Source organism: Hymenobacter sp. CRA2 (genome assembly GCF_002007105.1).
Taxonomy (GTDB): Bacteria; Bacteroidota; Bacteroidia; order Cytophagales; family Hymenobacteraceae; genus Solirubrum.
Window position 1 is genome coordinate 115344 of the sequence record NZ_MVBC01000012.1, and the last position, 57377, is coordinate 172720.

49 protein-coding genes (2 of these 49 cut by a window edge) are annotated in these 57377 nt (G+C 64.6%); 24 read left to right on the top strand and 25 right to left on the bottom strand.

The genetic code is table 11. The features are described 5' to 3' along the window. On the bottom strand, positions 1 to 196 hold the 5' end (the start) of the coding sequence (locus tag B0919_RS18185) for a TrmH family RNA methyltransferase (RefSeq protein ID WP_078013710.1). Its footprint begins 605 nt before the window's first position; 196 of the gene's 801 nt are visible here — the first part of the coding sequence; it begins with the start codon at positions 194 to 196; its stop codon lies off the left edge, out of view. A gap of 148 nt (positions 197 to 344) precedes the next feature. On the opposite strand from B0919_RS18185, the gene B0919_RS18190 reads away from it, so the two are divergent. The 8 genes from B0919_RS18190 (at position 345) to B0919_RS18225 (ending at position 10208) form a co-directional block, all read left to right on the top strand. Then, the gene (locus tag B0919_RS18190; RefSeq protein WP_078013711.1) at positions 345 to 1865 is read left to right on the top strand and encodes a sensor histidine kinase; all 1521 of its coding nucleotides are present in this window, start codon (positions 345 to 347) and stop codon (positions 1863 to 1865) included. 65 nt (positions 1866 to 1930) lie between these two features. Next, entirely contained in the window at positions 1931 to 2341 is a 411-nt protein-coding gene (locus B0919_RS18195) for a response regulator (protein ID WP_078013712.1), read from the top strand. A gap of 85 nt (positions 2342 to 2426) precedes the next feature. Then, entirely contained in the window at positions 2427 to 6740 is a 4314-nt protein-coding gene (locus B0919_RS18200; protein WP_078013713.1) for a hypothetical protein, read from the top strand. 196 nt (positions 6741 to 6936) lie between these two features. Next, positions 6937 to 7800 carry a hypothetical protein gene (locus tag B0919_RS18205; protein WP_139362234.1) on the top strand — a complete coding sequence of 288 codons (864 nt, stop codon included), beginning with the start codon at positions 6937 to 6939 and terminating at the stop codon, positions 7798 to 7800. Between the two features lie 105 nt (positions 7801 to 7905). Further along, a complete protein-coding gene (locus B0919_RS18210; RefSeq protein WP_254846609.1) occupies positions 7906 to 8649 on the top strand; it encodes an endonuclease III domain-containing protein in 744 nt (247 codons plus the stop codon). A gap of 143 nt (positions 8650 to 8792) precedes the next feature. Then, complete coding sequence (locus B0919_RS18215) at positions 8793 to 8993, top strand: hypothetical protein (RefSeq protein ID WP_078013715.1); 201 nt, start codon at positions 8793 to 8795, stop codon at positions 8991 to 8993. Between the two features lie 6 nt (positions 8994 to 8999). After that, on the top strand, positions 9000 to 9269 hold the full coding sequence (locus B0919_RS18220) for a DUF167 domain-containing protein (RefSeq protein ID WP_078013716.1): 270 nt from the start codon (positions 9000 to 9002) through the stop codon (positions 9267 to 9269). Between the two features lie 75 nt (positions 9270 to 9344). Beyond that, positions 9345 to 10208, top strand: a complete 864-nt coding sequence (locus B0919_RS18225) for a ZIP family metal transporter (RefSeq protein WP_217701042.1) — start codon at positions 9345 to 9347, stop codon at positions 10206 to 10208. Here the strand turns inward: B0919_RS18225 and B0919_RS18230 are convergent. The 7 genes from B0919_RS18230 to B0919_RS25380 all read right to left on the bottom strand — a co-directional run bounded on the left by B0919_RS18230 (position 10165) and on the right by B0919_RS25380 (position 17594). Further along, positions 10165 to 10863: a hypothetical protein gene (locus B0919_RS18230; RefSeq protein WP_078013717.1), complete on the bottom strand. Its 699-nt coding sequence runs from the start codon at positions 10861 to 10863 to the stop codon at positions 10165 to 10167. The genes B0919_RS18225 and B0919_RS18230 overlap by 44 nt on opposite strands. Positions 10864 to 11051: 188 nt before the next feature. Then, entirely contained in the window at positions 11052 to 12434 is a 1383-nt protein-coding gene (locus tag B0919_RS18235) for an ammonium transporter (protein WP_078013718.1), read from the bottom strand. Positions 12435 to 12720: 286 nt separating this feature from the next. Next, entirely contained in the window at positions 12721 to 13914 is a 1194-nt protein-coding gene (locus tag B0919_RS18240; protein ID WP_078013719.1) for a threonine synthase, read from the bottom strand. A 110-nt stretch (positions 13915 to 14024) separates the two neighbouring features. Beyond that, positions 14025 to 14933, bottom strand: coding sequence for a LysR substrate-binding domain-containing protein (locus tag B0919_RS18245; protein ID WP_078013720.1), 909 nt, complete (start codon positions 14931 to 14933; stop codon positions 14025 to 14027). A gap of 20 nt (positions 14934 to 14953) precedes the next feature. Further along, the gene (locus tag B0919_RS18250) at positions 14954 to 15823 is read right to left on the bottom strand and encodes a M28 family peptidase (protein ID WP_078013721.1); all 870 of its coding nucleotides are present in this window, start codon (positions 15821 to 15823) and stop codon (positions 14954 to 14956) included. A 193-nt stretch (positions 15824 to 16016) separates the two neighbouring features. After that, on the bottom strand, positions 16017 to 16787 hold the full coding sequence (locus tag B0919_RS18255) for a hypothetical protein (protein WP_139362235.1): 771 nt from the start codon (positions 16785 to 16787) through the stop codon (positions 16017 to 16019). A gap of 99 nt (positions 16788 to 16886) precedes the next feature. Continuing rightward, positions 16887 to 17594 (bottom strand): 2'-5' RNA ligase family protein, encoded by a 708-nt coding sequence (locus tag B0919_RS25380; protein ID WP_176133116.1) that lies wholly within the window; start codon positions 17592 to 17594, stop codon positions 16887 to 16889. A 299-nt stretch (positions 17595 to 17893) separates the two neighbouring features. On the opposite strand from B0919_RS25380, the gene B0919_RS18265 reads away from it, so the two are divergent. Continuing rightward, positions 17894 to 18565 (top strand): YceI family protein, encoded by a 672-nt coding sequence (locus B0919_RS18265; protein WP_176133117.1) that lies wholly within the window; start codon positions 17894 to 17896, stop codon positions 18563 to 18565. Between the two features lie 102 nt (positions 18566 to 18667). Here the strand turns inward: B0919_RS18265 and B0919_RS18270 are convergent, their stop codons facing one another. Then, positions 18668 to 19006, bottom strand: coding sequence for a DUF6678 family protein (locus B0919_RS18270; protein ID WP_078013725.1), 339 nt, complete (start codon positions 19004 to 19006; stop codon positions 18668 to 18670). Continuing rightward, positions 19003 to 19560, bottom strand: a complete 558-nt coding sequence (locus B0919_RS18275; RefSeq protein WP_078013726.1) for a hypothetical protein — start codon at positions 19558 to 19560, stop codon at positions 19003 to 19005. Before B0919_RS18275 ends, B0919_RS18270 begins: the two co-directional genes overlap by 4 nt. A gap of 158 nt (positions 19561 to 19718) precedes the next feature. On the opposite strand from B0919_RS18275, the gene B0919_RS18280 reads away from it, so the two are divergent. Together B0919_RS18280 and B0919_RS18285 are read left to right on the top strand one after the other, a co-directional pair. Beyond that, on the top strand, positions 19719 to 25283 hold the full coding sequence (locus B0919_RS18280) for an alpha-2-macroglobulin family protein (protein WP_139362236.1): 5565 nt from the start codon (positions 19719 to 19721) through the stop codon (positions 25281 to 25283). 427 nt (positions 25284 to 25710) lie between these two features. Beyond that, positions 25711 to 26475: a protease inhibitor I42 family protein gene (locus B0919_RS18285; protein WP_078013728.1), complete on the top strand. Its 765-nt coding sequence runs from the start codon at positions 25711 to 25713 to the stop codon at positions 26473 to 26475. A 42-nt stretch (positions 26476 to 26517) separates the two neighbouring features. On the opposite strand, the gene B0919_RS18290 is transcribed toward B0919_RS18285, so the two are convergent. Beyond that, a complete protein-coding gene (locus B0919_RS18290) occupies positions 26518 to 27114 on the bottom strand; it encodes a Uma2 family endonuclease (protein ID WP_078013729.1) in 597 nt (198 codons plus the stop codon). Positions 27115 to 27204: 90 nt separating this feature from the next. On the opposite strand from B0919_RS18290, the gene pbpC reads away from it, so the two are divergent. After that, complete coding sequence (gene pbpC, locus B0919_RS18295; RefSeq protein ID WP_078013730.1) at positions 27205 to 29556, top strand: penicillin-binding protein 1C; 2352 nt, start codon at positions 27205 to 27207, stop codon at positions 29554 to 29556. A gap of 34 nt (positions 29557 to 29590) precedes the next feature. Here the strand turns inward: pbpC and B0919_RS18300 are convergent, their stop codons facing one another. Beyond that, positions 29591 to 30034 (bottom strand): hypothetical protein, encoded by a 444-nt coding sequence (locus tag B0919_RS18300; protein ID WP_078013731.1) that lies wholly within the window; start codon positions 30032 to 30034, stop codon positions 29591 to 29593. 124 nt (positions 30035 to 30158) lie between these two features. Here B0919_RS18300 and B0919_RS18305 point away from each other — a divergent pair, with 124 nt between their 5' ends. From B0919_RS18305 to B0919_RS18315, 3 genes are all read left to right on the top strand, one after another. After that, positions 30159 to 31079 carry an alpha/beta hydrolase gene (locus B0919_RS18305; protein WP_078013732.1) on the top strand — a complete coding sequence of 307 codons (921 nt, stop codon included), beginning with the start codon at positions 30159 to 30161 and terminating at the stop codon, positions 31077 to 31079. Between the two features lie 231 nt (positions 31080 to 31310). Continuing rightward, entirely contained in the window at positions 31311 to 31892 is a 582-nt protein-coding gene (locus B0919_RS18310; protein ID WP_078013733.1) for a YMGG-like glycine zipper-containing protein, read from the top strand. Positions 31893 to 31978: 86 nt separating this feature from the next. Beyond that, positions 31979 to 32437 (top strand): nuclear transport factor 2 family protein, encoded by a 459-nt coding sequence (locus B0919_RS18315; RefSeq protein ID WP_078013734.1) that lies wholly within the window; start codon positions 31979 to 31981, stop codon positions 32435 to 32437. Positions 32438 to 32521: 84 nt separating this feature from the next. Here B0919_RS18315 and B0919_RS18320 read toward each other — a convergent pair whose 3' ends face one another. The 3 genes from B0919_RS18320 to B0919_RS18330 form a co-directional block, all read right to left on the bottom strand. Then, positions 32522 to 33457, bottom strand: coding sequence for a manganese catalase family protein (locus B0919_RS18320; RefSeq protein WP_078013735.1), 936 nt, complete (start codon positions 33455 to 33457; stop codon positions 32522 to 32524). 221 nt (positions 33458 to 33678) lie between these two features. Continuing rightward, entirely contained in the window at positions 33679 to 34089 is a 411-nt protein-coding gene (locus B0919_RS18325) for a DUF779 domain-containing protein (RefSeq protein WP_078013736.1), read from the bottom strand. A 288-nt stretch (positions 34090 to 34377) separates the two neighbouring features. Next, on the bottom strand, positions 34378 to 35904 hold the full coding sequence (locus B0919_RS18330) for an aldehyde dehydrogenase family protein (RefSeq protein WP_078013737.1): 1527 nt from the start codon (positions 35902 to 35904) through the stop codon (positions 34378 to 34380). A 329-nt stretch (positions 35905 to 36233) separates the two neighbouring features. On the opposite strand from B0919_RS18330, the gene B0919_RS18335 reads away from it, so the two are divergent. Together B0919_RS18335 and B0919_RS18340 are read left to right on the top strand one after the other, a co-directional pair. Further along, complete coding sequence (locus B0919_RS18335) at positions 36234 to 37166, top strand: AraC family transcriptional regulator (protein WP_078013738.1); 933 nt, start codon at positions 36234 to 36236, stop codon at positions 37164 to 37166. A 9-nt stretch (positions 37167 to 37175) separates the two neighbouring features. Further along, the gene (locus B0919_RS18340; RefSeq protein WP_078013739.1) at positions 37176 to 37769 is read left to right on the top strand and encodes a DUF416 family protein; all 594 of its coding nucleotides are present in this window, start codon (positions 37176 to 37178) and stop codon (positions 37767 to 37769) included. Positions 37770 to 37904: 135 nt separating this feature from the next. Here the strand turns inward: B0919_RS18340 and B0919_RS18345 are convergent, their stop codons facing one another. The 3 genes from B0919_RS18345 to B0919_RS18355 all read right to left on the bottom strand — a co-directional run bounded on the left by B0919_RS18345 (position 37905) and on the right by B0919_RS18355 (position 42561). Further along, entirely contained in the window at positions 37905 to 38831 is a 927-nt protein-coding gene (locus B0919_RS18345; RefSeq protein ID WP_078013740.1) for a bestrophin family protein, read from the bottom strand. A 64-nt stretch (positions 38832 to 38895) separates the two neighbouring features. Then, a complete protein-coding gene (locus B0919_RS18350; RefSeq protein ID WP_078013741.1) occupies positions 38896 to 39423 on the bottom strand; it encodes a GreA/GreB family elongation factor in 528 nt (175 codons plus the stop codon). Between the two features lie 147 nt (positions 39424 to 39570). Further along, the gene (locus tag B0919_RS18355; RefSeq protein WP_078013742.1) at positions 39571 to 42561 is read right to left on the bottom strand and encodes a DUF2723 domain-containing protein; all 2991 of its coding nucleotides are present in this window, start codon (positions 42559 to 42561) and stop codon (positions 39571 to 39573) included. A 204-nt stretch (positions 42562 to 42765) separates the two neighbouring features. On the opposite strand from B0919_RS18355, the gene B0919_RS18360 reads away from it, so the two are divergent. Together B0919_RS18360 and B0919_RS18365 are read left to right on the top strand one after the other, a co-directional pair. Continuing rightward, a complete protein-coding gene (locus tag B0919_RS18360) occupies positions 42766 to 44040 on the top strand; it encodes a kelch repeat-containing protein (protein WP_078013743.1) in 1275 nt (424 codons plus the stop codon). 160 nt (positions 44041 to 44200) lie between these two features. Continuing rightward, complete coding sequence (locus tag B0919_RS18365; protein ID WP_078013744.1) at positions 44201 to 45421, top strand: MFS transporter; 1221 nt, start codon at positions 44201 to 44203, stop codon at positions 45419 to 45421. Positions 45422 to 45499: 78 nt separating this feature from the next. On the opposite strand, the gene rfbD is transcribed toward B0919_RS18365, so the two are convergent. The 5 genes from rfbD to B0919_RS18390 all read right to left on the bottom strand — a co-directional run bounded on the left by rfbD (position 45500) and on the right by B0919_RS18390 (position 50188). Further along, positions 45500 to 46360, bottom strand: coding sequence for a dTDP-4-dehydrorhamnose reductase (gene rfbD / locus B0919_RS18370; protein WP_078013745.1), 861 nt, complete (start codon positions 46358 to 46360; stop codon positions 45500 to 45502). 129 nt (positions 46361 to 46489) lie between these two features. Continuing rightward, complete coding sequence (locus B0919_RS18375; RefSeq protein ID WP_254846610.1) at positions 46490 to 47428, bottom strand: TIGR03915 family putative DNA repair protein; 939 nt, start codon at positions 47426 to 47428, stop codon at positions 46490 to 46492. A 284-nt stretch (positions 47429 to 47712) separates the two neighbouring features. Beyond that, entirely contained in the window at positions 47713 to 48597 is an 885-nt protein-coding gene (locus B0919_RS18380) for an alpha/beta fold hydrolase (protein ID WP_078013746.1), read from the bottom strand. Between the two features lie 43 nt (positions 48598 to 48640). Continuing rightward, positions 48641 to 48823 carry a hypothetical protein gene (locus B0919_RS18385; RefSeq protein ID WP_078013747.1) on the bottom strand — a complete coding sequence of 61 codons (183 nt, stop codon included), beginning with the start codon at positions 48821 to 48823 and terminating at the stop codon, positions 48641 to 48643. 39 nt (positions 48824 to 48862) lie between these two features. Further along, positions 48863 to 50188 carry a putative DNA modification/repair radical SAM protein gene (locus B0919_RS18390; protein ID WP_078013748.1) on the bottom strand — a complete coding sequence of 442 codons (1326 nt, stop codon included), beginning with the start codon at positions 50186 to 50188 and terminating at the stop codon, positions 48863 to 48865. A 174-nt stretch (positions 50189 to 50362) separates the two neighbouring features. Here B0919_RS18390 and B0919_RS18395 point away from each other — a divergent pair, with 174 nt between their 5' ends. From B0919_RS18395 to B0919_RS18415, 5 genes are all read left to right on the top strand, one after another. Next, complete coding sequence (locus tag B0919_RS18395) at positions 50363 to 52273, top strand: hypothetical protein (RefSeq protein ID WP_176133118.1); 1911 nt, start codon at positions 50363 to 50365, stop codon at positions 52271 to 52273. A gap of 142 nt (positions 52274 to 52415) precedes the next feature. Continuing rightward, positions 52416 to 53252 carry a S1 RNA-binding domain-containing protein gene (locus B0919_RS18400; RefSeq protein WP_078013750.1) on the top strand — a complete coding sequence of 279 codons (837 nt, stop codon included), beginning with the start codon at positions 52416 to 52418 and terminating at the stop codon, positions 53250 to 53252. Positions 53253 to 53519: 267 nt separating this feature from the next. Further along, entirely contained in the window at positions 53520 to 54209 is a 690-nt protein-coding gene (locus B0919_RS18405; protein ID WP_078013751.1) for an NAD-dependent epimerase/dehydratase family protein, read from the top strand. Between the two features lie 77 nt (positions 54210 to 54286). Then, positions 54287 to 54886, top strand: a complete 600-nt coding sequence (locus B0919_RS18410; protein WP_078013752.1) for a hypothetical protein — start codon at positions 54287 to 54289, stop codon at positions 54884 to 54886. A gap of 229 nt (positions 54887 to 55115) precedes the next feature. Next, complete coding sequence (locus tag B0919_RS18415) at positions 55116 to 56459, top strand: T9SS type A sorting domain-containing protein (protein ID WP_078013753.1); 1344 nt, start codon at positions 55116 to 55118, stop codon at positions 56457 to 56459. Between the two features lie 102 nt (positions 56460 to 56561). Here the strand turns inward: B0919_RS18415 and B0919_RS18420 are convergent, their stop codons facing one another. Both B0919_RS18420 and B0919_RS18425 read right to left on the bottom strand, forming a co-directional pair. After that, the gene (locus B0919_RS18420) at positions 56562 to 56810 is read right to left on the bottom strand and encodes a hypothetical protein (protein WP_078013754.1); all 249 of its coding nucleotides are present in this window, start codon (positions 56808 to 56810) and stop codon (positions 56562 to 56564) included. Positions 56811 to 56919: 109 nt separating this feature from the next. Beyond that, positions 56920 to 57377, bottom strand: partial view of a DUF4249 domain-containing protein gene (locus B0919_RS18425; protein ID WP_078013755.1) — the end only. The gene runs 514 nt beyond the window's last position; the window shows 458 of its 972 coding nt (coding positions 515–972); its start codon lies off the right edge, out of view; the stop codon is at positions 56920 to 56922.

Genomic DNA, 57377 nt, shown 5'->3' on the forward strand with positions numbered 1-57377 from the left:
GCCGCCCGGCGGCGGAAAGCAGCTCGGGGCACACGTACACGGTGGGCACGGCCACGCCGGCAGCGCGGGCAACGGTCAGCTCACGTAGGCCCTCAATGATGGTCAGGCCCTGCTGGCGGCGCTCGGCGGATTTTTGCTGCAGGCGCACCAAGGCCTTGATGCGCGGGTTCTGGGGGCTGCTGATGGGGTCGGGCATGGCGGAGCGGGCGGCGCAAAGCAGGTAATAAGCGCACCGGAGCGCAAAGATAGGGCGAGCCGCCACGCCGGCCCCTGCCCTACCGGCGCCCGCGCGCTTGCGTATCTTGCGCGGTGCCGGGCGCCGGCTCTTCTTCGGCAACGATTCAATGGCCCTTCAAACCAAAACCAAACTCTACATCGGCTTTGCCATTGCGGCGAGCGTGCTGCTGCTCACGGCCGTGGCCGGCTTCATCAGCATCCGCAAGCTCAGCCAGCGCACGAGCTGGGTGGAGCACAGCTACCAGATGATGCAGCAGCTCAAGGACGTGGAGTTGCGCGTAAAAGACGCCCGCTCCGGCGTGCGGGGCTACCTGCTCACCAATGATTCGGTGTACCTCGACTTCTACCTGAGCACGCGTGGCCAGGTCAAGGAGCGCTTCGACGAGGCCAAGTGGCTGGCGCAGGACAACCCGGCGCAAACCGCCCGGCTGGATACGCTGGAAACCATGATCAACGCCCAGCTGCGCATCTTCGTCGAGCTGACGCGGCCGCAGGCGGGCCTCACTCCCTCGGTGGTGCAAACGGCCCTCGATACCGACCGGCAAACCATGCGCGCCGTGGAGCAGCTGCTGCGCCGGGCCCGTTCGGCGGAGTTGGCCCTACTGGCCCAGCGCAGCGGCGAGCAGGACCTGTACGAAACGCTCACGCCCGCCGTCCTGCTGTTCTCGGCTTTCATCGCCGTGGTGGTTACGCTGTGGCTGTTCTGGCGCGTGGGCATCGAAATTACGGCCAACGACCGCCTGCGCGCGGAGCTGGCGGAAGCCAACGCCAACATGAGCCAGCGCATCCACATCATCGAGCACCTGGCCGAGCAGGTGGTGCAGGGCGACTACACGGTAAAAATCCGCGACAAGGAGCGCGACAGCCTCGGCAACCTGGCCACATCCCTGAACCGCATGACCCAGACGCTGGACGACACCTTCGGCGCGCTGGAAAAGCGCAACCGCGAGCTGGACCAGTTTGCCTACGTGGCCTCGCACGACCTCAAGGCGCCGCTGCGGGGCGTGAGCACCGTGGTGCGCTGGATTGAGGACGAACTGGGCCACGAACTCTCGCCCAAAATGCAGGAGTACTTCGGCATGATGAAGGGCCGTCTCACCCGCCTGGAGGATCTTATCAACGGCCTGCTGGCCTACGCCCGCGTGGGTCGCACCCAGCACAAGCTGGAGGAAGTGCACGTGGAGCGCCTGGTGCACGACGTGGCCGACCTGGTGGTGCCGCCCACCTTCGAGCTGCGCCTGCCCGCCGATGGGCTGCCCACCCTGACCACCGACCGCCTGAGCCTGCAGCAGGTGTTTACCAACTTGCTCTCGAACGCGGTGAAGTACCACCACACCGGGCTGGGTATTATCACCATCGGCTGCCGCGACCTGAAAAAGGAATACGAGTTCCGGGTGCAGGACGACGGGCCGGGCATCGCGCCGGAGTACCACGAGAAAATCTTCCTGATGTTTCAGACCCTGCGCGACCGGCACACGGCCGAAAGCACGGGCATCGGGCTGAGCATCGTGAAGAAGATTATCGACGAGCTGCGCGGGCAGATTCGGGTGGAATCGGCCGCCGGGCAGGGCGCCGCGTTCATTTTCACCTGGCCCAAGCAGATGAACCCCAAGCCCGTAGCCGCGTAACGCAAAGGCAACGCCCGCCCGTGGCCCTTTGTGCGTACCTTTGCCCGACATAATCTGCTGTTGCTATGCGTTCGGTTTTACTGGTGGAAGACGACTTTTTCGACACGATGACGGTGCAGAAGTCGTTTGAGAAGTTCAACGTGCCGCACAAGCTGTACACGGCTTTCAACGGGCTGGAGGCGCTGGATATGCTGCTGGGCCTGAACGGCGTGGAGCCCATCCGCCCGCTGCCGGAAGTCATTCTGCTCGACCTGAACATGCCCAAGATGAACGGGCACGAATTCCTGGCGGAACTGCGCGCCCAGACCGAGCTGCGCCAGCTGCCGGTGTACGTGACGACGACTTCGGAAATGGACATTGACCGGCTGCGGGCCGAAAACCTCGACGTGCAGGGCTACATCGTGAAGCCCATCGACTTTGAGAATACCCGCGACATGGTGGACAGCATGAACCTGTTGGAAGTGCTGCTCAAGTAAGCCCGACCGTACGGCCCGCCGCCTACGCTACCCCAACCGACAGCCGGCTTGCCCGCGCTGTCGGTTTTTTTATGCAGGTTGGGGCATGGAATTCTTTACCCTTATCGTTATCGGGGTGGTGGCCTTGCTGCTGTGGCAGCGCGTGCAGGAGCGTGTGCGAGCCGCTGAGGACAAGCTTACCCGCCAGCAATCCGACTACCAACGCCTGCTGCAGCTGGTGGAAACCCTGCAGCACGACGTACGCCGCTTGCAGCAGGCCCCGCCGGCAGCGCCCACGCCACCGGTGCAGGCGCCGGTAACCGCGCCGGCTCCGCTTACGGCGCCCACCCCAGCAGCGGCCCCGGCTGCTGTTCCCCCGCGTCCGGCTCCGGTTTCAGTTCCTTCTCCGGCGCCTGTGGCCAGCACTCCGCCTCCGGTGGTGCCCACGCCGCCTACTCCTGTGCCTGCCCCGCCGGTACCTGCTCCTCCCGCGCCGGCACCGGCACCTTCTCCCGAGCCGCCCATTGCCCGGCCCATGCCGCCCGTTGCGGAGCCGGTTCCGGCCGCCACGCCTCCAGTACCGCCGCGCCCGGCCGTGCCACGCCCCGCACCGCGGCCTCAGCCGGTGCCCGCCGAGCCGGCGGGGCCCTCGTGGTGGGACCGGGTTTCGGCCGTGGTGCTGGAAAACTGGACTGGTATTCTCGGCGCCGTCATTCTGGTAACGGGCGTCGGTTTCCTGGGCGTGTACACGGCTCTGCGCCTCGCCCCGATTTACCGCTTCTTCCTCATCAATGGCTTTGCCCTGAGCCTGCTGGGCGTGCAGTACTACCTGCGCACCAAGCCCTTTGCGGCACAGCTACGGGTGTGGCTCCAAAGCAGCGCCGCAGCCATTTTTCTGTTTACCTGCGTCGGGGCGGTGAGTATTCCCGGCCTGCGTTGGGTCAGCACCCCGTTTGACTACGCCCTGCTCTTCGCCGGGGCGGCCGTCAACCTGTGGCTGGCGTGGAACAGCAGCCGCGAGGCCGTGGCTACGCTGCACGGCACCCTCAGCCTGGTGGCCCTGGCCGTGCTGCCGCCTACCCTGGTTACGCTGGCCGCGGCGGCAGCCGTTACCGCCTTTGCCATCCTTATAACCTACCGCCAACGCTGGCGCTACCAACTGCTGCTGAGCATTCTGAGCTTTTTCGCTTTCCACGTGTTCTGGCACAGCCAGCTGCCGCAGCCGGTGAGCAGCGGGGTACGTTTCGGCGCCATTGGCTTGGTACTGCTGGTGGGTGTGGCGGCGGCCGTGGTGCAATACCGCAAGGCTTATGCCACGGGCCGCTTCGAGGCGCTGCTCTTCGCCGCGCACGTGCTGAACTGGACCTGCCTGGGTATCAGCCTGTATTTGCACAGCACTGGCTCGGTGTGGAAAACGGTGCCGCTGGGCCTGGGCGCGGTGGCCACGTTCTTCGTAGCCCGGCACGCCCGCCGCCTTGGCATTCAGTGGCTGTTTCAGACGGACACCGTCATTTCGCTGCTGCTGGCCCTGGCCACGGCCTTCTCACTGCAGGGCTGGCACGCTACTACCAGTGTGATTCTGGTGTTTATGCTGCTGGAAAGCTTGCTGGTGGCCTTCATCATGGCCCGCGAGCGGGAAAATCTTGTGTTCCAGATTGCGGCCGTGGGGGCACTGCTGGCCGGCGTGGGCCTGCTCCTGGCCAACCTACTGCAACTGCCCACTTACTCGCCCACCGAGCTGCACCGCAACGCCCTGTTGCTGGGCCTGGCGGCCGCGGCTGGGGCGGCCTATTTCCACCTGGTGCGCACCGCTGCACTGCTGTCCGACACGGAAGAATCCGCGTTTCGCCGCGAGTTGTACCGCGGCTTCGGCGGCGTGGTAGGCGCCCTGTACGCGGGCGGCGCGGCACTGATGCTGCAGGCTTTGTTTGGCGCGCCGCAGCCGCCGGTATATGCGCTGCTGGCCGGCCTGCTGGTGGCCACCGCGGGCGTGCTGGCGCTGGCCCACTGGCTACGTACCGGCCCGGCGTGGTTTCGGCAACTGCACCTGCTGGTAGCGCAACTACTGCTGACGGTGGCGGTGCTGGGGCTGCACAAAACGGGCCTGAGCTGGCCTACTACCCTGCTCGTGCTGTACGCCGAAACGTTGCTGGCCGCCTGGCTGCTGGCGCGCCGCGCCGAGCCGCGGGTGCAGTACATCATCACCGCATTCGGCCAGTTGATGGGCGTGGTGCTGCTCATCAGCAGCCTGCACCTGCTGCCCACGCTGCCCGCCAGGCTCCTGGCCCAACGCGCGGCCGGACTGCTGCTGGCGGCGGTGCTGGGCGCGGCCTTCTACCGCCACACCGATGCGCAACGGACTTCCACCCCCGACCTGCTTAGCCTGGTGCGCCTGCTCTGGACGCTGGGCGGGGTGGTGCTGGTCATGCAGTACTTGGGGCTGTTGGGGCTGCTGCTCCAAGCCTTCTTCGGCCGCACGCCGGTGCCAGCCTGGGGCGTGCTGGGCGGCACGGCGGCCGCCGCGGGCGTGGCTTTCGGCCTCAGCCAATGGCTGCGCGGCGGCACCCCGTGGCTGCGTTACCTGCACCTGTTGGCTGGTCAGGCCCTGCTGATGGTGGCCGCGCTGGGGCTGCACGAAGTCGGCCTGAGCTGGCCGGCCGCCACGCTGGCCGTGTACCTCGAAACGCTGCTGATGACCCTGCTGCTGGCCGGCCGCCAGGAGTGGCCGGTGTACCGCGTGCTGCTGCTGACCACCCTGCTACTGGCCGTGCTGCTCCCTTTCGCGGCGTATCGCCTCGACAGCCACACGCTGATCGGCGCTACCACCCGCAGCGGCTTGTTGCTGCTAGCGGCGCTGGCCACGGCCGCCGCCCAGGTGTGGCTCGCGCGCCGCAATGCCCCGGCCTTCGATGCCTTGCCCGTCGCCTACGACCCGGCCTACCGCCTACGAATATTGGGCATCGTGCCGGGCTTGCTCCTGCTGGCAGCGAGCGGACTGGTGTATCATCTGACTTGGTATCCTTGGGTTGTAGCAGCTGCTGGGGCGGCTTTGCTAGGCCTGCGTCGCGCCGTGCACACACCGGGCCTGTGGCTGGGCTTGCTTCTGCTCACGGCGGGCACGTACCTGCTCCAGTGGGTGCACATCGGCCCCGATACTACGCTGGCAGTGGGCCGCAGCCTGCTGTACCTGCTCCCGACGCTGGCCTTGCCTTTGGCAGGCCTGGCCACCTCGTGGTGGGCAGCGCGCGAGCGGCACGTGCGCTGGCCGTGGCTGTACCTGCTGGGCCTGCACGTGCTGGTCAGCGTAGGGTTAGCCTTCAGCCCGACTTCTGACGCCGAGCCGGTACTGGGCTGGGCGCTGCTGGCGGGCCTGGCCTTTGCCGTAGCGCAGGTGGTAGCGGGCCGCTGGGCTACGGACGAAGCGCGGCAGCGCGCCGGCCAGCCCGACCGGTTTCTGCTGCACCTCAGCTACCTCTTCCTGGGCGTAGCGCTGTGCGCGCACTTGGCCAATGTAGTGGGCAGCGCCGAACAGTGGCTGGGCTGGCCAGCGCAGCGCTTCACGGCGGCCGCGCTGCTGCTGGTGCTGAGCTACCTGGTCCTTACCCCCGCCCCGCCGGCCACGCCCTATCGCAGCTGGCGCGCCCTACACCCTTGGCTGCCCGAGCTAACGTTGCTGCTGGCCGTGTTCACCCTGCACTGGGAAACGCGCCCGGCCTGGCACCCGCTGCTCTGGATTGGGCTGGCCCTGCTACTCACCACGGGCGGCACCCGCCTGCCGCTGCGCCTGCGCCGCCTCGGGCTCTACGGATTGCCGCTCTACGGCCTGGCGGCGCTGTCGGCCTGCTACAATGCCCTGCGCTACCTGAGCCCGGGCCACTGGCTCGAAACGCCCTGGCTGGCTACCACCGGGGCGGTAATGCTGCTGTTTGCGTACGCGGCGCTGGTGCTGCGGCGCATTCCTACGGCCAACGGGCTGGTGTGGCCGCCCGGCCTCGAAGGCCTAAGCCGCCTGGGCCGCCTGCGCTTCCGTGTGCTGGTGCCGGCCTTGCTTTACCCGGCCTTCGTGGCGCTGGCCCTGGTGCTGATTCAGTCCTTCGACCGCTCGGTGCTCACCGTGCTGCTGATGCTGGAAGTCATGGGCGTGTTCGTGAGCAGCCTGCTGCTGCGCCGCCGCGACCTGCGCTACGTCTCGCTGACGGGCATCGGCGTGTGCATGGTGCGCCTGGTATTCTTCGATCTGGGGCAGCGCGGCACCATTACGCAGGCCGTGGTTTTCATTTTCATGGGCCTGCTGCTGCTGGGCATGAATGCCCTGTATGCCCGGTTCAAAAACCGGTTCAGCGCGCCCGCGGAGCCCGCCCCCGACGACGCCCCCAACGAATTGCTGCCCGATGAGCCCGACCCGGCCCTAACCCCGTAAAAAGCAGAACCGTAGGCGGAACGACTTACCCGGCTGCGGTGGTTTCAGTGCCAGAACGTGTTGCGCAACCCTGGCAATGAGGCTTTGCTGGCCGATTTTTGCCCGGTGCGGCGACTCTTCATGTTATAGTTGCCGTTTTGCTCGTTTCTTCCGGTACTTTCTGCTCCGTTCACGCTCCTTCCTTTCCTACTCCATCATGGAAACCCGTTCCCTGTTGCTTGCCCTCGGCCTCTGCGGTGCACTAGCAGCTCCGGTGGCTGCCCAAGACACGCCGCCGCAACTCAATACGCCTCCTACGGCTCCGGATACCGTGGCGCAGCCGGCGCAGGTGCAAGCCGCCCCGGCCCGCCCGCCGCGCTACCGCATCGGCCTGCAGTCGGGCGCGGTGTACGCCGCCGACGATGTGGAGCTGCGGGAGCCCGCCCTGGGCCGCGCCTACCTGCTGCTCAACGGGCAGCAGCGCTTTGAGCTTGACCAGATCAAGTTCTTCGACGACGAAACCGGCCACTACATCCGCACCACGCTGCCGGGCTCGCGCCGCATGGCCACCCTGCGCCGCGAGAAAACGGGCCGCATCAGCACCTACTCCATCACCTCCCAGCAGTATTCGCCTAACTCCTACGGCCCGTACAGCCCTTACGGCTACGGCTTCGGGCGCTTCGGCTACCCCTCCTACGGTGGGTACCCGTACGGGGGCTACGGCTCGCCGTACGGTGGGTATCGCACCGTCAAGACCGAGTACTTCAGCAAGGACGGCGGCCCGATTCAGGACATGAGCTACCGCAACCTGAGCGTGGCGCTGTCAGACAACCCGGGCAGCGCCGAGCTGCTGCGCGACGTAACGCGCCTGCGCCGCATGAGCACCGCCGGCTACGTGGTGGGCGGCGGTATGCTGGCCGCGGGTCTGCTGAGCACGTTCAGCGCCAACCAGCGCGTGTCGCCGCTGCTGTTCATCTCGGTGCCGGTGCTGCTGGTGCCCACCTTCCTGAGCGGCTCGCAGGCCAAGAAGCTGAAGCAGGCCGTGCAGCTCTACAACTATGGCAACGCGGCTGCCCGCTAAGCGTCGCTGCTTCATCCTCCTTCCCGGCCGGCTCCTGCACTTTGCAGGGGCCGGCTTTTTTATGGCCCGCCCAACCCCGAAGTCCTGCGTTGCGTTTGCCCGAGGGTGCCCGCTACCTCCTCCGTTGCTCCGCCTCCCGATGACTTTGCCCGCCGCCAGGCGCTGCTGGCCCACGAGCGGCTGTGCGCACTTTACGGTGCCCCGTTCCGCTTCTTCAGCACCAAGGCCCCGATGAGCGAGCTGATCAGCGCCGTGTTGTCGCACCGCACCCGCAACGCCGACTCGCACCGCGCCTACCAGCAGCTCACCGCCGCCTTTCCCACCTGGGAGCAAGTGCGCGACGCGCCTACCGAAGCCGTGGAAGCCGCCATCAGCCCCTGCACCTGGCCCGAGCAGAAAGCGCCGCGCATTCAGGCCATTCTGCGCGAACTGACGGCCCGGCTCGACGGCCAGCTCGACCTGCAATGCCTGGCCGCCATGCCCGTACCCGAAGCGCGCAACTGGCTGGAAACCCTGCCGGGTGTGGGCCCGAAAACCAGCGCGGCCACCTTGCTCTTCAGCTCCCTGCGCCTGCCCGCTATGCCCGTCGACAGCCACCACCACCGCGTGGCGCAGCGGCTGGGGCTCATCGGCCCGAAGGTGGGCACGGAGGCCTCCCACGCCTTGCTCGAAGCGCTGCTGCCGCCCGGCTGGGACGCCCAGCAGGTGTACGACCACCACGAGGCGCTGATGTTTCACGGGCAGAAATGCTGCTACTTCCGCAGCCCGGCCTGCCGCCGCTGCGTGATGCTCGATGTGTGCCCGTACGGGCAGCAATTGACGGGCGCCGGACCAACGGAACCGGCCTAGAGAAATCAGCGCGTGCAGGAGCCTTTAGATTCAGGTCATGCTTCGGAGGGCTCAGCACGCCATACTACGTAGCCGGCCGCTTGCTAGCCAGCCTGGTCTCGTGTGCTTACCTTGTAGCCGCTCACTCGTCACCTTCCGCAGTTATGAAAACGACCCACGGTGTACCCGCCCTGCTTTCGGCTTTTATTCCGGGCCTTGGTCAGCTCATCAAAGGCCAGATCCTCAAAGCCGTGTTCATCTGGGTGATGAGCGGCATCGTGGGCTTCTTGCTGTGGTGGACGGTGGTGGTACCGCTGGCGCTCTGGGCCTGGAACGTATACGACGCCTACAACTCGCCCGCTTAGGCCCGCATGGCTACGCTGCACCTCAAAGCCAAGCCCAACGCCTCCCAGAACGCGCTGCTGCAAGCCGCCGACGGCACGTGGACGGTGCGCCTGAACGCCCCCGCCCAGGACGGCAAGGCCAACGGCTGCCTGCTGCGCTTTCTGGCGCAGGTGCTGGGCGTGCCGCGCACCTCGCTCACGCTGCTGAGCGGCCACACGGCCCCGTTCAAGAAAGTCGACGTGCCCACCCTCACCGACGACGAGCTGCGCGCGGCCCTAGCGGCGCATCTGAAGTAGCCTTTGGTGCGTAGAGCCTAGCGCACGGTCGAGCTGCGGGAACAAGCCACGCGCTGCGCACCGGGCCCCCTCTACATGACATTTCCTCTCTGGCTGATGGCCGGCTTCTGGGGCCTGGTTTCGGGCTCCGCCCTGCTGCTGGGCGCCGCCATCGGGTACTTTGCGCACGTGCCGCAGCGGATTATTGCGGCCGTTATGGCCTTCGGCAGCGGCGTCCTGATTTCGACCTTGTCGCTGGAACTGATGGAAGAAGCCTACGCCCGCGGCGGCTTCGATGCCGCGGGGCTGGGTTTTGTGGGCGGTGCGGCGGCCTACACTTTCGCCAACTGGCTACTGGCCCGCTACGGGGCCAAGCACCGCAAACGTTCCGGCCACCAGCAGGCCGCCGAACGGCAGGAAGTAAAGCAAGGTGCCACGGAAGGCAACGATGCGGGCGACGACAACGGCATGGCGCTGGCCGTGGGCGCCCTGCTCGACGGCATTCCCGAAAGCATCGTCATCGGGCTGAGCATGCTGGCCGGGGGCGTGGTGAGCACCGTGGCGGTAGTGGCCATTTTCCTGTCGAACCTGCCCGAGGGCCTGAGCAGCGCCGCCGGTATGAAAAAAGCCGGCCGCTCAGCCTCCTACGTGTTGCTGCTCTGGGCCGGCATTGCCGCGGTGTCGGGCATGGCCGCCTGGGCCGGCTACGCCGTATTCAGCCACTTTTCGTCCAACGTGGTGGCGGCTACCACCGCTGTGGCTGCCGGCGCCGTGCTGGCCATGATTGCCGACACGATGATTCCGGAAGCCTTTGAGGTGGCCCACAACTTCACCGGTCTGATTACAGTACTGGGCTTTCTAGCAGCGTTCTACCTGAGCAAACTTGACGACCAACCGGAAGGCAAGGCGCCAACGGTTACGAAGCAACACGCCCAGACGGCGTCCCAGCCCGCCCGCTAAGCCAGAGCGCGGCGGCTATGCCCCCGTTGAGCGCGACGATGCGCAAGCTGTATTCCAGGATGAACATCATCCGTATCTGGTCGGTATCGTTGCGCATCACGCGCTCCAGCACATACACGAACACGGTGCCGGCGTAATAGCACACCACGCCCACGCTGGCCACAAACATGGCTTCTCGTTTCAGCGGTACCTGGGGCGGGTTGCTGAGCAGCTGCTCGAAGTACGCCAGGACTACGCCGATGAGCAGCACGGCCTGCAGCACGTGCAGGTACGGCCCGTTGCCGACGCGCCAGTCCATGAACCAGACCGTTTCGACAACGGCGCCCAGGGTAAATGCCGCGAGCAGCCCCGGCAATACCCGACGGGTAGTGGAGTCGGGCAAGGTGTAGTAGTAAGCCGCCGTGAGCAGCACCGTTTCCAGCCAGACCTGGCTGCGCAGGGGCAGGATGTTGTTGTGCCACACGATGCGCCCGTATTCACACAGCACTCCCAGCAGCAGGCTGGCCAGCAAGGAGCACGCCCACAGGCAGCGCCCGGAGGCATTCAGGTGCCGCCACTGCAGCAGGCCTACTATCACCGGCAACAGCGCGGCGGCCACGCTCAGCCCATTCAGCTGCTTGGAAAGCGCCACCAGCCACTCGGAGGATGTTGTCATTCAGGTTGCAAAGTAGGTCGTTGGTGCGCAAGGCCCAGGCAGCCAGCATCGGCCCACCAAAAAAACGAAAAGCCGCCAGTTTCCCCTCTGGCGGCTTTTCTGCCTACTGCACTATACCTCCCCCCTGGTCCGCGCCGTGGGTGATCAGTCAGCCCCGGACGGCGACTGACGGCGCGAAGTCAGCTTGGTTAATGCACCTCCGCGGGCAGTAGCTCCTTGCGGTAAGTGCGCTCAAACTCTTCGTCCACGTGGTAGGTGGATTCTTCGTGCTGGCTCAGGTCGAGACCGAGCTCTTCCTCGGCCGGCTTCACGCGCAGGGCGAAGAAGCGGCCGGTGAGCTTCAGCAGCACCCAGGCTCCGCCGAAGGAATACGCCACCACAATCAGCAGGGCCAGCACGTGGTAGCCAAACACCGTGGCCGTACCATGAATCAGCCCTACCTTATCGGCAAATATACCGGTGAGCAGCATGCCCACAATACCGCCCAGCCCGTGGCAGGGAAATACGTCGAGCGTGTCGTCGATGCCGGTGCGCGAGTTTTGCCAGTGCACGGCCACCTGGCTGATGAGCGCCGACACCACCCCAAACAGGATGCTCTGCCCGTAGCTGACGTAGCCGGCCGCCGGCGTAATGGCCACCAGCCCGACCACCGCGCCCACGCAGGCGCCCACCGCCGTGGGCTTGCCGCCCCGGGCTATTTCCATCAGCAGCCAAGCAAACAAGGCGGCGGCCGAGGCCAGGTTGGTATTGACGAAAGCCGTGGCCGCCAGCTCGTTGGCCGCCAGCGCCGAACCTGCATTGAAGCCAAACCAGCCGAACCACAGCAGGCCCGTGCCCAGCATCACGTAGGGCACGTTGGGCGTCGAAAACACCGTATTGCGCTGGTGGCGGGTGCGCGGACCCAGAACCAGGGCGCCGGCCAGGGCCGCAATACCGGCCGAAATATGCACCACCGTGCCGCCCGCAAAATCAAGCACGCCCCACTGCCGCAGGAAGCCCTCGGGGTGCCACGTCCAGTGGGCCAGCGGGCAATAAATAAACAGGCTGAACAGCACCATAAACGCCAGGTAGCCCTTGAAGCGCACCCGCTCGGCAAAGGAGCCGGTAATCAGCGCGGGGGTGATGATGGCAAACTTGAGCTGAAAGGCGAAGTAGAGGATAAACGGAATGGACGGCGAGAGCAGCGGGTGCGGGGCCGTGCCCACGCCGCGCAGCATCAGAAACGTGAGTGGGTTGCCAATCAGGCCGTGCCAAGAGTCGCCGTAGGCCAGGGAGAAGCCTACGAAGTAAAACACCAGCGTAATCACGCCCAGCGCCACGAAGCTCTGCAGCATGGTGCTGATGACGTTTTTGGGGCGCACCATGCCGCCGTAGAAAAACGAAAGGCCCGGCGTCATGATAAGCACCATGGCCGTGGCGGTGAGCATCCAGGCAATGTCGGCGCCATTAAGGGTGCCGGGCGCTGCTGCCGGGTGCTCGGCCGGCGTTACGGCCGCCACAAGTGCCGCCAGCAGCAAGCCCCCCAGCGCAACGCGGGCTACAGACAGACGAGGTGTTACGTTTGAAACCATAGGTACCTTCATTTCTATAGGGTAAATGTAAATAACAACCCATAAAATAAGCAATACCCCCTCCTTATTTAGGGGTATAAACCAATAAATAACCTATGATGAACAATATCACCCCTAAACATATAAGTCGTTTCCCCTTACTGCTTCTATTTTGCTACAGCAGCGCACTAAATACACACTGACGAACACTCACAGTAAATAAGCCCATAAACGTCCTGCGCCCGGTAGCTCCAATCAGACGTGGAGCTACCGGGCGCAGGGCCAAGTGCGGTATGTCTATCAGCGCCTAGTGCTTGCCGACGACGTTATCCAGGTACTTTTGGCCGGAGCCCGTGTTAAGGATCAGCAATTGTTCATCGGCCCGCAGCCAGCCGCTAGCCAGCAGCTTGCGGGCAGCCATCCACACGGCGGCCCCTTCAGGCGCCACAAACAGGCCCTCGTGCTGCGCCAACTCGCGCATGCCCGCCAGCATTTCGTCGTCGTCGATGCTCAGGGCGGTGCCGCCCGACTCGGCCAGCACTTCCAGCATCAAGGCTTCGCCCAGGGGACGCGGTACGGCCAGGCCGTTGGCAATGGTCGGGCGCCCCTGGTACTGCTGGCAATTGGCTTGCCGGCCGGCCAGCGTCTCCACCAGCGGGCAGCAATTGCTGGCCTGCACGGCCACCATGCGCGGTAGCTTCACGTCAGCCACCAGCCAGCCCATGGTTTGCATTTCGCGGAAGGCCTTCCAGATACCAATCAGGCCGGTGCCGCCGCCGGCGGGGTACAGAATCACGTCGGGCAGCTGCCACTGCAACTGCTCGGCTATTTCGTAGCCCATGGTTTTTTTGCCCTCGATGCGGTACGGCTCCTTCAGCGTCGATACGTCGAGCAACTGGCCTGCGGCGTTCAGTTCGCGCACCAGGGCTGCGCAGTCGTTGATGAGCCCGTCGACCAGCTGCACATCGGCCCCGTACCAGTAGCATTCTTCTTTAAAAGCAGCCGGCGTGTGCCGCGGCATGACTACAGTAGCCGGCAGGCCGGCCTTGGCGCAGTAAGCGGCCATGGCCACGCCCGCGTTGCCGGCCGTAGGGATAATGCAGCCCTGCGCCCCTAGCTCCTTGGCCTTTGACACGGCCATGCTCAGGCCGCGGGCTTTGAAGGAGCCGGTTGGGTTCTGGCCTTCGTCTTTGAGCAACAAGGAACGCAGTCCGTAACGGGCGGCCAGGTTGCCGAGCGTCAGCAGCGGCGTCATGCCTTCGCCCAGGCTCACTTGGTTGGCCTCGTCGAGCAGGGGCAGCACTTCGCGGTAGCGCCACATGGTGGCCGGGCGCATAGCCAGCACGCTACGGGGCGGCGCGTCGCTGAGCGTGTAGCGAGCCAGCAGGGGCACGCCGCAGCACGCGGATACAGTTTGGGCCACGAAAGCGTCGTGCGGGGCGTGGCAGCGGCTACATACCAGCGTGCGCAGCTGGCTGGGGGTTTCTACGTCGATGATCATGTGCGGCGGCTTTCAGGGAGATAATGCGGAACCGAGGGCAGGTTCCGACCTGAAAACGTCGGCAAGTAGGTCGACGGTTATGCCTGGCGCAAATGGTATTTTGGCATATACTATTCCGCTTTGGAATAGTAGCGCAACGCAAACTGCATGAACTCCCGGAATGGCGCCAGGTTTTCGGTGCCGCGGCGCTGCACAAACTCGAAGTGCCGCTTGAGCTGCAGGTCCTGCACCGTGACTTCGGCCAGCTCACCCGCCGATAGGGCCCGTGCCACGGCCTGCCGCGGCAAAAAAGCCAGCACGCCGTCGTCGGCGCGTACGAAGTTTTTCAGCGCTTCGGTGCCGCCGAGGCGCACGGGCACGCGCAAATCGGCCAAACGGATGCGCTGGGCCAGCAGGGCCTGCTCCAGCACGGCCAGCGTGCCCGAGCCGGCTTCGCGCAGGGCCAGGGGCACGTCGTACAGCTCCGATACGGCCAGGGTGCGGTGGCGCAGCGGGTTGCGGGCCGAGCACACAGCCACCACGTCGTCGGTGAGCAGCGGGGTGTAGGTGACCTGGCTGACGCGGTGAATGCCCTCCACCACGCCTAGGTCAATTTCGTGCTCCAGCAGGGCCTTCAGTATATTCTCGCTGTTGCGGTTTTTGAGCGTCAGCTGGGTGTGCGGGTGCTCGGCCAGGTACGCCGACAGCACCGGCGGCAGCACGTACAGCGACACGGTGGTGCTGGCCCCGATGGTCATCTGGATTTGCGGAGCAAAGCGGGGGCTCAGGGCCGCCATTTCCTCGCGCAGCTCGGCCTGCAGCTGCTGGGCCTGCAGCAGCTTGCGGTAGAGCAGTTGACCGGCCGGCGTCAGCGCTACAGAATTGCCCAGGCGCTCAAACAAGCCCACCTTGTAGTACTCTTCCAGCGCCTTCACCTGCTTGCTCACGGCCGATTGGCTGATAAACAGGCTTTGGCTGGCCTTGGTGAAGCTCAAGCGGCGCGCCACTTCCAGAAATACCTCGTGCTGCGAAGACAACATATCCCCGCGAAGTAACGCGCTTATTCGGTAGCCAGCGCCACCACGGCGGCCACCGCCCCGTTGACGACCTCCGCCATCCGCCGAAAATCGAGCGTGTCAATGGTATCCGACTCCAGGTGGTAATTGGGGTTGCGCAGGAACGAGGTGTCATTGATCATGAGGGCCGGAAAGCCGAAGCGCCAGTAGTTGCGGTGGTCGGAGAGGCGCGCCAGGGCCAGCGAGTCGGGCAGGTTGATGCGCTGCACATCGATGGCCGCGCTGTCTTGCATGAGCTGTTGCACGCGGCGGGTGAAGTCTTCTTCGCCGGCGCGCCCGACCACCACGATAAAATTGCCAACGTTGGGAAACAGCGAGGCCAAGGCTTCGTTCGGGAAGCGCTGCGAGCCGGGCTCGTCGCGGAAGTAGCCGATCATCTCGTAGCACAGCATGGCCCGCACGGGCACTTTGGCTTCGTGCAGGGCCTGGGCGTGCACGAAGCTGCCCATATCGTCGGTGGCGAAGAAGGGCGGCTCCTCGTTGGGGTACGCGACCAGCTCCACGGGGCGCCGCAGCTGCGGGGCCTGGGCGTGCAGCAGGCGGGCCGTTTCGAGCAGGCCGGCCACGGCGGAGGCGTTGTCGTCGGCGCCGGGCGTGTCGCCGCACACGTCGTAGTGGGCGCCCACCACCACCCGTTCGCCCTCGGCGGGCCCGAAGCAGGCAATGATGTTGCGGTAGCGGCGCCCATCGACGGTAAAGGCCTGCTCCGTGACGCGGCAACCGAGCTTGCTGAACTCGGCCTTGATGTAGTCGGCGGCCTGGTTAAGGGACGTCAGGTTGCGGTAGTTGCGGGCAGGCTGCAGCTCAGTGAGAAACTGGACGTCGGCGTAGAGGCGGTCTTGGTCGGCGCGCATGCGGTGGGAAGTGGGGGAACGACTTGCCGTATACGCCCGCCGGCTTCGGCTGCACGTCAACAATACGCCTGCCGCCACAACCACTACCAGCAGACCTAGTACCAGTAAGTAGCGGCGAGCGAGCATACAGCAACGAATGTGTGTTCTTCCCTGTCCGCCAACGCAGACCCGAAACCGTGCTTATCAGCCGCTTTTACTGCACGGCCAGCGTACGCAGGGAGTTGGCGTAATCGACCAGCCGCGCCAGGTGGAAGCTGTCGGTGAAGCTCAGGCCGTTGTCGCGGGCGTACTGCTCGATGGCATCGGCTTCGGCCGGAAAGTACGCCAGCAGGTCACGCTTGGGCCGCCGCAACGCCACGACCGTGCCCTGGGGCGTGCCCAGGTAAAAGCTTTCGCGCACGTCAGTGTAGTAATACCGCGCGCTGCTGCGCCGGTACGGCAGGTTGCCCAGGGCCGACGGCAGGTACGGATCGGAGGCGGCCGTGGAGCGCTGCACCAGCTGCTGGCGGCGCAGCAGAACGAACGGGCCACCGTTCAGGCGCTCAAAAAAAGCGGGCGTGGTCATGGCCGAATTATCCCGGTCGTGGTCCCAAGGGTACACCAGAAACGGGCGCGCGCGCTGCACGTCGTGCCAGCGCCGCCGCACCTGCACCGGGCTGATGCCGGGGCCCAAAGGGTCACGGGTCGTAGCGAGCAGGCCTTCGTGCCGAATCAGCTCCCCACGCACGGCAAAGGTGCGCACGGCCAGCGCCGGCACCGTGCGCACGGTTCTATCGGGCATGGTGATGAGCAGCAGGTCCATGTCCTGGCGCAGCGCGAGGGGGCCGTGCAGGGTGTCGCCGTTGGTCAGCACCACGGTGCTACCCATAAAGGTTTGCACCATGCCACCCTTCTGGGCTGATGCCGTAAGGGTCCCGAGCGTGAGGGCAAAGGCGCCGAGAACAGGAAGTAGAAATGGTCGCATACGAATAGGGGAAAGATAACAATTCAAACGCAGGCAGCCACGCTTTAGTTAGCGCCGGCTCAAGCCTTTATGCAGCTCGTCAGTCAGACTTCGAAAGTACTACCGGTTGCGTAAAATTTGCGGGCCGGGCAAGGAAAATTCAGCCAGCGGCTGCACCGATGCGCGCCGGTGGCACCAGTCGTTGTATACCAGCTCCAGGGTATAGACGGGCACGGCCCCGAACGGCTGCGCCCGCCACCGCTCCAGCGCCTGCCGAAACGCCCCCGGCTCGCGCAGCGGCCGCCGAAAACGCATAACGGTGGTGTGGGCCGTCTGGAGCACGTAGCGCTGATCCACCGTTTGGGGCAGGCCCGAGGCCATGAGCGCCGCTCGAAGCGTCGCGCGCAACTCGCTCAGGGCAGTACCCTGCGGGAAGCCTTGCAGTAGCACGGCCTCGGCCGACAGCGTAAGGCCGCGAAAATCAATACTAAAGGCGGGCACCCGGGCCAGCGCCGTTGCAATGACGCGGCTGTAAGCGGCTGCATCGACGTGCTCCAGACGAAACCCCGCCACCGCCGACAGGGGCGTCAGTACGGTCACGTGCAAATCGGTGAGCGGGTAGTAGTACTGTTCGGGCTCCAGAGCCCGCAGCTCGGCTAGCAGTTCTTGCACGGCTGCCTGCAGTGCAGCGTCGGGCCGGGCAATGAGCGTGAGGCCGCGCCGTGCGTCCTGCGGGTCGTCGAGTGGCGCATCGAGGCGCAGGGCATTGGCTTGCAGCTGCGGGAGGGCCCGGGCCCACATGGCGGCGTAATGAGTAGCTAAGTCCATTCGGTAGGTACCCGCTCCACTGGGGTCAGGCAACTAGGTACTTGGAAAGGCCCCCAAGCAGCAAATAGGTTAGAATCAGGTTGCGGTGCATTGGATCGGGTATGCAGGTGTACTCATCTGAAGCACGTGTGAACAACGCAGATAAGCTTCAGCGGCTTCAAAGGCCGGATTACATGAGCCTGGCACTATTCACAGTTTTTTTCCTGCATTACCACGAACTATGTATGTACATCAAAAATATATTTATATTTCACCTCGCCATTAGTCATTTCCACCATTTCGGCAGCCTCTTCTACTACATGAAACATTCGTTACTCCTTTTTACTGGCCTGCTGCTGGGCACCGCTGGCGCGGCTTCGGCCCAAAACACGGCTCAAGCCACGACGCTACCTCCGGCGGCGCACATCAAACCTGCCTTCAACAACGTCAAGGCCACGGCCACTTTTCAGGTGGAACCCCAGGTGAGCAGCGTAGGCTGGATCGGGCGCAAGGTCACGGGCCGCCACAACGGCACGGTGGAGCTGAAAGAGGGCCAGCTGCAGGTACACAACAACCAGTTGGTGGGCGGCTCCTTTGTGGTCGACATGGGCACCATCCTCGATGAAGACGTGGAGGACGCCGAAACCAACGCCAAACTCGTCACCCACCTCAAGTCAGACGACTTCTTCGGGGTGGCGCAGCACCCCACGGCCACGTTCGTCATCAAAAGCCTGAAATACACGAAGGTGGACGACTCCGGCAACAACACCCTGATTGCAGGCGTGCTCACCATCAAGGGCAAGTCGATGGGGCTGCTGTTCCCGGCCAAAGTGGGCATCAAGAACGGCCTGGCCGCCGCCTCGGGCAGCGTCAACGTGGACCGCACCAAGTTCGACATCCGCTACGGCTCCAACTCGTTTTTTGACCGGCTCGGCGACAAGGCCATCGACAACGATTTTACGCTGAATTTCAACATCATTGCCAAGCAGTAAGGGTTAAGCCTTGCTGCCTCGCGCCGGCGGCCGAACGGATGCTAATCCATTCGGCCGCCGGCGCGGGTGTTATAGGCCGGCCTGATTCCAATGGACTACTCTTTACCGTGGCGACAGAAGGATGCGCAGGTAGCCATCGTTGGTCACGCTGAAGGAGAGACTGGCACTCTTCAGTTGTCGGGTGAGGTCGGCCGTATGATCGGCCACCTGCGGGGGAATCAAACGTCCTTGAAAGGTCGTGACAACCGGGTTGACTTCTACCCATTCCACCTCCCGCACCGGCCACGGGCCATTGATTTCGATGTAGCCGGGCACAGGCACACCCAGCCACTGCCCCCAGCTTACCGGCTCGGTTTCGTTCTTGGTTTTCAGGCGCAGTGCGTAGCCTTGGCCATTGAGTAGAGCCGCCAGGCGCTGTTCGATGGGTTTGGGGCTGCTCATTCTTCGTCGGATGGGGCCAACGGGAACCACTGCCAGTCCCAGTGCGCCAATAGCCGCCTTACCTGCTCGTCGTTTTCGGCGTGGAAGTGATGGGCGTGCGGAACGGGGAAGCCAAACGCCTGCTCACGGTAACTGAGGGCTTCCAGGGCCGTTTTATAGGCTTCCAGCGGGCCGTAGGCGTAAATCACGTTGTGCCGATCATAGATAAGCAGGCCGCTCTTGTCTGTAGCACCGGCCCAGAGGTGGTGCCGCCCGTCGGTAGTCAGCAACGGGGCAAATTCCTGCAGGAAGTCGGTCAGCTCGGCCGTGGTTTCCAGCGGCGGGGACTGGTAGCGCCCCTGCTCCTCGCCTTCCCGACTGACCACTAGCACATACAGGCAGAAATATGGCGCGGGCAGGCACTCGCTCAGTTGGCGCAGCAGGCCGATGGCGGCGCTGGAAGCCCCGATTTTGAGCCGCTCGAATTGCTCAAACCGCTCGTGCTCAAACACCCGGCCGTAGTCATGGGCTACCTCGTTGCTGGCGGCGTCGAAAGCGGTGAATTTGGGGAGCATAGCGCGGCGGAATAAGGCTTAAGAACGGGGTTAGGAAGCAGGGCAAAAGTAGGCGAATCTACCCTGCAACTCCGCGACAAGCGGGCATACTACCGCTTATCCATTCGCGTTTTTATATACCTTTCCGGCCGCCGCCACCCTCCTCCCCTATCCATTTTATGCCTACCCCCCGATTGCTCCGCCTGCCGCTGCTGGTGCTGCTGGCCTTGCTATGCGCGTGCTCCAAACCCAATAATGACAACGCGGCAACCAACGCCGCCGACGGCGAGGAAATCGACCCGTACGAAAATCTGGTCTTCAACTTCGACGAACCGGTGGCCACCGACGCCCAGCTCAACCGCTGGGACACCACCCAGGTCGTGCGCTTCGAGCCGGCGGTGCGGGGCAAGTTTAAGTGGACCTCGGAGCGGGAGCTGGTGTTTTCGCCGGCCGAGCCGTTTCGGCCGAGCACGGCCTTCAAGGCCGAGCTGCGGCCCGAAAGCCTGCCCAGCGGCAAGCAGAAGGCCAAAATCAACCGCACCGAGTTTCACACGCCCTACCTGCGCATGAGCGAGCCGCAGGTGTTCTGGACGGCTTCGCAGCAGGGCAGCGAGCCGCAGGCCCGGCTCAACGCGGTGTTTAACTACGCCGTGCGCCCCGCCGACCTCCGCCCGCGCCTGCGCCTGACGGCGGGCGGGCAGTCGGTGCCGTTCGAGGTTATATCCGCCGAACCCGACCGCGTGGTGGGCATCCGGCCCACGCAGCCGCTGGCGCCGGGCGCCCTGGTGGAGCTGCACGTAGAGCCCGGCCTCAAGCCCGTAGGCGGCGGCAAGGGCACGGCGGGCACGCTGGAATCCTCAGCCCCCGTACCGGACCCGCGCCAACTGCAGGTGCGCGAGCTGACCGGCTCCCTGCTCAACGGCGAGCCGGTGGTGACGGTGCTGACCGACCAGCCCATTTCGGCCGAGCAGGCGCAGACGGTGGTGCGGGTGTCGCCCACGGTGCCGTTTGCGGTGGAGGCGCTGGAAAGCGGCTTCGTGCTGCGCGGTGGCTTTGAGGTGGGCAAAAGCTACACGGTGAGCCTCGCGCCGGGCGCTTACGGCAGCCTGGGCGGGCAGATTACCGAGGCGTTCAGCCAGACGGTGTCTTTCGGCGACGAGCGGCCCAGCATCAGCTTCGCCAACGGCGACAAGGCTATGTACCTCGGCGCCCAGGGCCTGCGCAACCTCGGCCTGCGCATCAACGAGGTGGACAAGGTGAAGGTGAGCATCTACAAGGTGTACGCCAACAACATCCGCGAGCTGCTGCGCAACGGCCAGCAGTACGGCTACGGCGGCGAGGACGGGGAAGGCGGCGACGAAGGCAGCAGCTACGAGGACGGCGAGTATGTCGACCACAGCTACAACTACTACAACACCGAGGACTTCGGCAACCTGCTCACCGAGCGCACTTACACGACTTCGGGCCTGCCCAAAGCCGGGGCGCTGCGCCTGTTGCACCTCTCGCTGGATGAGCTGGAGTTTGGCAATCAGCTGAAAGGGCTGTACGTGGTGAAGGTGCAGGACACCGAGCGGCAGTGGCTGCAGGTCTCGAAGCTGGTGGCCGTGTCGGACCTGGGCGTGGTGGTGAAGCGCGACCAGAACGGCGGGGCCATGGTGTTCGTGAATTCCCTGCGCACGGCCAAGCCGGTGGGCGGGGCCGCGGTGCGCTTCGTCAGCCAGAACAACCAGGTGATGTTCAACGGCTCGACCAACTCCGGCGGCGTGGCCATGCTCGGGCAGGCCGACAGCGTGGCCAGCTCGCGCTTTCAGCTGGCTATGGTGATGGTGCAGAACGGCGCCGACTTCACCTTCCTGGAGCTGGAGCGGGCCCGCGTGGAAACCTCGCGCTACGACGTGGGCGGCCTGCAAGCCAACCCGGCCCACTTCCAGGCCTTCCTCTACGGCGACCGGGACCTGTACCGCCCCGGCGACACCATCCGCACCAACACCGTGGTGCGCACCGACGACTGGCGCGCGCCCGGTGCGGTGCCCATGAAAATCCGCCTTCTGCTGCCCTCGGGCAAGGAATACGCCAGCTACCGCCGCACCCTGAGCAAGAACGACGGCTCGTTCGAGGCGCAGTTTATCCTGCCGCCGGCGGTGATGACCGGCCTGTACACGATGGAAGTGCTGACCGGCAACGACGTACTGCTGACCTCGCGGCAGGTGAGCGTGGAGGAGTTTATCCCCGACCGCCTGAAAGTAACCGTGACGGCCACGCCCAAAGCCGTGCAGCCCGGCCAGACGGTGCGCGCCGCAGTGCTGGCCCAGAACCTATTCGGCCCGCCCGCTACCGACCGCAAGGTGGAAGTGGAATTCTCGCTTAAGCAGAAGCCCTTCGCCCCCAAGGACTACCAGGACTACGATTTTACCATCCAGAGCGGCACCGAGCGCCGCGGCTCCTACGGCGAAGAAGGCTCCGACAACTCCCTGAACGAGCGGTTCGAAAAGGCCGTGCGCGAGGCCCGCACCGACGAGCAGGGCCGCGCCGTGGCCGAGTACGAAGTGCCCGCCTACACCGACCTCGGCACGCTGGAAGGCACCGCCTTCGCCACCGTGTTCGACGAAACCGGCCGCCCGGTCAACCGCCTCGCTAGCTTCGAAGTGCAGACCCAGCAGGTGATGTTCGGTATCAAGCAGCTGCCCGAGCTGGTGAGCACCCGGCAGGCCCTGCCTTTGCGCATCGTGGCGTTGAATCCGAAAGGCGCCGCCGCCCAGGCCAACGGGCAGGTGCGCATTGTGCGCATCTTGTGGGAAACGGTGCTGGAGCGCCAGGGCGGGCGCTACACCTACAACTCCCAGCGCAAGGAGCAGACGGTGCTCAACACGCCCATCGTGGCCGGACCGGTGGCGGCCGTGGACTTCACGCCGGTGTACTCCGGCGAGTACGAGGTACGCGTGTCGCGGCCCGGTGCGGCCACCTACGTGGCCCAGCGCTTCTACGCCTACGGCTACGGCGATACCCAGAGCAACGCCTTCGAGGTGAGCAACGAGGGGCAGGTGCAGATCGAGGCCGACAAGGAGAAGTACCAGCCCGGCGACAAGGCCACGCTGCTGCTCAAGACGCCCTTCCCCGGTCGCGTGCTGGTGACGGTGGAGCGCAACCGCGTGCTGGAGCACTTCTACGTGGATACCGACGAGAAATCGGCTAAGGTGACGGTGCCCATCCGCGCCGGCCACGTGCCCAACGTGTACGTGACGGCCACGGCCATCCGCCCGCTGTCGGCCGATTCCAAGATTCCGCTGACCGTGGCCCGGGGCTTCGTGCCGCTGACGGTGGAGAAGCCCGACGCCCGCCTGCCCGTGGCCATCAAGGCCGTGGCGCAGAGCCGCTCCCAGACCTGGCAGACGGTGGAAGTGCAGACCAAGCCCGGCGCGGCCGTGACCCTGGCTATGGTCGACGAGGGCATTCTGCAGATGAAAAACTACCGCACGCCCGACCCCTTCGGCTACTTCTACCAGAAGCGCGCCCTGGAAGTCTCGGCCCACGACGTGTACCCCTTCCTGCTGCCCGAGCTGGGCACCTCCTCCTCGGGCGGCGACGGGTACGGCCTGAACCGCCGCACCACGCCCGTGCCCTCGCGCCGGGTGCAGCTGGTGGCCCGCTGGAGCGGCGTGAAGCGTGCCGACGCCAACGGCCGCGTGCTGGTAAAGATGCGCGTGCCGCAGTTTAGCGGGGCCCTGCGCCTGATGGCCGTGGCCTACAAGGGCGACGCCTTCGGCTCGGCCGAGCACACCATGCGCGTGGCCGACCCGGTGGTCATCAGCACCGCCCTGCCCCGCTTCATGAGCCCCGGCGACACGATTGACGTGCCGGTGACGCTGACGAATACGACGGGGAAGGAAATGATTGTGGCAGTAAGACAGAAAACGACTGGCGCTATTGAGCCATCTGAATGGACATCTGCCGGCGGCGTTGATGGGGTGCCCTTGCAACGAATGCGTGCCAACGACAACTATAGTAAAGTCGCCAAACTTCGTCCCAATGCCGAACAACGAGTTGTTTTTCGCATCAATGCAAAACCAGAAGTTGGTAGCGGCAGTGTAACAGTCACCGTAACTGTTCCCGCGAAAGTTGGACGCGAAACCTTCACCGAAACCATCGAACTACCCGTCCGCCCGGCCTCGCCCTTGCAGATGCGCACCGGTTCGGGCGTGGTGGCGGGCGGCAAGGCGCAGGCGCTGGACTTGCGCACCGACTTTATAGCCGCGGCCCAGCGCAGCCAGCTGGTTCTCAGCCGCTCGCCGATGACGGAGTTCAGCAAAGACCTGCGCTACCTGTTGCAGTACCCCTACGGCTGCCTGGAGCAAACCGTGTCGGCCGCCTTCCCGCAGCTTTACTACCCCGACCTGGCGGCTACGCTGGGGCAGACCAAAAAGGCCCAGCGCTACAACCCTAACTACCACGTCCAGGAGGCCATCCGCAAGATTGAGAGCATGCAGCTCTACAACGGCGCCCTCAGCTACTGGCCCGGCGGCGACTACGACAACTGGTGGGCCACCGCCTACGCCGCCCACTTCCTGCTCGAAGCCAAGCACGCCGGCTTTGCCGTGAACCAGAGCATCCTCGACAAAACGCTGCGCTACCTGCAGTACCGCATCCGCAAGCGCGAAACCGAGGACTACCAGTACTTCGACGCCGCCAACATTGCCCGGCAGAAGACCATTGCCAAAAAGGAAATTGCCTACTCGCTCTACGTGCTGGCCCTGGCCGGCCTGCCCGATCCGGTGGCGCTGAACTACTACCGGGCGAACCAGCGCCTGCTGGCCCAGGATTCGCGGTTCGTACTGGCCAGCACCAGCGCCTTGTCGGGCCAGACCAAGGGCTTCCGCGACCTGCTGCCGCGCACCTTCAACGAGCCCGCCGCCCACCGCGCCTTCGACGGCTCGTTCTACTCGCCGGTGCGCGACCTGGGCCTGGCCCTGAACACCCTCATCGAAGCCGACCCGCAGAACCCGCTGGTGGCCCAGATGGCCCGGCAACTCTCGCGGCAGGTGAAGCAGGCCGGCTGGCTGAACACGCAGGAACGCAGCTTCGCGCTGCTGGCCCTGGGCAAAGTGGCCCGCCAGAACAAAAACGCCACCGTCACGGCCACCCTGGCCGATGCCACCGGCGCCGTGCTCGGTCAGTACAAAGGCCCGCAGGACTTGGCAGTAAACAACGTAGCCAACCGCCGCCTGAGCCTGCGCACCGCCGGCACCGGCAACCTGTACTACTTCTGGACGCTGGAAGGCATTTCGCCCACTGGCCGCGTGCCCGAGGAAGACCAGTTCCTGCAGGTGCGCCGGCAGTTCCTGGACCGCACCGGCAAGCCCCTTGGATCAACCACAGGCCGCGCCGAGTTCCGCCAGAACGACCTCGTGGTGGTCAAAATCACTTTGCAGGCCAGCCAGTACGCCGGCGAGGTGCCCAACGTGGCCGTGACGGACCTGCTGCCCGCCGGCCTGGAAATCGAGAATCCGCGCATCGGGGCGGTGCGCGAAATCACCTGGGCCACCGACGCGGCCACGCCCGACTACCTGGACGTGCGCGACGACCGGATCAACCTGTTCACCACCGCGTCGCCGCAGCCGAAGTCGTTCTACTACCTGGCCCGGGCCGTGTCCAAGGGCACGTTCAAGCTCGGCCCGGTCAGCGCCGACGCCATGTACAACGCCGAATACCACTCCTACGCCGGCGCGGGCACGGTGCGGGTGCGGTAACTGGGAGCAACGTGGGTTTGCAGTGCCACGGTCAGTGACCGTGGCACCGCTTTTTTGTATGCTTTTGGTCGTCATGCTGAGCCTGCCGAACCGAAGGTCGGCGTAGCCAAGCATCTCTACCGCTTCGTTGGTTGATGACCGTTGAACGTCATTCCGAGCGCAGCGAGGAATCTTGCCAGATAGTAACCTTCTCGTCAGGTTGGCCACCTGCTGTCAGCACGCGAGATGCTGCGCTGCGCTCTGCATGACGTTCCGCTGTGCACTTTCATTAAAGGTCCACCATGCTCTTGCCGCTTAACCAGTTGCGTCACTAGCCTCAAGCCCGGCCATAGCCTTTCAGTAGCGCGGCCGTACAACCGAACCGCCAGTCTTGCGTGGGAAATTCCTGCGCCGGGCTGGCGGTTCGGTCGTTCAGCCTCTGCCACCTATGCTACCAACTCCTTCATTGCGCCAGCGCCCACTACTGGCGTTGCTCCTACTCGTATTCGTCGTATTTGCGGCCCCGGCGCGGGCCGATATCATCAACCTCACCGCCGCCGACAACGGCAAGCAGATACAGGCCACCCAAGGCGACGTTATCGTGGTGCGCCTGCCTACGGCCAATGCCCGCTACGGCTGGCGCCTGACGCAGAACTACCCCGGCCTGCTGACGGTGACGCGCAACCTGGTGCTACCCGGCCTGAGCAGCGGCGTACCGGGCGCGCCAGCTACCCACGAAATCCAGCTCCAGACCCTCGGCACCGGCGGCGTGGACCTCACGTTCATCTCGGCCGTGCCGGGCGCGGGCTACTCGCCGCTCGGCGACTTTTTCCACGTCTACCTCACCATCGACAAGCCCGGCGTGGCCAAGCGCGTCAATATCACCGAGTACGGCAACCACAGCCGCGTCACCGTGAACCAGGGCGACGATTTGCAGATCAAGCTGGGTACCACGGCGGGCTCCAGCATGCGCTGGGAGGTGATGCCCATCAACGACGGCGTGGTGGAGCTGATCAATCCCGAGGAAAAACCCTCGAAAAAACGCCCCAAAAAAGCCAAGCCCGGTACGCCGGAGGACGTCGCGTTCAACTTCCGGGCCCTGAAGCCGGGCCACTCCACCGTGCGCTTCCTCTACCGCGACTCGGCTCAGCCCGATGCCGCGCCTGCCCGCGACTTTGAGCTGCAGATTGACGTGCCGGTGCCGCCGCGGTAGGACTGGCCGTTTTGGCCAGCCCCGACGTCTTTACATCGGGGGCTACACATTTTCGAACACGTCGTCCCAGGCCAGGATCAGCCCCGGCAACATGTGCACCGGTACTTCGCAGGGTTCGGCGTACTCGCCCTGTAGCTGGTACTGCCCCTCAATCAGCAGGTAGACGACGATGTTCTTCAGGCCGGGCGTGACCATCCAGTACTCGCGCACGCCGGTTTCCTCGTAGAGGTCGAACTTGGTTTTGGTGTCGTGGGCGGTATTGCCGGGCGAAAGGATTTCGATAATCCAGTCGGGCGCGCCCAGGCAGCCACGCACATCGAGTTTTTGCGGGTCGCAGATGATACAGATATCGGGCTGCACCACCGTTTCCACCGCTGCGTCGCCGTTGGGCGTGGCCCGGCTCAAGCGCACGTCAAATGGTGCTGCGTATGCCCGGCAGGTTTTGCCACGTAGGGCTGGCTTCACCAAGCCGATGATATTGGTGGTGACTTCCTGATGAGCGCGTAACGGAGCTGGGCTCATCAGGCGTACTTTGCCCCGAATAAGCTCCACTAGCTCGTCGAAGCGCCACGTCAGGTAGTCGGCGTAGGTATAGTGCTTGTTAGGATCGAGTTGGGAAACGCTGGTGACCGTCATCATGGTTCTGGCGCGGAAGATTCCGCGAAATATACGCTGAAAGCAGCCCGCCGATGGCGCGCAGTGCGCAGCGTGGCGCTGTATCTTGCGGGCATGAACAAGCGCCGCGGGCTGCGTTTTCTGGGCGGGTTGGCCATTTTAGCCTTGCTGCTGGCAGGGCTGGACTGGCTGTTTCCGCTGCCGCCCGTTCCGCCCGCCTCGCCCGTGGTGCTGGCCGCCGACGGCTCGGTGCTGCACGCTTACCTTTCGCCCGACCAGAAGTGGCGCCTGCCGGCCCAGCTGCGCGACATCACGCCCACGCTGCGCAAGGCCTTGGTGGCGAAAGAAGACCGGTGGTTTTACTGGCATCCGGGCATCAACCCGGTGGCCTTGCTGCAGGCGGCCGCCCGCAACGCGCTGGGCCGGGGGCGCCGCACCGGGGCCAGCACCATCACCATGCAGGTAGCGCGGCTGCTGGAGCCCAAGGAGCGCACCGTGGGCGGCAAGCTGCAGGAAATGCTGCGCGCCCTGCAGCTGGAGGCCCATTATTCCAAGGACGAAATCCTGCAGCTGTACCTTAACCTGGTGCCCTACGGCTCCAACGTGGAAGGTGTAAAATCGGCTGCGCTGCTCTACTACGGCCAGCCCCCGCACTACCTCTCCCTGGCCCAGACGGTGACGCTGACCATCGTGCCGAACAACCCCACCGGGCTCACGCCGGGCCGGCACAACGCGGCGCTGCTGGCCGCGCGCAACAAGTGGCTGCGCCGCCTGGGCGCGCAGGGCGTATTTCCCGCCCGCGACATCGAAAACGCCCTGCTGGAGCCGCTGCTGGCCCGCCGCCAAAGCGCGCCGCAACTGGCCCCGCACCTTTCGCGCCGCCTGGTGCAGGACTTTTACCGCCAACGGGCGGCGCTTTCCCCGCTGGCGGGCGGCAATGGCGGCGTAACCTCCACGCTGGTGCGGGCCAAACAAGCCAAGGCCGAGGACCTGACGCGCCACTACGTGCGCCGGCTGGCCCCGCTGGGCATCACGCAGGCGGCCGTGCTGGTGGTCAACAACCGCACCCGCGCCGTGGAAGCCTACGTGGGCTCGGCCGACTTCCGCGACGTGCTCAATCAGGGCCAGGTCGACGGCATCCGGGCCGTCCGCTCGCCGGGCAGTACCCTGAAGCCTCTGCTCTACGCCGTAGCCCTGGACCGCGGCTTGGTCACGCCCAAGCGCGTGCTGCCCGACGTGCCCACCAACTTCGGCGGTTTCCGGCCCGAAAACTTCGACAAGCGCTGCAACGGCGAAGTAACCTTGGAACGGGCCCTGGCTTTTTCGCTCAACATCCCGGCCGTGCACGTGCTGCAGCAGGTGGGCGTGGGCGAGTTTGCCCAGCAGCTGCGGCGCGCCGGCTTCCGCACGGTGGCGCGGCAGGCGCCGCAACTGGGGCTGAGCACCATTCTGGGCGGCTGCGGGGCTTCGCTGGAAGAGCTGGTGGGCGTGTACGCGGCCCTGGCCAACGGCGGGCGGTGCCAGCCGCTGCGGTTTTCGGCGCCGAGTGGCGCTGCAGCGCCGGCCCCGGAGACGCGGCTGGTATCGGAAGCTTCAGCCTTTCTGGTCACCGATATTCTGTCGCAGCTGGTGCGGCCCGACTTGCCGGTGGGCTACGAAAATGCCCTGCGCCTGCCGCGCATTGCCTGGAAAACCGGCACCAGCTACGGCCGCCGCGACGCGTGGAGCATCGGCTACAACCGCCACTACACCATCGGGGTGTGGGTGGGCAACTTCGGGGGGCAGGGCGCTCCGGCCCTCACCGGCACCGACGTGGCCACGCCCCTGCTCTTTGACCTGTTCAATACCCTGAGCTACAACGACGGCGGCGAGTGGTATGCCCCGCCCAAGGAGCTGGACTTCCGCCTGGTGTGCCCCGTGAGCGGGCAGGTGCCGGGCGAGCATTGCCCCGATCAGGTCATGGATTACTTCCTGCCCGGCGTGTCCGACGTGCGCCGCTGCGAGCATCAGCAGGAGGTGTTTGTGTCGGCTGACGGGGCGGTGAGCTACTGCCGCGTGTGCCTGCCGGCCGCGGGCTACCGGCGCGTGCTTTATCCCAACTTCACGCCTGAGGTGCTGGCCTTCAAAGCGGCGCAGGGCCTGCCGCACGCCGTACGGCCACCGCATAACCCCGCCTGCGCCGTCGTGCGCTCCGACGACGCGGACACCCAGGCCCCGCGCATCCTCTCGCCCACGCCCAACGCCGAGTACGCGCTGGAGCGCGGCAACTCCCAGCAGCTGCAGCTGCGCTGCGCGGCCGCCAACGACGTGCGCCGGGTGTACTGGTACGCCAACGACCGGTTTGTGCAGGCCGCCGCGCCCACCGAGGCCGTGTTCATCCGGCCCGCGGCCGGGCCGCTGAAGATTTCCTGCGCCGATGACCACGGCCGCAACACCGACGTGCAGGTGCTGGTGCAGCGGCTCTAATGGCGTGGGCGGCTAATTACCTACTGCACGGGCTTTAAGGCTCGACCAGCAAACCGGCCGCCTGCTCCTGCTGTCGGGCCCGGATCAGCCACTCGGTAGCCTCACCTTCCTGGCTGGCGTAGTGAATCTGGTAGGGCAACTCTGCGTCGGCGGCTTCCTGCATGCGGCGGAAGCTCTCGGCATCGAGCAGGTGCAGAGGCGAAATGAGGTAGCTGAAGTACAGCCGGCCGTTCAGCTGCCGGGCCATTTCCGGGGCAAACTCATCGAACACCCAGCGCGTGGTGACGGGGCTGGAGCTAGGCCGGCGGCGGGCATCGAGCAGCCAGTAGCGGCAGCGCGGCTCGTTTACGTGCTCCAGGTGCCGGTACAGCCGGCGGATTTCGTCGTCGGTAGTTACGCTCAGCCAGCGCACGACCAGGATGTGCAAATCGGGGCGGTACGACAGCTCAACGAGCGGCGACGGGGAGGGCAGGCGCATGCGGGCAATGAGGAGTAGAAACTGCGGCCTCATACGCAGAATGCCTCCGCAAAAGTTGAACATTGGCACCAAAAGCGCGTTTTTCATCCCGGCCCGGCTCCCAGGGCCGTTAACTCATCTTGTCATGCGCACCCTGTTGCTGGCCCTGCTTGTGTCTACTGCTTCCCCGCTGCTGCTCCGCGCCCAAAGCGTAGAGCCCCTGTACTCCGGTACCATCCCCGACTCCAAACCCAGCGACGTGAAGGAAACCAGCGTGACGCTGGCCAACGGCGGCGTGCGCATTTCCAACGTGGTGCAGCCCAACCTGACCGTATTTCGGGCGCCGGCCGACAAGGCCAACGGCACGGCCGTCATCGTGTGCCCGGGCGGTGGCTACGCCCGCCTCTCCATCGACCACGAGGGCTACGACGTGGCCAAGCGCCTGAACGAAATGGGCATCACGGCCTTCGTGCTGAAGTACCGCCTGCCCAACGACCAGAGCCAGCCCGACAAAACCATTGCCCCGCTGCTCGACGCGCAGCAGGCCATCCGGCTGGTGCGCCAGCGCGCGGCCAACTACGGCATCAACCCCGCCCGCGTGGGCATCCTGGGCTTCTCGGCCGGTGGCCACCTGGCCAGCACGGCCGGCACGCACTTCGCCCGGCCCGCGGGCGACGCCAGGGACAATACTTCCGTGCGGCCCGACTTTCAGGTGCTGCTTTACCCCGTCATCAGCTTTTCGGATAGCCTGATGCACGCCGGCTCGCGCACCAACCTCCTTGGCGCCACGCCCACGCCCGAGCAAATCCGGCTTTACAGCAACGAGCTGCAGGTAACGGCCCAGACGCCGCCCACCTTTCTGGTGCACGCCGCCGACGACAAGACGGTGAAAGTGCAGAACAGCCTGCGCTTCTACGAGGCCTGTCTGCACCACGGCGTGCCGGTGGAAATGCACCTATACCCCAAGGGCGGCCACGGCTTCGGGCTGAACAACAAGACTACCAAAGACGACTGGATGGGCCGCCTGCAGAACTGGCTCGACGCCAATGGCTGGCTGACGAAATAAATTTTCAGCAGCACGTAAAAACCGCCTTAACACGCGTGTTAAGGCGGTTTTTACGTGCTGCTGAGCTGGTGCGCCACGCGTTGTTTTGGCCCGTGTAACCTTCTTTTGGCTACACCAGTTTAGGGGCTTGTAGCCAGTTTTGGCACAGTGCTTGCAAAACCTGAGTCAGAAGTTGGAAACAAAAGTTAACTGCCGGTTCCCTAACCAGAACCCCTAAACCGAGACCCAGCCATGAAAAAGCTCCCGTATATCTTCAGCCTGCTGCTCGCCTTTGTGATGCTCGCCCAGTCGGCCACGGTACAGGCTCAGAATAAAGTAAGCCCGCAAGCCAAAGGCGCCATCATCGGTGGCCTGGGCGGTGCCGCCGCCGGTGCCATCATCAACAAGAAAAACCGCGTGGTGGGCGGTGCCGTGGGTGCCGCTGCCGGTGCCGGTACTGGTTACATGATTGGCCGCAACATCCAGAACAAGCGCAAGGCCCAAGCCGCTGAGGCCGCCCGCGTAGCCGCCGCTAACCGCGCCGAACGCGCTGAGCGCAGCGCCGCTGCCGCCCGCGCCGAGCGCAATGCCCTGGCCAAGCGCGCCGAAGCTGCCGAGCGCAAAGCAGCCCTGGCTCAAACGAACCAACAGCCGCAGATCCTGCAGCAGCAAGCGCTGCAGCCCGCGGGCCTGGCCGCTACCGGCTTCGCCTCGGGTGCCCCGGCCATGATGTACAACACCAACAACATGGCGGGCGCTTACCTGCCGAACAACTCCTACGGCGACCGTTCGACCCCGTACGCTTCCTCGGAAGTGCGCCGCAAGAGCTGGTAAGCGGCCGCTGAGCTGACCGTCCCCGAAAACCCAGGCCTTCGGGCCTGGGTTTTCGCTTTCCCTCCTACTCCAACCAAAACCGTCCCATGAAAGCATTTGCAGCCATTCTGCTGGCTTCCGCCCTCACCGCGGCGTGCACGAAAGAAGCCGAAAAGCCGGCCGTGAACGTGCAAACCCTCGACCAGCAGTTCATCACCGCCTGGAACGCGCGCAACGCCATTCAGCTCGACACCCTGCTGGCCGACGACGTACACTTCCTGCAGGGCGAAGCCCACTACCAGGGCAAGTCGGAAGTATCCGACAAGTGGATCCGGGCCACGATGGGCACCATCGAGAACCTGCGCCTGAACGTGGCCACCTCCGCCAACGATGCCCAAACGGCCTTTGAAGGCGGCACCTACTCGGTGGATGTGCTGCCGGCCGGCCCGGGCCAGCCCAGCGGCATCGGCGAAGGCAACTTCGTGCTGATCTGGAAAAAGAACCCCAAAGGCCTCTGGAAACTTGGCTACGCCCAGCTGGAAGGCCTGCCGGTGCGCGCCCGATAGCCGATTCTACTAGCTCGACAAACGCCAAACAGGCCCCGACCAACTAAGTGGTCGGGGCCTGTTTGGCGTTTGTCGCCGGGCAAGCTATGCCTTGCTGCTGTCGCCGGAGCCGCCAAGCGGGCCGTGGCCGCCAGTGCCGCTGCCACTCATGGCGCCTTTCACCTTGTCGCTGACGGTGCCCATTGCAGCCCCCATGGTGGTCATCTGCTCGGTTTGGGCGTGGCCGCGCGGGTCGGGCGGAGCCAGCATCGGTACGCCGCCGATGGGCGCGGCCTTCACTACCTGGAACTCACCTTTGCCGTCGATAGACGGACCGCTGGTCCAGCGGCCACCCTCGGTGGTGTCGTTGCCGATGTAGGTGCTGACGAAGGCGTAGTTGAAGTTCTGGTTTTCCTCGCTCTGGGGGAAGCTGTTGGGGATGGGGTGCGCGCCCAGGCCGCCAATTTCCTCCAGCACGGCCATCCACTGGTTCTGGTGCATGGTGTCGCGGGCGATGAGGAAGGCCAGCATGTCCTTCATGCCGGGGTCGTCGGTGGCTTCCCAGAGACGGGTGGCCAGCACGCGGCCGGTGGCTTCGGCCATCACGTTGGCGTGCATGTCGGCGGCGAGGTTGCCGCTGCCCACTACCCACGAGCCGTTGAACGGCACGCCGTTGGCGTCTACCGCCATGGCGGCCAGGCCCGACGACAGCACGTGGCGCGGGTCCATGCCGCCGAGAACGGCGCCTACTACTTTGTCCTTGGCAAACTCATCCTGCACGCTCATCGGAGCGCCTTCCAGGTTCAGGGCCACGGCCGTGGCCAGCATCTCGATGTGGGAGATTTCCTCGGTGCCAGTTTCCAGCAGCATGTTGCGGTACTTCACCGGGCCGCGGGCGCCCCAGCCCTGAAACAGGTACTGCAGGCACACGCGGATTTCGCCTTCGATGCCGCCGATGGCCTGCTGCAGCATGCGGGCAAACACGGGGTTGGGCTTATCGACCCGGACTTTGTACTGCAGTTCTCTATCGTGGTAGAACATAACGTGAAAGGGGTTTTGGATGTGGTGTTGTAGCCCCATCGTTGGGGACGTAGGCTACCTGTACGCCCCTTGCACTCCTTCAAGCCAATGAAAAAACCCGCATTTCGCGGTGGTTTACCGCCACTGCATCCGGATTAATACGTACCGGAGGCGGTTACTAAAAGGTAATTCTGAAGAAATTCTGTTTTCCTCCCCCGGTATTGTTGAGTATGCTCAGCGCTTCAGGTATCGGCTACGTGCGATAAGTACTCTTCCCCGTCGTACACCGGCGCCAGGTTCTGTTCCTCCTCTTCGGTGAACAACCTCGACCGGATCAGGAACCGAACGCCCAGCGGAATTTCCAGCGAGAAACTGGCGCCGCGGCCCTTGGTCACATCCACCGTGAGCAAGGTGTGCTTCCAGTACTCAAACTGCGCCGCGCTCATGAAAAAGTCGCAGCCGTGGATGCGGCCCAGCCACACGTCGTTGGTGCTGACGCGAAACTCGCCCGCCGGAAAGCACATCGGCGAGGAGCCGTCGCAGCAGCCGCCACTCTGGTGAAACATCAGCGGGCCGTGCTCGTCGCGCAGCACATCAATGGTGGCCTCGGCGGCAGTGGTAACGAGCACGCGGGGCGTGGGAGTAGCAGACATAGATGTCGGGTGGGATTAGCAGAACACAGGACCAATGCTCAGCAGGCCGTGCTGACGCCGTAAGGGGCGGGCACGGCCTGCGGCGGCACAAAGCGCGGGGCAGCGTGGCTCGGGGGCGAAGTACCGGCCGGGCCGGGTGCGCCTACAGAAGGCAGGCGCCCTGGGCCCGGACCGGTATCAGCGCGCCCCCACGCGCTGAGAGGTGAGTGGTGAGGTGGTGAAATGGTGAGTACTGTTCTGAATACAGGAACATCAAACTCACCAATTCACCACCTCACTATTTCACTGCTAGAAGAAGCCCAGCTTTTGCTGGCTGTAGCTGATGAGCATGTTCTTGTTCTGCCGGTAGTGGCTGAGCATCATCTTGTGATTTTCGCGCCCGAAACCGGACTTGTGGTAGCCACCGAAGGGGGCGTGGGCCGGGTAGTGGTGGTAGCAGTTGACCCACACGCGGCCGGCCTCGATGGCGCGCGGCACCTGGTACAGCTCGTGCGCGTCGCGCGTCCACACGCCGGCGCCCAGGCCGTAGAGCGTGTCGTTGGCAATCTGCAGAGCTTCTTCGGTGGTTTTAAACGTCGTCACCGACACCACCGGACCGAAGATTTCCTCCTGGAAGATGCGCATCTTGTTGTGGCCGCGGAACAAGGTCGGCTGGATATAATAGCCTTCCGACAGCGCGTCGTCTTCCTGCTGGTACGCGTCGCCGCCGGCCAGCACTTCGGCGCCTTCCGCCTTGCCGATTTCCAGGTAGCTCAGGATTTTCTCGAACTGGTCGTTGGAAGCCTGCGCGCCCATCATGGTTTCCTTGTCGAGCGGGTTGCCGAGCTTTATGGCCTTCACGCGGGCCACCACGCGCTCGATGAACTCGTCGTAGATGTCTTCGTGCACGAGCATGCGCGAGGGGCAGGTGCAGACCTCGCCCTGGTTCAGGGCAAACATCACGGCGCCTTCGATAGCCTTGTCGAGGAAGTCGTCGTCGGCATCCATTACCGACTTGAAGAAGATGTTCGGCGACTTGCCGCCCAGCTCCAGCGTTACGGGAATGATGTTTTCGGAGGCGTACTGCATGATGAGGCGGCCGGTGGTCGTCTCGCCGGTGAAGGCCACCTTGGCAATGCGCGGGCTGCTGGCCAGTGGCTTGCCGGCTTCCAGCCCGAAGCCATTCACCACGTTCAGCACGCCGGCCGGCACCACATTCTGAATCAGCTCCATGAGCACCATAATGCTGGCGGGCGTCTGCTCGGCGGGCTTCACTACCACGCAGCAGCCGGCGGCCAGCGCGGGCGCGATTTTCCAGGTAGCCATCAGCAGCGGGAAGTTCCACGGAATGATCTGGCCCACCACGCCGATGGGCTCGTGCACGTTCAGGGACACGGTGGTAGCATCCAGCTCGGCCACCGAGCCTTCTTCGGCCCGGATGACGCCGGCGAAGTAGCGGAAGTGGTCGACGGCCAGGGGCAGGTCGGCGTTCAGGGTTTCGCGGATGGGCTTGCCGTTTTCCACGGTTTCCACCGCGGCCAGGTGCTCCAGGTTTTGCTCGATGATGTCGGCAATCTTCAGCAGCACGTTGCTGCGCGTGGTGGCCGAGGCGTGCTTCCAGGTCTTGAAGGCTTCGTGGGCCGCGTCGAGGGCCAGTTCCACGTCTTCCTTGGTGCTGCGGGCCACCTTGGTAAACGCCTTGCCGTCGATGGGCGAGAGGTTGTCGAAGTACTGGCCTTTAACCGGTGCCACCCACTTGCCACCGATGAAGTTGTCGTAGTGGTCCTTGAACTGGGGGCGGTCGACGAGGGTGGTGGTTCTTTCTAGCGTTTCCATGCGGATGGGAAGTGTTGTGGTTTTTGGGTAGCCCAATCTCCTTCCTTTTCTGCTCGCAGCGCTGCACTATTGTCGCAACAACCTCACCGATCGTCGCAAGTTGGTAAGGACTCGCTCACCCCGCGCCGAAGCCGTGCAACTCCTTCGCGCAGGTTCGTTATATTAGCAGAGCTTGGATGCGCGCTGCTCTTCCGCTCAGCCGCCTGATCCACCATCTAACCACTGGTTATCAGTCTGTAGCGCCTCCCTATTTCGCAACCATTACCGCTACTCCGGGTTGTTTCAGTACCGGAAGTAGCGTTGTCAGTTTAAGGCTTCCCCCGTTGCCCATGAGCCGAACGTTGTTGCCCTCCCCCATTGCCCTGCACCACCCCGCCGACCTCACCACGCTGGTCGAGCACCGCACGGTGTATTCGCTGAACGCCTACGAATTGAACATCTTCGAGACGCACCAGCAGGCGGCGCGCGTGCCGCTGAACCTCGGCTCGTTGGTGCTGACCACCATGCTGCGCGGCAAGAAGGTAATGCACCTGCCCGGCCGCGCCGCTTTTGACTACCTGCCGGGCGAGTCCGTCATCGTGGGCGAAGAGCAGACCATGGAAATCGACTTTCCGGAGGCCGACGAGCAGAACCCCACGCAGTGCCTGGCGGTGGCCATTCCGGCCGATACCATCCGGGCCACCGTGGACTTGCTCAACGAGCGGTACCCGCGCGTGGAGGAGCACCAGCCCTGGCAACTCGACGCGGAGGACTACGCGCACCTGCGCAACACGCCGGAGCTGACCGGCACGCTGGAGCGCATCATCCGGGTGTCGCAGGAAACCACGCCGACCAAGGACCTCTTGGCCGGCTTTACCCTGCAGGAGCTGCTGGTGCGCCTGATGCAGACCCAGGCCCGCAAGCTCATCTTCGACAACTACGCCCAGCACCTCACCTCCCACCGCTTCGCCCACGTGGTGCAGTTCATCAAGCGCAACCTGGCCGAGCCACTGTCGGTGGAAAAGCTCAGCGAACTGGCCTGCATGAGCAAAGCCACCTTCTTTCGCCTGTTCAAGCGTGAGTTCGGCCTTACGCCCGTGGAGTTCATCATTCAGGAGCGGCTGAAGGAGGCCAAGCGCCTGCTGCGCCACCCGCTGAGCACCGTGGCCGAGGTGTGCTACCGCACTGGTTTTAACAATCCAGCCTACTTCCAGAAGCTGTTTCGCAAGCACGAGGGCCTTACGCCGGGCCTGTACAAGAAGCAACAGTGCGCCATCGGCTAGCTTTGCGGCATGGCCGACGACTCAGCAACCCTCATCTACAGCTTATCCGACCGACAGAAGGCCGCCTTTGCCGGGCTCGTCTGCGAACGGCTGCTGCCGCAGTACGAAGCGTTTTGCCGGGCCGTGAGCTGGGGCAGCCCGGCCGTGTACGAGCGCGGCGTGGAGCTGCTGTATAACTCCGCGCTGGGTGAGTTCTTCGCCGAGGAAGCCGCCGCGCTGCTGGAAAAGCTGGATTTCGTCACGCCCGGCCTGACGGATTTCAGCACGCCGCTCACGCCCTACGCCGTCGATGCCTGCATTGCCCTACACGAGGCGCTACAGTTCCTCGTAGACAAGCAGGAAAGCCACATCAGCCACTGTGCAACGGCCACTGTGGACAGCGTGGAAATGTTTGTGGAGGAGTACCGGCAGCTGCCCAGCTTGCAGCGCGGCCAAACGGCCATCATTGCCGCCGACCCGTTCATGCAGGCCGAGCTGGCGCGGCAGCACCGCCTGATCGAAGCTCTGCTCAGCATCCACGAGTTCGACGCGGCCAGCATCCACCAGCTGCGCCGGCTCAACGGCAGCGGCGGCATCGTAGATCTGACGCGGCTGCCGCAGTAGCACAGCGCCTAACGTTGCCTTTCATCCTGAGCCCAAGGCAAAGGACCTTCCCACGTGTGAACGAGTCGTTGTCACGATTATCGTTCTAGCGTAGCAAGGTCCTTTCTTCGTCAGGATGACAGACGGTTCTTGGGATTACTGCACCACGCTGTAGGGCGCGTCGGCCAGGGCTTTTTTGGCTTCGGGCAGCTCCACGCCCAGGATTTCGTGGATGTTGACGCGCATGCGGTGGGCCATCTGGGCCAGCGGCAGGTCGTTGCTGTCACGGCCGAAGGGGTCTTCGATTTCGTCGCCGATCATTTCCACCCCGAGCAGCGCATAGGCGCCGAACATGGTGATGGGTATCATGAAGTAGTCGTAGGCGTTGATCAACACCCAGGGCATGGCCAGCAGAAACACCGTGATGAAGCCCTTAATGAAGAAGCTGTAGGAAAACGGGATGGGCGTGCGCTGAATTCGCTCGCAACCGCCGCACACGTCGAGCAGGGCCTCGTGGTGGCGCTGAATGGTGATGAGGTGCGCGGGCAGGATGGCGTCCTCGCGCAGCAGCAGCTCGTAGAATTCCTGGAGCAAGGCCGACAGCAACGAGGGCACGTGGCCCGATTCGCGCAGCTTCTGCGTCAGGTTGCCGGGCAGGTCTTCCAGCTGCTCGAACCGTACGCCGTCGCGCAGGTGGCCTTCGAGGGCAATAGGGAAATTGGAGAGCAGCTTGGCCAGGTGGTAGCGGTGGCTGCGGTCGTGGGTGGGCAGGCGGGCGTGCAGCAGGGCGGCCAGGTTGCGGCAGTTGTTGGTGAGCTGCCCCCACAGCCGCCGGCCTTCCCAGAACCGGTCGTAGGCGGTGTTGGTGCGAAAGGCCAGCAGCAAGCTCAGCAGGATGCCCAGCAGCGAGAAGTACTGCGGATCGATGGTGACCTTGAAGCCCATGAAGCGGTGGGCGACAATAATCACGGCGGTACTGTATACGCCCAGCAGCAGCACGCGCTGCAGCAGCTTCTGGATGATGGGCGACTTGCGCAGGTGCCGGAAGGCATCCCACCAGTCAGCCGATTTGTAAACGATCATGCGACCTGTTCGGGGTTAGGGGTTGCGGCAAAGCTACGCCCGACCCGAAAATCTGCCGACGGCGCTACGTTCCGGCGTCGTAGCTGATGCCCACGATTTCCACCAGCTCCTCGCGGGCGCCAAACTGCAGGGGCACCGTCTGGCCGATGCGGGCCCCCAGCACGGCCCGCGCAATGGGCGCCACAAAAGCCACCTTGCCCTCCGCCACCGAAGCCTCGTCCACGCCCACGATGGCAAAGCGACGCTCCAGCCCCGCTTTGCCGCCGCTCTTGGTGCGCAACGTCACGGCGGCCCCGAAACGAACCTCCTCGGGCGGCTGCTGGCGTGGGTCCACCACTTTGGCGCTGGCAAGACGGGCATTGAGCAGGCTGAGTTTGCCGTTGAGCAGGCTCAGCTGCCGCGTGCGGTCGGTGTCGTTGTCGCGGTTGGCTTCGGCCTGGCTGCGCTCGGCATCGAGGGCTTCCAGCTCCTCGCGCAGCAACTCCAGCCCGCGGGGCGTCACGTAGTTGGGCGTATTGGGTGGCAGGGCCGCCCGGGGCGGAATGATAGGCGGCTGCTGCGAATCGTCTTCTTTTACAAAACCTCGGCTCATGCCGGAAGAAACGCAAGCCGCGACGCGAGGTTGTAGCCCGAAGTGGAGCTTTGCGCATTCCGAACGGTAGTTATCGGCTGAGATTGTAACAATGACTGACGTACGAAATACGCGCGGCGGCTCCCCCCACTACTCCCAGCTACGCCTTTACGAGCGCGGCAGGTACTGCTCAAACAAGCTGGCAATGCGCTGGGCCCGGGCCGTGTCGTTGGTATCGGCGGCGGCCTGGTAAAGGCGGCTAAGGGTCAGGGCTTCGGTCTGAATTTCGCGCTCGAAACGGGCCGGTTCGTGGGTTGTGTAGTAGGCCAGGCTCTGCTGGGCGCGGTTGGTGAGCAGGTCCATGAGGCGGTGCGCCCGCGGGGCCTCACCGAGCTTGACCAGCGGGGCTACCAGATCGGCCGTGGTGTAGTCGTAGGGTACGGTATCATCGGGCATCACGCGCAGGCAGCGGTCGATGACCTGCTTGGCGCGGGCGTGGTTGCCATCGTGCATGTAGGCCTGGGCGAGGCGGGCAAACTGCTCGCGGTAAGCCCCTACGATGCGGCGCTGCGGCTCGTCGTAGTACACGCGCGGGTTGGCCAGGTTGCGGTACGAAAACTTGCGCATCAGCGAGTCGAACAGCGCCTCCCGGGCCACGTAGCCGATTTCCTGGGGCTTGGCTTCGGGGTTCTGGCAAGGCAGCACGCGGTAGGCCATGCCTTCCAGCTGCAGGTAGGGCTCCAGTCCGGCGTACTCGCTCGGGGCCATGTAGCCCGACAAGTACACCGGCCGCTGCCAGTTGGCCGAAGCAATGATATCGAGCAAAGCCAGCTCCTTTTTCTCCATCACGCCACCGGCACCGGCCTGCCACTGCATGCGCGGCACCAGCTGCCCCCGCCGCTCCCGCGGCACAATGCCGGCGCGGCGCACGGCGGCGGTGTCCACGTCGAGGTAAAAGGCGCGCGTGGGGTACGAAAGCAGCGTACGGCCGCTTTGCGTCTGCACTTGCAGCAGGGGCGAGTTCTGGCGCACCAGCTGCATGAATTCGCGCAGGTTGACGGCCGGCACCGCCGGGTTGGCTACCAGTGGCAGGTAGTCGTTGGTGCCCTGGGTATAGTCGGGGTGGCTCAGCGTCATGGGCAGCGGCGCCGATGGGCCCATGCGCTGCTGCATCTGATCGATGTACCAATCGGTGTTGAGGTACGGCGACACGGCCACGCGCACGTCGGGCCGGATGCCTTCCACCTGTTGGGCGTACCAGAGCGGAAACGTGTCGTTGTCGCCGGCGGTGATAAGCAGCGCATTCGGCGCCACGCTGTTGAGCATGTTGCGGGCCCAGTCCAGCGCCAGGTAGCGGTTGGAGCGGTTGTGGTCGTCCCATCCCTGCTGGGCCATCAGCGCGGGCACCGCCAGGCCGAGGGCCGTGGCCAGCGCCACGCGCAGGCGCTCCGGCCGCAGCAGGCTCCGCAGGGCCTCACTCAGCGCCAGCACGCCCAGCCCGATCCAGATGGCAAAGGCGTAGAACGAGCCGACGAAGGTGTAGTCCCGCTCGCGCGGCTCGATGGGCGGCTGGTTCAGGTAGAGCACAATGGCCACGCCCGTCAGCCCGAAAAGCAGGCCAACCACCAGGGCATTGCGGCCGTCGCGGCGCAGGTGAAAGAGCAGGCCGGCCACGCCCAGCAGCAGCGGCAGGACCAGGTAGTTGTTGCGGGCGGCACTGTCGGCCAGTCGTTCGGGCAGGCCGTTGCGGCGGCTTTCGGTAGGCCACAACACGCCGGCCTGCTGCACATCGGAGTCGCGGCCAACGAAATTCCACAGGAAGTAGCGCCAGTACATGTGTCCGATCTGGTAGCGCAGCAGAAAGCCGAGGTTGTCGGCCATGGTGGGACGCTGGTCGGGCTGCACATCCACCCACTTTTGGTACTCGCGCAGGTGGCCGGGCTGGTTGCTGTAGAGGCGCGGCAGCAGCATTTTGTCCGCGTCGGCGTAGCGGGTTTCGGGCTTGTGCTCCACCACCACGTAGCGGCCGTTTTGCCGCTCGTAGCGCGGGGCACCGTCTTGCTGTTCCACCGGTTGGGCATTGAACTGCGGCCCGTAGAGCAGGGGCCGGTCGCCGTACTGCTCGCGCTTCAGGTAGCTCACGAAGGACAGCACGTCGCCGGGGTTGTTTTCGTCGATGAGCGGGTTGAAGCCCGAGCGGATCGGCACGATGAGGTAGGACGAGTAGCCGATGAGCACGAACACCAGCCCCAGCAGAGCCGTGTTCAGCAGGTGTTTCTGGCGCCGGATGGAGTAGCGGAAGCCAGCTGCCAGCAAGCCCACAAGCAGCAGCCCAAACAGCACGACGCCCGAGTTATAGGGCAGACCGAAGGCGTTTACGCTGAGCACTTCCAGGCCGCCGGCCAACGACGGCAGCCCCGGAATGACGCCCACCAGAATCAGTAATACCACGGCGCTACTCAGGGCGAGGGTGAGCAGCGCCCCCCGCATGGTGGGCTGCGCAGCGCGGCGGAAGTAGAAAATGAAGCCCAGCGCTGGCAGGGCCAGCAGATTCAGCAGGTGCACCCCGATGCTCAGCCCGATGACGTAGGCAATGAGCACCAGCCATTTGTCGGAATCGGCTTCGCTGGCGCGATTTTCCCACTTCAGCATCAGCCACACCACCGCGGCCGTGCCCAACGACGACAGCGCGTACACCTCGGCCTCCACGGCGTTGAACCAAAACGAATCGGAGAAGGCCAGGGCCAGGGCCCCGACGGCACCGCTGCCGAGGATAAGGGCGGTTTGGCCGGCGGTGGGCTCAACCGGCCGGTCGTCGTGCATGCCTGGACGGTGCAGCGTCAGCTTCCTGGCCAGCATGGTGATGGTCCAGAACAGCAGCAGCACCGTGAGGGCGCTGCTCAGGGCCGAGAGCAGGTTGACGAGCACCGGCACCCGCGCCCCGTCGCCGAAGGAAAGCAGGGAAGCCAGCCGGCCCAGCAGCAGGAACGTGGGCGCGCCGGGCGGGTGCGGCACCTGTAGCTTGTGGGCGCTGGCAATGAATTCGCCGCAATCCCAGAAGCTCACCGTGGGTTCCAGGGTGAGGGCGTAGGTGGCCAAGGCCAAGGCAAAAATCAGTCCGCCGGCGAGGTTGTTGAGCGTGGAATAGGAGTAGCGCATAAGCCGTTCGGGGTTGCGTGAAGCGTCGTCTCAAGCGGCTCAGATGCCGCAGCCGGGGAAAGGGTTGCCTGAGCGGTGCGGGCAGCTTGCCGAAAGCTCGTACCCCGCTGCCTTGCGGCGGCTGATAAGCTGATTTGTCCGTACTTACCAGCGCATTATTTTTCACCGCCCGACGACCGACCGGTTCTTTATTTCCGCTACTCTATGACGCACATTTCCACAACTGTACGAACAAAGCTGGCTTCGCTCCTGCTGGCCGCTGGCGTCGCGCTGCCCAGCCACGCCCAGGTTCCGTCTTTCACCTGGGCCACCATGGCGCCGGCGCCGCTGGGCCGCTACGAAGCCTTGGGCACCGTAGCCGAGGGCCGCCTGTACGTATTTGGCGGCTTCTACACTACCAGCATCATCGATGCCACCGCCCGCTGCGACGTGTACGACCCGGCCACCAACACCTGGACGCAGCTGGCCAACATGCCCGAGGCCATGACCCACACCGGCCTTGCCTACGACGGCGCCGGCCACCTGTACATGGCCGGCGGCTATGTGGGCCGGCACCCCGGGCCCATCACCGAACACGTCTGGCGCTACGACATTGCCACCAATACCTGGAGCGCGGGCGTGCCCCTGCCCTCCGGGCGGGGCGGGTGCATGCTGGTGGCTCGCGGCCGCACGCTGCACGTATTCGGCGGCGCGGCCCGTTTCGGCGGCGTCTCCTCCTACGATATTGCCGAACACCTCACCCTCGACCTCGACGCGCCCAACCCGACGTGGGTAGCGCGCGCTCCGCTGCCAAACCCGCGCAACCACCTGGGCGGCGTGGCGCTCAACGGCAAGGTCTACGCCATCGGCGGGCAGCACCTCGACAACGAAACCACCGAAAACCAGGCCTCGGTGCATGAGTACGACCCCGCCACCGATACCTGGACCGCCAAAGCCAACATGCCCCGCACGCTGGGCCATATCACGAGCACGGTGCTGGCCCTGAACAACCGCATTGTGGTAGTGGCGGGCGTCACCAACATTGCCGGCGCGGTGCCGAACCTCATCGAATTTGACCCGGTGGCCAACACTTGGCGCGAAATCACGCCGCTGCCGGAGCGCCGCCACTCGCCGGTAGCAGGCGTGGTGGGCGGGCGTCTGCTGGTCACGGGCGGCACTTACACCCAGCTGCACACCGAAACCTGGCAATCGGCCCAGGTGCTGAGCGCGGCTTCTCCCCTACCGCTGACGTTGGCTGGCTTGTACCCCAATCCGGCCCGGACGACGGAAACCGTACAGCTTACCTGGCCGGGCGCGGCCTCGGGCCCGGTGCAGGTGGAAATTGTGGATGCGCTGGGGCGGGTGCGTCACCGCGCGCAGTACCTGTGGCGTGGGGCGCAGGCCGGCACGTTGGCTACCACGGGCCTAGGCGCTGGGCTGTATACCGTCCGGCTACAGCAAGGCCGGCAAAGCGCTGCTGCTCGGCTGGTTATCCAATAAAGCTTCGGATTTCGCCCGTTTTCCGGGGGCCAAGCGCAGCTTGCCTACCGCTGCTGCCCGTAGAACATGACCCGGCTTCGCTGTTTAGCGAAGCACGGGCGGCGCGTTAGGCTCCGCTCGGGTTGTTACTGCTGGCGCAGCTGCTGCGCATCTCTCCCTTATGACGTCCTCTTCCGTTAGCCCTTCGGCTCCATCGGCTCCGGCCCACGCGCTGCCCACGTCCCTGGTCTGGCTTATGTCCCTGACCTGCGGCCTGGTGGTAGCCAATATCTACTACAACCAACCGCTGCTGGGCGAAATCGGCCGCAGCTTCGGGGTGGCCGAAAGCCAGGCCAGCCTCGTGGCCACCATCACGCAGGTGGGCTACACGCTGTGCATGCTATTGGTCGTGCCACTCGGCGACAAGCTCGAACGTAAGCGGCTCATTCTGATTATGCAGCTCGGCGCGGCCCTGTGCATGGCCGCCGCGGCCTGGGCTCCCAGCTTCGGGGTGCTGCTCGGCGCCAGCCTGCTGATTGGCGTGTGCTCGGCCGTGCCCCAACTGCTGCTGCCCATGGCCGCCCACCTCGCCCCGGATGAAGACCGCGGCCGCATCGTGGGCCAGATCATGAGCGGACTGCTGGTGGGCATTCTGCTCTCGCGTACCGTCAGCGGCTACGTGGGCGCGCACCTGGGCTGGCGCACCATGTTTGGCGGCGGCGCGGCGGCCATGGTGCTGCTCGGCGCGGTGCTGGCCTGGCGCCTGCCCACCGACCGGCCCAACTTCACCGGCTCCTACGCCTCCCTGATGACCTCGCTGCTCACACTCACGCGCCAGTTGCCGCTGCTGCGCCGCTCGGCCCTCATCGGCGGCACCATGTTCGCCGGCTTCAGCGTGTTCTGGACTACGCTGGTCTTCCTACTCGAAGGCGCGCCCTACCACTACCACAGCGACGTAGCCGGCTTTTTCGGCCTGATCGGGGCCTGTGGCGCCCTGGCAGCCCCGCTGGCCGGCAAAACCGCCGATACCCGCGGGCCGGATTTTGCCATCCGCATCGGCATAGGCCTGGCGGTGCTGGCATACGGCATCATGTTTCTGGGCAGTAGCTACATCGCCGCGCTGGTCGTGGGCGTTATTCTGCTCGATGTAGGCGTGCAGGCCACGCACATTTCCAACCAGTCGCGCATCTTCTCGCTGATTCCGGAAGCCCGTAGCCGCCTGAATACCGTGTACATGACAGCCTACTTCATCGGCGGCGCCGTCGGCTCGCTCGTCGGCGGCTGGGCCTGGACGCATGGCCGCTGGCCAGGGGTGTGCGCGGCTGGCCTGGGGTTCGTGGCGCTGGCTTTCCTGGCCAGCCGCATGTACGGGCGTAGCAGTGCCGAAAAGCAGGTTGCCTAGCCACGTTAGTCCGTTAAAATACAGGGCGGCCGGAGCTGACATAGCTCCGGCCGCCCTGTTTATATCAACAGTTGGCAGCTATTGGCTGGCCAAACGGCGCATGCACTCCTGCAGGCTCGTCCGCCAGTGCGGAATGGCAATGCTGAGCCCGGCTTTTGCTTTGCTCTTGTCCATCACTGAGTAAGCGGGGCGCGTAGCCTTGGTCGGATACTCGCTCGTGCGGATAGGAACGGTTCGGGTCGACAGCCCGCCCAGCTCAAAGATGGCCACCGCGAAATCGTACCACGACGTGATGCCCTCGTTGCTGTAGTGGTACAGCCCGTATTGCGTGTTACCCGTCTGGATGATGTGCAGCAGCACCCCGGCCAGGTCGATGGCGTAGGTGGGCGTGCCCAGTTGGTCCCAGATGACGCGCATCTCGTCCCGCTCGCGGCCGAAGCGCAGCATGGTCTTGACGAAGTTGCCGGCGTACTCGGAGTAGAGCCAGCTGGTGCGCAGGATGAAATACCGCTCCGTGTGCGTCGGAATTACCTGCTCGCCTTCCAGCTTGGTCAGGCCGTAGGCGCTGATGGGCGCCGTTTCGTCGGTTTCCAACAAGGGTTGATTGCCGGTGCCGGCAAACACAAAATCGGTGGAGATGTGTAGCAGCGTGGTGCCGAACTCGCCGCACAGGCGGGCCAGATTTTCCGCCCCGTCGCGGTTTACGCGGCGCGCAATGTCCAGCTCGTCTTCGGCCTTGTCCACGGCCGTGTAGGCGGCGCAGTTGATGCAGTACTGCGGCTGGTACTGCTCGAAGGCTTTGCGCAGCACTTGCGGGTCCAGAATATTCGCCTGCTCCTCGGGCAGCATCACCAGCCCCGAGATGTTTCGCTCGGCTGCCACGTGGGCCAAGCACTGCCCCAGTTGCCCGGAGGCGCCAAAAACCAGAATGCTGTTCATGTAGTATCGCGTCGAGGGTAGCTGTCCGGCCGCGAAAATGCGAAATAAACGCCGGCCAACCGGTGCTACGCCCCCTAGGCCACGCTCCAGCCCAGCTCAACGCCGGTAGCTGCACCGCCCCAGACGCGGCTAGTGCGGCGCGGTCGGGTTCTTGTTGTCGATGGGCCGGAACTGCCGCTCGCGGGGCTGCTTTTCGGTCAGGTATTTCCAGTAGCGCTTGGGCATGTGGCGGCGGTGCAGCTTCACGTTTTTGCGCTCGGGAATGTTGACGTGGTCGAAGTAGGCCTGCCAGAGCACCTGAAACAGCGGCTCCCGCTCATCAAGCACGGCCGCCGATACGGCCGAGCTGCTGGCCGCCACCGCCTCCACGGCCGCGTCGAAGCTCACCACGTCGGTGCGGTGCAGGTCGTAGTAGAGGCCGTAGCGGCGACGCCGGTCGAAGATGAGCCAGCGCTGGTCGGCGTAGCGCTTGGTGAAGTGCTCGGCAATGAGCGGCAGCACATCGTAATCGGGCTCGATACTGGCGTGAAACAGCCCGTCCTGCGTCCGCTCGAAGCGCACAAACGCTTCCATGCGGTGCTTCTCGCGAAACAGCTGCTTGGTCACGTCGGCCACGGCGCGCACGGTGTCGTTGCTGAAATTCTCGCTGATGTCCTGCCCGCCGGCTTCGGTGGCCAGCTGCACGTAGCGAAAAATCAGCTGCTCCCGGTCGGCCCGCTCCGACAGGAAGGTTTTGTACAGGTTGGTACGCGCCTCGGCGGGCATGTACTTCAGCAGCCCGTCCCACACGCGCCGGGCGCGGTCCTCGTCGGTGAGCACGGCAATGGTTTGGCTGAACAGGCCGCCCTGCGCCGCGCCCTCCGGCTCAATGGCCTCGGGCCAGAGCCGCTGCTCCCAGCACGTGAGCAGCACCGACAGCAGCCCATCGAACGAGCAGTCGTAGGTGAAACGCGCGGCCGCGTCGAAGCTCGGCGGCAGCTGACCAGCGCGCTGTAGCGAAGTAATGGGGGGCTGCGCCGGCAGCCCCGGCGCCCGGCGGGCAAGTGAAGTATTGCGCGGCTTTTTCAAAGGAGAATACGACTTCTTGAAGCTTTATAGGCAGTCTGATTAGGGGGTCATGTCAAGCTTGTTGAGACATCTCGCGGGCTTCGTTGAACGACTCGGAAAAGGTTCGTCATGTCGAGCTTGTCGAGACATCTCGCGTGCTGACGGCCGATAGTCACCTCACTTCTTCAACGAGCAGATTACTATCCGGCGAGATGTCTCCACTGCGCCCGACATGACGTTCTTTCTTGGATGCTCTGGTGACTGGCCCGCCACTCTTCTTTTTGAGCTTAGGATTGGTTGATTTTTTACCGCATTGGGGTATTGTGCGCCTCGCCCAGAAACTCCAGCAGCAGCTGATTCACCCGCTCGGCTTCTTCGTGCTGAACCCAGTGCGTGGCCTTATCAAAGTACGTCAGCCGGCCCTGGTCGCAGTAGTGCAGGCTTTCGGCCGCCATGTGCGCTTCCAGAAAAGCGTCGCGGCGTCCCCAGATGAGCTGCAGCGGCACCTCGATGCGGCCGCCCTGGATGCTCTGCCGCCCTTGTCGGGCGGCGGCCCGGTACCAGTTGATCATGCTGCGCATGGCGCCAGGCTGGCTCCACGCCAGACGGTAGCGGCGCAGGTCGTCGTGGGAGAAGGTGCCGCGCCGGCTCGTGCCGACCAGCGCCTGCCGCCCGGCCCACCAGTGGTTCAGGCGCGTCAGCTGCTCGGGCAGCCACGGCAGCTGGAAAAACAAGGCGTACCAGCTTTTGCGTCGCTGCCGGCCGCTGTGCCGCAGCGTGCGCCCGAATACCGCCGGGTGCGGCACGTTCAGAATAGCTACGCGCGCCACGCGTTCGGGGTGCTGCATGGCCAGGTGCCACGCCACGATGCCGCCCCAGTCGTGGCCCACGACGCAGGCCTGCGGCCGGCCGGCTGCATCCAGCAACCCAATGATATCAGCCACCAGCTTCGGCACGGCGTAGGCGGCCACGCGGCCGGGTTTGTCGGAGAGGTTGTAGCCGCGCTGGTCGGGCGCCCACACCCGATAGCCGGCCGCCGCCAGCGCCGGTATCTGCCGGTGCCAGCCGTACCAAAACTCCGGGAAGCCGTGCAGCAGCACGACCAAAGGGCCGTCGACGGGGCCGCTCTGCACCACGTGCAGCCGCAGGCCGTTGGTCTCGACGTAATGGTGTTCGAGGGCGTGTTCCATACCTCCTATACCGCCGCGGCGGCCAGAAGGTGACACCCCGGGCTTAAGCGGCTTCGGCGGGGCGCTGCTGGGCGGCCAGTTGCTCGCGGCGAGTCTGAAGCTGCTGGCGCACAATGGGCAGCAGCTCCGAAAGCTTGCAGCAGCAGGCCATACGGGCCACTTTATCGGCTTCGTCGAGCGTCGGGCCGAGGGGCAGCGCGGGTTGGTCGTGGTGCAGAATGGTCATGGCAGTGTTAAGAGAGGAGAGGTTGCTAGAGTCGGGGGCTTAGCCAGCCTGCCGAAACAAATCGAGCTGGGGCGAGACGAGGTCGGGCGGGGTGATGATGGTGGGCTCGGGCGCAAACAGATCGAGCTGGCGCTTCACCAGGGCCGAGCGCGTTTGCCCGTCGCCGTAGAGGATTTTGCGGCGCACGGTCTGCTCGTCGTACTCACGCTTTTCCAGGGCCATGCCCCGGCAGGTAATGAAGTAGCGCGCCCGGCGCAGCACCACGCCGAACTTGTGCAGGTGGTCGAGGGTGAGCGGGGCGAAGCGGCGGGCGGCCACGATGCGCTTGGCCGACTTCATGCCCACGCCCGGCACGCGTAGAATCAGCTCGTAGTCGGCCGTGTTTACATCGACGGGAAACACGTGGCGGTGGCGCAGGGCCCAGGCCAGCTTCGGGTCGATTTCCAAGTCGAGGTGCGGGTGCGCGGGGTCGAGGATTTCGTCGGCCTCGAAGCCGTAAAAGCGCATCAGCCAGTCGGACTGGTAGAGGCGGTGCTCACGCATCAGCGGGGGCTGCACCACCTGTGGCAGGCGCGCATCGCCGCTCACCGGCACGTAGCCCGAGTAGTACACGCGCTTCAGGCCGTAGCCCTTGTAGAGGCCGTCGGCGAGCTTGATGATCTGGTGGTCGGTTTCGGGCGAAGCACCCACCACGAGTTGCGTGGTCTGGCCGGCCGGGGCAAACTGCGGGGCTTTCTTGAACAGCTCCCGCTCCTCGCGGTTCTCGGCCACAGTGCGCTGAATCTGACTCATCGGAGTCAGAATTTCGGCGTAGTTTTTCTCGGGTGCCAGCGTGGTCAGGCTCAGCTCCGAGGGCAGCTCGATGTTGACGCTGAGGCGGTCGGCGTACAGCCCGGCTTCCTTGATCAGCTCTTCCGAAGCGCCGGGAATGGTCTTGAGGTGGATGTAGCCGTTGAACTTCTCCTCGGTGCGCAGCTTTTTGCAGATGCGCACCAGCCGCTCCATGGTGTAGTCGGGCGAGGAAAAAATGCCGCTGCTCAGGAATAGGCCCTCGATGTAGTTGCGGCGGTAGAAATTCATGGTCAGGTCCACCACCTCGTCCACCGTGAAGGCGGCGCGCTTCACGTCGTTGGACTTGCGCGAGACGCAGTAGGCGCAGTCGAAAATGCAGTGGTTGGTGAGCAGAATCTTCAGCAAGGACACGCAGCGGCCGTCCTCGGTGTAGCTGTGGCAGATGCCCATGCCCTCCGCGTTGCCCAGGCCGCGGTTCTCATTTTTGCGCTTGCCGCCGCTGCTCGAACACGAGGCATCGTACTTGGCGGCATCGGCCAAAATGCTTAGCTTTTCTATGATTCGCTCGTTCATGCTGGGGCTGCGCTTCGGGGTGTAAATATTCAGGAAAACCCGCCTTTACGCAACAATGTTCCAGTGTTTTTAGCCACTAAATTTTTTAGAAATAGTTCCGCACCTTGACCGCCCCGGGGCGGCTTTCGTATCTTCGGCTGCAACCGCCCTGGCCTGGGGCGTGTTTGCTGAGCTGTGTTACCCTCCTTGCCGCGCGTTTTTTCTTCGCTGTTCTGCTTGCTCACGCTGGCCCTTGCGGTGCCTGCGCGCTCGGCCATGGCCCAGCAGCCCACCACGGCCCCGCCCGACACGGTGTTGCTCCGGCCGGCGCCGGTAGTCGATTCGCTGCGGCGCGGCTTCGATCAGCAACGCTTTCTGGGCGGGCTGCAGGCGTACACCAAGCGCAAAACCATTCTGGGTAAGGCCGCTTCGGCCATCTTCAACTTCACCGAGCGCCGCGAAGAGCAGGGCGGCCTGGATGCGGGCCTGCTCGACCGGCAGTACGACCGGCACAACTACAAGGTGGTGCGCCGCGTGGACATCCGCGCCCTCGACGCGTTCGGCTACAACATCAACGACACGACCCGCGTGCCGCGCAACATCCTGGAGAAGGGCGGCAACGCGCTGCACATCACCACGGCCCGGCGCAAGATCCGCAAGCTGCTGCTGTTTCGGCCCGGCGAGGAATTGCAGCCGCAGGCTTTGTCGGAAACGGAACGTCTGCTGCGCCAGACCAACTTCATCCTCGACGCCCGCGTGGTGGTCAACGAACGGACGTCCACCAAGGACAGCGTCGACATCAAGGTCATTACCAAGGACGTGTTCAGCCTGAGCGGAGGCCTGCAGATCCGCGACGTGGGGGCGGGCCTGCTCACGCTGCGCGACAAGAACTTCCTTGCCCGCGGCCACGACTTCCGTAACCGCTTCGACTACGGCCGCAGCGACCCGCAGGGCTGGCTCTACGACGGCAGCTACACGGTGCCGCTGCGCAACTACCTCACGGCCCAGGTACACTACCGCAACCAGTGGCAGCTGGAGGAAGCGTCGGCCTCGCTCGCGCGCGGGTTCGTGTCGGTAAACACGCGCTACGCCTACGCGCTGGCCGTGTCGCAGAACCGCCAGGGCATTCAGCTGAACTACCCGCCCGAGGGCGAAATCCCGGATTACACCCCGCTGCACTTCCGCGTGGCCGATGCGTGGCTGGGCCGCTCCTTCCGGCTGCGCTCCTACGACCTGGGCTACGAGAACCCCGCGCGCGTCATTCTGGCCGGGCGCGCGGTGCGCACCGATTTTCAGGTCCGGCCCGACCGCACCTACGGCAACAGCACCACCGGGCTGCTGAGCCTGGGCTACAGCGTGCGTCATTACTACAAGGACCGGTATCTGTTCGGCTTCGGCCGCACCGAAGACGTGCCCACGGGCAGCCTGCTGACGATGACCGGCGGCTATGACTTCAACGACGGCGGCAACCGGCCTTACCTGGCCAGCCGCATTGCCCTGGCCGGCTTCAACACCCTGCGCGGCTACCTCTACGTGAGCGGCGAATACGGTCGCTTTCTGCGCAACGGGCACTGGGACCAAGGCGCTTTCACGGGCGAGCTGCTGGCCTTTACGCGCCTGTACCACACCGGCAACTGGCAGTGGCGCCACTTTCTGTGGAACCGCAGCCTGATCGGCATCGGGCGCCCGCCCGACGCGCTGACGCTGAGCATTGCCGGGGAGCGGGGCCTGCGCGGCTTCCACGACGACGGCACGCTGCGCGGCACCAGCCGCTTCGTGCTCAACTACGAGGCCAACGTGTTTACGCCGGTATCGTTTTTGGGCTTTCGCCTCGCCGGCATTGCCTTTCTGGATGCGGCCTGGCTAAGCACCAACGGCCGCCCCTCCCCCTTTCAGCAGAAGCCCTACACCGGCTTTGGCATGGGCCTGCGCTTCCGCAACGAGTACCTGGCCGTGAATACCATCCAGATTCTGTTCGGCTTTTACCCTTCGGGCTTCGGCGACGGCTACGGCACGCGCATCTACCAAACCACGCGGCCGTACTACCGCTTCAACGATTTCAGCTTCGGCCAGCCCGGCATCGTGCGCTACGATGCGCTGCAGTAAGGCCTTTTTGCGCCAGCCTGCGGCCACTCCCGGCCTTGGCCTTGCGGCCGACTGCGCGCAAAACCCGCACCTTTGCATTGCGCTGCACCGCCCGGCATCCGTATGCTAGGCTGATTGCTCCACTTATGCCCCTTTCCTGCCCATGAACCTCGGCGATTATAACGACCTGGAAGTAGCCCGCTTTGTCGAATTCGGCGTGTACCTGACCTCCGACGACGGTGATATCCTGATGCCCGACCGCTACGTGCCCGCCGGGGTGCGCGTGGGCGACGTGCTGCACGTGTTCGTGTACCGCGACTCGGAGGACCGCCTCGTGGCCACCACCGAGCAGCCGCTGGCCCGCGTAAATGAGTTTGCGGCTCTGCGCGTCACCCAAGCCGGGCCGCTCGGCGCCTTCCTCGACTGGGGCCTGCCCAAGGACCTGCTGCTGCCGCTGCGTAATCAGCCCAAGCGCGTGCAGGCCGGCGACACGGTGCTCGTCTACATCTACCTCGACGAAACCTCCGACCGCCTCGTGGCCACGGCCAAGTGGGAGCGGTACACCGAGCGCGCCCCCGAGGAGTTGGAACCCGGTGAGCAGGTGCCGCTCATCATTGCCGGCCAGAGCGAGCTGGGCTATGCTGTGCTCGCCGATGGGCGCTACCAGGGCATGCTCTACCGCAACGAGGTGTTCCGCCCGCTGAGTATCGGCGACGCGGCCACCGGCTACGTGCGCCAGGTACGCCCCGACGGCAAACTGGACGTGAGCCTGCAGCGCCAGGGCTACGACGAGGCGCTGGTCGCCGCCGAAAAGCTGGTGGAGAAGCTGCGCAAGGCCGGCGGCACGCTGCCGGTAACCGACAAAACCGACGCGGAGGAAATCTACCGCCGCCTGGGCATGAGCAAAAAGGTGTTCAAGAAAGCCCTTGGCACGCTGTACCGCCGCGGGCAGGTGCAGTTGTACCCCGACCACACCCGCCTCATCGACGACGCGGAGTAACGGCGCGGCCAAGTCGCCAGTTTAGCTGGCAAAGACAGCGTAACCGGTGCCGGAAATAAAGCAGGCTTTCAACCTGCTTGCTGCGTCCGTCCTACAGGCCGGCTGGATGACTACGTAGGCTGGAAGCCTGCCTGATTTTAGGCACCGGTTACGCCACTGCGTGGCTAAACCGGCGCCAGCCGGGCTGTCGGGCATCATCTTACCCGAACCTTCGGCCGCTAGTCCCGTTGGGGAAACCGTCACCCCTTCCCTGACCATTTGCCAAACATGGACCCTTCTTCGTCGGCGCCGCAGAAAGTGGCTCTTATTGCGGGCGCCAGCGGCCTGGTGGGCAGCCAACTGCTGCCGCTGCTGCTCAGCAGCGGCCGCTACACCAAGGTCATCAGCGTGGGGCGCCGCCAGTTGCCGCTGATGCACCCCCGGCTGGAGCAGCGCATCGTGGATTTTGAGCGCCTGGAGGAGCAGCGCTTCGCCCTCATTGCCGACGATGTATACTGCTGCCTGGGCACCACCATGCAGCAGGCCGGCTCCAAACAAGCCTTTTACCAGGTGGATTACCTGTACGTGGTGAAGCTGGCGGCCCTGACGGCGGCCAATTTTGCCGCTCAGTTCCTCGTGGTATCCGCCATGGGGGCCAACGCTGCGTCGGCCTTTTACTACAACCGCGTGAAGGGCGACATGGAAGCGGCCGTGCGCCAAACGCCGTTTCGGGCCATTCACATCTTCCGGCCCTCGCTGCTGCTGGGCCCGCGCCCCGAAAAGCGCCTGGGGGAGCAAATCGGGGCGGTACTGCTGCGCCTGGTCAGCCCGCTGCTCCTTGGCCCGCTCCGCGCGTACCGCGGCGTGCCGGCGCTGGCGGTGGCCCAGGGCATGCTCAACGCCGCTTATCAGGAAGGCGGCGGCATCCGGGTATACTCATCCGATGAAATTGCGCGCGGCATTCCGTCGGAAGCCTGAATTGCACTACAACTTGTAAGTTTGCTTTTCTGATTCACCAGAAACAAACTTACCAGCACGGCTTATTGCATTCTGACATGAAGAAAACAGCTTACCTGTTTTTACTCCTGACGCTGCTTCTTGGTTTTGGCCAAGTATCGGCGCAGACGAAAAAGAAAACCACTTCCACTAAGAGTAGCAAATCGTCGGGCGGCGGAGGCGGCTCGGCTGGTTACACCACCGGCGTAGGGCTGCGGGGCGGCAGCTTCTCTTCGGGTCTCACCGTCAAGCACTTCTTCAACCCCGGCAAGAACGCCGCGGTGGAGGGCCTGGTAACTACGGAATACCTGGGCAAGGGTGCCCGCGTCACCCTGTTGTTTGAAAAGCACTGGCCCCTGCTGCCAGAAGTAAAAAACCTGCAGTGGTACCTCGGCGCGGGCTTGCACGCCGGCGCTTACCGCGCCCGCTACTACTACGTGGCCGAGTACCGCCGCAAAAACAAGGGCTACTCCTACTATTACTACCGCGACGACAAGGTGTACCCGGTGTTTGGGGCCGACGTGATTCTGGGCCTGGAATACAAGATTCCGGATCTGCCGGTGGCCCTGAGCGTCGACTACAAGCCCTACTTCGACGTATACCGCGGCTACAACGCCGTGTACCACGACGCGGCTCTGAGCGTACGCTTCAGCTTTTAGCCCCTTCAGCTTTGGGCCTAGCCACACGCGGCTCCCGGCAATGCCGGGAGCCGTTTCTGTTTCCGGTCGGTTCTGCTTTTAGGCCAGAAATCACAGCAACAGTCACATACACAATTATTTTCTTTGCTATCCAACCGCCGCTGTGGCTTCGGCGCTCTATGTAGCAGCCTTCCGCATATTGGCTGCTTTCTGGCGGCGGTAATCTGCTTTTTATCCTTCATTCATTTTTATGCATTCACCTCGACTGCTCTCTTTACTGACGCTTGGCCTGAGCCTGATGGCCGCGGCCGCTCAAGCCCAAATCCCGTCGCCGTGGCACAAGGCCGCGCACAGCCTGGCTCGCTTGCCCGAGCTGGCGGCCCGCCGTACCCAGGCCACGGTGCTGCGCCCCGCTGCCCTCACGCGCTACCGCTGGGATGAGCTGCTGAACACGTGGAGCACCGACGTGCGGAGCCGCGCCTTTACCTACGACGCGCAGGCCCGCCTCACCAGCGAAACCGTAACCGACTCGGCCACGACTACGCCCTATTCGCGCATCCTGCACACCTTCACCGCCCAGGGGCAGCCGCTGGAAGACATCGACCAGGACTGGAACGGCACCGCCTGGGCAAACAGCGCCCGCGTACTGGCCCTCTACGACGCCCGCGGGCGCTACGCCGGCGAAGAGCTCCAGGAGTGGAACAATAATGCCTGGACACCGGTGGCCGGCACCCGCGAAACGCACACCTACAACGCGGCCGGCCAGCTGACCGAAACGGTGTATGAGGATTTCGACGCCAATCAGAACAGCTACCGGCGGGCCGGGCGGGAAACGTACACCGTCGGGCCCAACGGCGAGTGGACCGATGCCCTGGGCGAAGACTGGACCAACGGGGCTTATGTAAAGTCTTACCGGACCCGCAACATCACTTGGTACAGCTTTGCCGAGCTGAAGCCTTCGTTTTACGACTACCAGGACTGGAACGACGCCTCCGGCAGTTGGATCAACGACTCGCGCACCACCACGGTGTATCAGTCGAATGGCAGCTTTATATCGACGCGCCAGGTGCTGACCGGGCCGAACGTGTACGCCAACGTCCAACGGAAAACCGAAACCTACGACAACTTCGGCACCCCACTTCTGAGCCAGGACGAGCGGTGGCAGGGCGGCCAATGGGTGGTGGAGGACGCCAGCCGCCACTTGCTCTCCTACAACGCTGACAACACCCTCCGGCGCGACGTGCAGCAGAATTACGACAACGGCACGTACACCAACACCGTCCGCGACGTGTACGGCAGCTACCAGTCCATCGTGCTGGCAACCCGCACGGTGGCTGCCACCGTACCGGCTCAGCTATACCCCAACCCTACCACCGCCACTGCCTGGCTGGAACTCGGCAGCGCCCGTACCCAGGGGCCCCTGAGCGGGCAGCTGCTCAACGCTCTGGGCCAAACGGTGCGCCCGCTGCGCCTGACCCCGGCCGCCAGCACCCAGCGCTACGCCCTGGACCTTACCGGGCTGGCCCCGGGCGCGTACACCGTCCGGCTGCACGCCGATACGGGCAGTGTGGTGCAGCGCATCGTGAAAGAGTAGCAGCTCACAGTGCGGACAGAAAGACAAAGCCCCGGCAGAAATTCTGCCGGGGCTTTGTCGTACGGTGGAGGTCAGTAGCTGGACTGCGGAAGCTCCTGCTCGTTAGCGCACCACAATCACGCGGTGCGGGCGGGGCACCGGACGGTAATACCCGCCGCGGCCGTAGTACGGGCGCACGGGGCGGGGTCGGTAATAGGGCCGCGGCTGATAGTAAGGCCGGGGCGTGACGATGACAGCGGGCGGCGGAGGGGGCGGGCCCACCACGGTATAGCCCGGCGTGACGCAGCTCGTTAGCAGGCTGCCCACGGCCAGCATCGTTAGCAGCAGGAAGATTTTCAGCGGGTTCTTCATATGGCAAAGCGCCGGCGGGCGCGGTTGGGTTCTACCCGTTTAGACGCAAGCCGCGCCCGCAGGTTTAATCCGCTCTGCCTAAGAATTTTGCCGACTGCGCCGCAGCGGGCTACAGGCGTACCTGGGCGCGGCTATCGGTGGCCCCGCCAAAGATGCCGAAGCCCGGCTGCACGTTGGAGTACAGCGGCGTGGGCTCGGCAAAGGGGTTGCCGTCGTTGTCGCTGTACTGGATGTAGCTGTTCAGAAACTGAAACAAATCCGGCGTGAGGTGGGTGAGCGTTACCAGCAGGTAACGCGCGTTGCTGGGGTTGTAGGTTCCGTTGTCATAGTACTCCACGTTGTTGGAGAAGCTCACGCGCTGCCCGTTCACGGTGGCGTCGGAAAAGGGGTACATGTCGTAGGGGCTGCTGCCGGACAGGCGCAGGCTGGTGATATCCAGGCCGTTTTCGTCGTCTTCCACGCTCACGTAGCCCATGCCGCGGCCCTGCTGATCCACGATCTGAGCCGTGGCCAGGTAGTAGTCGCGGCTGCCGGCCGGGTCGTCGAAGCTCACCGTCACGCGGGCGC

Bases quoted from the DNA above. Each gene is read 5' to 3' on its own strand.
- B0919_RS18190 (WP_078013711.1), top strand. From the start codon at position 345: ATGGCCCTTCAAACCAAAACCAAACTCTACATCGGCTTTGCCATTGCG.
- B0919_RS18195 (WP_078013712.1), top strand. From the start codon at position 1,931: ATGCGTTCGGTTTTACTGGTGGAAGACGACTTTTTCGACACGATGACG.
- B0919_RS18200 (WP_078013713.1), top strand. From the start codon at position 2,427: ATGGAATTCTTTACCCTTATCGTTATCGGGGTGGTGGCCTTGCTGCTG.
- B0919_RS18205 (WP_139362234.1), top strand. From the start codon at position 6,937: ATGGAAACCCGTTCCCTGTTGCTTGCCCTCGGCCTCTGCGGTGCACTA.
- B0919_RS18215 (WP_078013715.1), top strand. From the start codon at position 8,793: ATGAAAACGACCCACGGTGTACCCGCCCTGCTTTCGGCTTTTATTCCG.
- B0919_RS18220 (WP_078013716.1), top strand. From the start codon at position 9,000: ATGGCTACGCTGCACCTCAAAGCCAAGCCCAACGCCTCCCAGAACGCG.
- B0919_RS18225 (WP_217701042.1), top strand. From the start codon at position 9,345: ATGACATTTCCTCTCTGGCTGATGGCCGGCTTCTGGGGCCTGGTTTCG.
- B0919_RS18230 (WP_078013717.1), bottom strand. From the start codon at position 10,863: ATGACAACATCCTCCGAGTGGCTGGTGGCGCTTTCCAAGCAGCTGAAT.
- B0919_RS18235 (WP_078013718.1), bottom strand. From the start codon at position 12,434: ATGGTTTCAAACGTAACACCTCGTCTGTCTGTAGCCCGCGTTGCGCTG.
- B0919_RS18240 (WP_078013719.1), bottom strand. From the start codon at position 13,914: ATGATCATCGACGTAGAAACCCCCAGCCAGCTGCGCACGCTGGTATGT.
- B0919_RS18245 (WP_078013720.1), bottom strand. From the start codon at position 14,933: ATGTTGTCTTCGCAGCACGAGGTATTTCTGGAAGTGGCGCGCCGCTTG.
- B0919_RS18250 (WP_078013721.1), bottom strand. From the start codon at position 15,823: ATGCGCGCCGACCAAGACCGCCTCTACGCCGACGTCCAGTTTCTCACT.
- B0919_RS18255 (WP_139362235.1), bottom strand. From the start codon at position 16,787: ATGCGACCATTTCTACTTCCTGTTCTCGGCGCCTTTGCCCTCACGCTC.
- B0919_RS25380 (WP_176133116.1), bottom strand. From the start codon at position 17,594: ATGGACTTAGCTACTCATTACGCCGCCATGTGGGCCCGGGCCCTCCCG.
- B0919_RS18265 (WP_176133117.1), top strand. From the start codon at position 17,894: ATGAAACATTCGTTACTCCTTTTTACTGGCCTGCTGCTGGGCACCGCT.
- B0919_RS18270 (WP_078013725.1), bottom strand. From the start codon at position 19,006: ATGAGCAGCCCCAAACCCATCGAACAGCGCCTGGCGGCTCTACTCAAT.
- B0919_RS18275 (WP_078013726.1), bottom strand. From the start codon at position 19,560: ATGCTCCCCAAATTCACCGCTTTCGACGCCGCCAGCAACGAGGTAGCC.
- B0919_RS18280 (WP_139362236.1), top strand. From the start codon at position 19,719: ATGCCTACCCCCCGATTGCTCCGCCTGCCGCTGCTGGTGCTGCTGGCC.
- B0919_RS18285 (WP_078013728.1), top strand. From the start codon at position 25,711: ATGCTACCAACTCCTTCATTGCGCCAGCGCCCACTACTGGCGTTGCTC.
- B0919_RS18290 (WP_078013729.1), bottom strand. From the start codon at position 27,114: ATGATGACGGTCACCAGCGTTTCCCAACTCGATCCTAACAAGCACTAT.
- pbpC (WP_078013730.1), top strand. From the start codon at position 27,205: ATGAACAAGCGCCGCGGGCTGCGTTTTCTGGGCGGGTTGGCCATTTTA.
- B0919_RS18300 (WP_078013731.1), bottom strand. From the start codon at position 30,034: ATGCGCCTGCCCTCCCCGTCGCCGCTCGTTGAGCTGTCGTACCGCCCC.
- B0919_RS18305 (WP_078013732.1), top strand. From the start codon at position 30,159: ATGCGCACCCTGTTGCTGGCCCTGCTTGTGTCTACTGCTTCCCCGCTG.
- B0919_RS18310 (WP_078013733.1), top strand. From the start codon at position 31,311: ATGAAAAAGCTCCCGTATATCTTCAGCCTGCTGCTCGCCTTTGTGATG.
- B0919_RS18315 (WP_078013734.1), top strand. From the start codon at position 31,979: ATGAAAGCATTTGCAGCCATTCTGCTGGCTTCCGCCCTCACCGCGGCG.
- B0919_RS18320 (WP_078013735.1), bottom strand. From the start codon at position 33,457: ATGTTCTACCACGATAGAGAACTGCAGTACAAAGTCCGGGTCGATAAG.
- B0919_RS18325 (WP_078013736.1), bottom strand. From the start codon at position 34,089: ATGTCTGCTACTCCCACGCCCCGCGTGCTCGTTACCACTGCCGCCGAG.
- B0919_RS18330 (WP_078013737.1), bottom strand. From the start codon at position 35,904: ATGGAAACGCTAGAAAGAACCACCACCCTCGTCGACCGCCCCCAGTTC.
- B0919_RS18335 (WP_078013738.1), top strand. From the start codon at position 36,234: ATGAGCCGAACGTTGTTGCCCTCCCCCATTGCCCTGCACCACCCCGCC.
- B0919_RS18340 (WP_078013739.1), top strand. From the start codon at position 37,176: ATGGCCGACGACTCAGCAACCCTCATCTACAGCTTATCCGACCGACAG.
- B0919_RS18345 (WP_078013740.1), bottom strand. From the start codon at position 38,831: ATGATCGTTTACAAATCGGCTGACTGGTGGGATGCCTTCCGGCACCTG.
- B0919_RS18350 (WP_078013741.1), bottom strand. From the start codon at position 39,423: ATGAGCCGAGGTTTTGTAAAAGAAGACGATTCGCAGCAGCCGCCTATC.
- B0919_RS18355 (WP_078013742.1), bottom strand. From the start codon at position 42,561: ATGCGCTACTCCTATTCCACGCTCAACAACCTCGCCGGCGGACTGATT.
- B0919_RS18360 (WP_078013743.1), top strand. From the start codon at position 42,766: ATGACGCACATTTCCACAACTGTACGAACAAAGCTGGCTTCGCTCCTG.
- B0919_RS18365 (WP_078013744.1), top strand. From the start codon at position 44,201: ATGACGTCCTCTTCCGTTAGCCCTTCGGCTCCATCGGCTCCGGCCCAC.
- rfbD (WP_078013745.1), bottom strand. From the start codon at position 46,360: ATGAACAGCATTCTGGTTTTTGGCGCCTCCGGGCAACTGGGGCAGTGC.
- B0919_RS18380 (WP_078013746.1), bottom strand. From the start codon at position 48,597: ATGGAACACGCCCTCGAACACCATTACGTCGAGACCAACGGCCTGCGG.
- B0919_RS18385 (WP_078013747.1), bottom strand. From the start codon at position 48,823: ATGACCATTCTGCACCACGACCAACCCGCGCTGCCCCTCGGCCCGACG.
- B0919_RS18390 (WP_078013748.1), bottom strand. From the start codon at position 50,188: ATGAACGAGCGAATCATAGAAAAGCTAAGCATTTTGGCCGATGCCGCC.
- B0919_RS18400 (WP_078013750.1), top strand. From the start codon at position 52,416: ATGAACCTCGGCGATTATAACGACCTGGAAGTAGCCCGCTTTGTCGAA.
- B0919_RS18405 (WP_078013751.1), top strand. From the start codon at position 53,520: ATGGACCCTTCTTCGTCGGCGCCGCAGAAAGTGGCTCTTATTGCGGGC.
- B0919_RS18410 (WP_078013752.1), top strand. From the start codon at position 54,287: ATGAAGAAAACAGCTTACCTGTTTTTACTCCTGACGCTGCTTCTTGGT.
- B0919_RS18415 (WP_078013753.1), top strand. From the start codon at position 55,116: ATGCATTCACCTCGACTGCTCTCTTTACTGACGCTTGGCCTGAGCCTG.
- B0919_RS18420 (WP_078013754.1), bottom strand. From the start codon at position 56,810: ATGAAGAACCCGCTGAAAATCTTCCTGCTGCTAACGATGCTGGCCGTG.